This is a genomic window from Bradyrhizobium sp. S3.3.6 (assembly GCF_040546905.1).
In the GTDB taxonomy this organism is placed as follows: Bacteria; Pseudomonadota; Alphaproteobacteria; order Rhizobiales; family Xanthobacteraceae; genus Bradyrhizobium; species Bradyrhizobium cytisi.
In genome coordinates this window covers 732,860-787,809 of the sequence record NZ_JBEPOT010000001.1, presented here as the reverse complement: position 1 = coordinate 787,809, position 54,950 = coordinate 732,860, and the positions used below count along the sequence as shown (strand labels likewise).

Genomic DNA, 54,950 nt, shown 5'->3' with positions numbered 1-54,950 from the left:
AGCCATGGTCGTCGCCGGCAACCACCAGCACGCCGCCATGCGGCGACGAGCCGTAGGCATTGCCGTGCTTGAGCGCATCGCCGGAGCGATCGACGCCGGGGCCCTTGCCGTACCAGAGCCCGAACACGCCATCGACTTCGCGGTCGGCTTGGGTTTCGACCTGCTGCGAGCCGAGCACCGCGGTTGCCGCGAGGTCCTCGTTCACGGCGGGGAGGAATTCGATGTGGTCGCGCTTGAGGCGCTCCTGGATGCGCCACAGCTCGAGATCGATGCCGCCGAGCGGTGAGCCGCGATAGCCGGAGATGAAGCCGGCGGTATTGAGCCCCGCGGCGCGGTCGCGCCTGATCTGGTCGAGCGCGATGCGGACGATGGCTTGCGTGCCCGTGAGGAAGGCGCGGCCGTCCTCGCGCTCGTAGCGGTCTGAGAGCTCGTAACTGTCGAGTGACGGAATGGCGTCCATGGCGGGCCTCGCGCGGCATCCTGCCGAATAGGCCAAGGTTAGGCTTGGGGCGTTGGTAGGTCTTACCTATTCATCCCCGCGGTGGGCGTTAATTCGGTAGAATTTTGCAATGAAAGCGAGAATCTGGTAGATTTAATCGTTTTTTGAGGTACCGATGATCGAAGATCAGGACACGCGGATTCTCGCCCACCTCCAGAAGGACGGCCGCGCCACCAACCAGCAGCTCGCTGACGAGGTCGGCATGTCAACCTCGGCCTGCTGGCGCCGGGTGCGTGCACTCGAGGACAGCGGAGTTATTCGTGGCTATGCGGCACTGGTTGCGCGCGAGCAGGCAGGGTTCGCAATGTCCGCCATCCTCCACGTCTCGCTGGAGCGGCACGACGCTAAATTCGTCGACGAGTTCGTGTCCCGCGTCACCGGCCGCCGTGAGGTGCTGGAGTGTTTTGCGACGACGGGCGACGCCGACTATCATCTGCGCGTCGTCGTGCAGGACATGGCGGCCTACAACCGCTTCCTCGATGAGTTCATGTTCCGCATTCCCGGCATCCGCTATGTCCGCAGCAATGTGGTGCTGAAGGAGATCAAGACCAGCGTGGCGCTTCCGTTTTGAGACCGCGGCTTACACCGTCTCCGCCCGGCTGCGCCGGATCAGTTGGCGCAGCGACAGCGCGTGCAACAGGATCGAGCTTGGCACGACGAAGGCGGGGGTCAGCACGTTCGGAAAGGTGTCCAGGGCCATGCTCGGGCCGTATGGAACGATCAGCTGGAACGGGCCGGGCGACATGATCATTCCCAGGGTGATCGCGACGGCGAGATCTGCGAGGCCGAAGATGTTCCAAAGGATAGCCCCTTTCCGCCCCGCAGCCGTTCCAGCTGCGAGCGCAAGGGCCGCCGGCACGGCGAAGAGACCGGTCAGCACATCGCCAATTCCTGCCGGGAGCGCCCATAGGCCTGGCTGCATCCCACTCAGCCAGTAGACGAGCCATTGGGTGCCAAAAATGCGGTAAACCTGAAGGGCAATGAGCCAGGTCGGCGGCATCGCATCAAGCAGCTGCCCCACTCGTTTTGACCACAGCAGCACCGGAGCACCGAAGATCACCGGCAGCAGGATCGCCACTGGCAGCAGCGGCAAGGGAGAGGTGCCCGTGCGAAATGCGCCGTTGATGGCTGCCGTCCAGGCGACGGCAGCCCAGAGCGTGAAAGGCACCATGAAGACCAGCCAGGTCGCTTGGCGTTGCCTTGCTGTCAAGTTGGTGCCTTCGAGGCCGAGCCACAAGCCAATCGCTATGAGCCCATGAGCCATCAGCCGAACGCCCAGCGCAGGAAAGCCGCTCTCCGCAAGTGCGGGTAGCGAGTAGATCAACCAGGTCCACAGCATCGCGAATGAAACGGTCCATATCAGGCTGAGCCGGACGGGACGCGGGACGATCACAGCAACGGAAACAGCATCGGTGTTCATTGGCATTCCTTCGGGAGAGGAGATCCCGGTCGCGGACAGACGCAAGGCATCTCGGACGGCATGTCGCGGATTGCGATCCGCTCGCGGTGTCACGCTGTCTGTTCTTCCGGTCCGGACCTCAACAGAATCATGAAGACCAGAACGTGGCTGACCAGCAGCAGAGGCACATAAAGGGCCGGGATATAAATGCCGGCGCCGAAGAGGCCGGGATTCTGGATCTTCGTCGCGCCCATGTAGTACGCATTCAGAAGATCCAGCGTGCCCCAGACGTTGAATATCCAGACCATCGGAACGGCGATGGACCATCGCCAGGAGAGCGCCGCCATTGAAACAAGCGCGAGAGTGGCGGCGATGAGGTCTCCCCATCCGACTTCGCTGGCGAAATCCGGGCTCAACTCCGAAGACACGAACCCGGCAACCAGGAAGTTCATCCCCAAGAACCTGAACGCATGGAAAGCCGCGAGAAGTCTCAAGGCGTCATGACGCGGCATCGTGCGGACCACCGGCCAAACATAGGTGATGGCCACCACCGAGCTTGCCAGGAAGGCGCCGGCGACGCTGAGGACGAACGGAAGGTTGAAGCTCGGTGGCACGTTCGGGTGTCCTTGATTGTCCGACATGTCGGGTGGGGTTCGAATCCGGTTCTGCGCCGGCGGGTGCTCAGGGTTTGGTCATGAGGAGGCGGAGTGGCATGAGCGGACCGACCGCGATGTATTCGTGGTCGATGAGATCCTGCTTGGCGAGCGGCAGGCCATCCATGATCGCGTGCCCTTCGGCGACATCCTTGACATCCAGCAGGAAGACGGTTCCGCGCCCATCGGACCGCGAATACCATTCGCGAACTTTTCCGTTGAGATAGAGCTGCACGGTCTGCCTGATTTCATCGGGCATGACGGCCATGACCTGTTCGCGTGTGACGCCGGCCTTGACGGTCAGGATGACCATGACCCCGGAGGTCGGCGGCGTGGCTTGTGCTTGGGCAAGGGATGGATCGGCCATGGAAATAGCGCCTGTCAGTGTGAGGGTGAGTGCCAGGATGACGTTGCGGATTGCCTTCATCGGTTTTCTCCGATCACGGCGGTCGCCGCGATGTCGCAGGTGTCGGGCGCACGCCGCAGTGCGGCTCATTTGCAATTCGGATGTAAGCCCGCTTCCCGCGCGCGACTATTCGCGATAATGTTGACGGGCTATGAAGCAGAACTTCACAGTCAGGCACGGTGCGCTCGACGGGGTGGAGGCGTTTCTGAGTGTCGCCCAGCACCGCAGTTTCCGCCGGGCGGCCGCTGAACTCGGGGTAACGCCATCGGCCATCAGTCAGGCGATACGAGCGCTCGAGGCGCGCGTCGGCGCAGCGCTGTTCATCCGCACGACCCGCAGCGTCGGGCTGACCGAAGCCGGCGAGAGATTCCTTGCGCGCGCAAGACCGGCCTTCGAGGAACTGATCGCGGCAAGCGGGGCGGCCCGTGAGCTCGGACAGCGGCCGGCCGGTCTCCTGCGTCTCACCGTACCGCGCTCGGTCGTGCCGATCCTGCTCGAGCCGGTGGTCGCGTCGTTCTGCCGGGCGTTTCCCGAGATTGAGGTGGAGCTTGCCGCAAGCGAAGAGCTGGTCGACCTCGCAGCCGGAGGTTTTGATGCCGGCATCAGGATGGGGCAGTTCATCACACCTGACATGGTTGCGGTGCGGCTGACGAAGCCGCTACCCCTCATCATCGTCGGCAGCCCGGTTTACCTTGCCCACCGCGGCCGGCCCGAGCGCCCGGACGATCTGCGCGAGCACGCCTGCTTGAGACTGCGACGATCGAACGGAGCGCTCGCATCATGGTCGCTCAACGACAACGGCCGTTCGATCGAGATTGCCGTTTCGGGACCTTTTATCGCCTATGACTTTCCCACGATGCTCGGGGCCGCCGTCGAAGGTGTGGGTCTTGCGCAAGTGCCCGCACCACTGGCCGCCGGCGCCATGGCGGCCGGAAAGCTCGTCCATGTGCTCGAGCAATTCGCGCCGATGACACCGGGTGTGTTCCTGTACTATCCCGGCCACCGACAAATCATGCCGAAGCTGCGGGCCTTTATCGACCATGTGAAGGGCCGCTCAGGCGCCATAAGCTGATCTACCGCTCCTCCCGCACAAACCGATTGCGCAGCGTGCCAATGCCGAGCGTGTGCGCGACGTCCACTGCCATTCACTGAGCGGATCGCCTTCGATCAGACCCCAGGAGGTTTTGCCGGAGGCGGTGAATTTCACCCAGCGCATGTCTTGTCCTCGTTGTTATTCCGCGGCGTCGCGCGGCTGTACTTTCCAGGCGCCGGCGGCCGGCCGCTTCAGCCCGAGATTTTCCCGCAGTGTCTTGCCGCGATATTCCTTCTGGAACAGCCCGCGCCGCTGCAATTCCGGCACGACATGTTGCACGTAGTCCGCGTAAGAGCCCGGCACATAGGTCGCGGCGATGACAAAGCCGTCGCAGCCGCGCTCGACGAACATCTCTTCGAGCTTGTCCGCGATCTCCCTGGGGCCGCCGACCATGGCATCGTGCACTTGGCCGCGGCCGGAGAAGGTGACGAAGTCGTGCGCGCTCGGATTGCTCTTGCCGGAATTCTTCAGCACGCCGTCGCGGATGCCCAGGATGCCCTGCATGCTCTTCAAGTCGTCCGTCGTCAAAGGTTCGTCGAGATCCTTGGAGGCGAAGTCGTAATTGAGCGCTTCGGCGAGCAGCGACAGCGCGTCGATCTCCAGCGGCAGCTTGTTGATCAGCGCCATCTTGTCCTCGGCTTCCGCCTTGGTCGCGGCGCAGACCGGCGTCGTCAGATTGCAAAGTCGCATCTGGTCGGGATCGCGGCCGGCTTTCGCGGCCTCGTTGCGCACGGCGACATAGCCTTCCTTGGCGCCGGCGAGATTGCGCGCGGCGGTGAAAATTACCTCGCCCCAACGGCCGGCAAAGCGCTGGCCGCGGCCGGATGCGCCGGCCTGGATGATGACGGGATGGCCCTGGTCCGAGCGCGGCACGGTGAACGGCCCGCGCGATTTGTAGGCTGGCCCCTTGTGATCGAGCCGCTTCACCTTGCTCGGATCGGCGAAGCGGCCGCTCGTTTTGTCCATGATGAGCGCGCCGTCCTCCCATGTGTCCCAATGGCCGAGCACGACCTCCATGAATTCGTCGGCCTTGTCGTAGCGGGAATCGTGTTCGGGATGGGAGTCGCGCCCCATGTTGAGCGCCTCGCCGTCGTTCAGCGACGTCACGACGTTCCAGCCTGCGCGCCCGCCCGACATCAGATCGAGCGTCGCGAAGCGGCGGGCGACGTCGAAGGGCTCGTAGTATGTGGTCGAGCAGGTCGCGCCCAGCCCGAGCTTGTCGGTGACGAGGCCCATCGTGGTCAGCACGATCAGCGGATCCATCTTCACGCAACGGATGCCGTATTCGACGGTGTGGGCGTGGTCGTTACCGTAGCGGTCCGGCATCGCCAGCCGATCGTCGAAGAACGCCATGTGGAATTTGCCGGCTTCGAGGATTCTGGCGATCTCTTGGTAATAATCCGCCGACATCGAATCGGAACGCGAGTCCGGATGTCGCCACGAGCTCGGCAGGTTCGTGCAGTTCTGCGCCTGAAGGAAGCCGACCAGGACCATCTGCCGATTCATGCTGCTGTTCTCCGGATTGGGTCAGGCGAGATCAAGGACGGTGTCGAGCCTGTATTCGCATGGCGTTCCCTCGGTCATCACCCTTGGGTGGGCGGTTGTTGGGAGCCATCGTTTCAAAGCCCCACGCCGATATCAATCTCCCGTAAACCAATACTGGGCTGCAAATTCGTTAAGAGAACGCGCCTTTCGTCGAACGACTATGCGTCCTTGCGTGCCGCGCGGCGGGATTCTCGACAGTTTCTGGTCTGCCGTTCGCAGCTCGTTCACTTTGATCGGCGGTTTCCCGTGCGCAATAACGACCACTTAGCCGATCCCCGTTCATAAAGCACCCGGGAGAAATCGGCAGAAATGCCCGGGAGTTAAGATCGTGCAGACGACCCTCGCGCGCACCTTTGCAGCGTTGAGTGCCATCAACGAAGCGATCCTCTACGCGAAATCGCCGGACGAGCTGCACCAGAAGGTCTGCGACGCCGGGTTCGCGAGTGGAGACTTCATGGCTGTTGCCGTGTTCCTAGTGGAGCCGGATGGCCAACGCTTGCGCTTTGCGGCCGGCTGCGGCGACGACGTGGCGCGGCTGCGCGCAATCGAGATCACCACGGAAGCCGGCACCCCCGAAGGCATGGGCGTCGGTGGCGAAGCGTTTCGCAGCCAGAAGCTCTGCATCAGCAACGACTATCTGAATGACCCGCGCTCGCTGGCGTGGCGCGAGGGGGCGGCCAAGGCGCATATCGGCGCGGCCGCGGCCCTGCCGCTGCTGTGCAACGGCAAGAGCGTCGGCGTCCTGTTCGTGACCCGCAGCGAGGCCGGCTCGCTGACCGAGCAAATGGTGTCGCTGTTCGAGCGCATGTCGGCCAACATTTCCTATGCGCTGGAGAATTTCACGCGCGAGACCGCGCGGCAGACCAGCGAGCGGGCGACACGACGTCTCAACCGAATGTTCGGCGCGCTCAGCGCGACCAACGAAGCCATTCTGCGTGCGAAAAACGAGCAAGAGCTGTACCAGCTTGTGTGCGATGCCTCCGTGCACGGCGGCAAGTCGCTGGTGACATTCGTCTTGCTGAAGGAGCGGGGCTCGCATTGGCTCAAGCCTGTCGCCGGTACCGGTGAGAACGTGGAGATCGTCGCCCAGACGAGCTATTCGGTCGATCCCGAGAACCCCTATGGCCGTGGTATTTCCGGCGAGGTGTTTCGGACCCAGAAGCCCATCGTCGAGCGCGATCTCGCGCGTCGCACCAGGGGTACGCCGTGGGAGCAGGCCAACGTCAACACCGGCGTCGCCGCCTGTGTCGCGGCCCCCCTGATCAAGCACGGCCAAAGCATTGGTGTGATCCTGGCCTTCGTCAGCCGGTCCTGGGCCAAGGACGAGGAAATCGTCGGGCTGATGCTGCGCATCGCCGAGAACGTCTGCTTTGCCATCGACAATTTCGACCGCGAGGCTGAGAAGGCACGGATCGCCGAGGAAGAGGAGCGCCTGGCGCGCATGTATGCGGCGCTGAGCGCGACCAATGAGGCGATCCTGCGCGCACACTCGCGGGCCGAGCTGTTCGACCTCGTTTGCGAAGCAACGGCGAAGGGCGCGAAGTTCACGTCCGCCGCCATCGCGCTGGTCGATCATCAAGCCGAGCTGCTCCGCGTTACCGCCTGCTACGGGCCAAACGCGGATACGGTCCGCAACTTCAAATTCTCCACCTCCGACCAGGTGCCCGAAGGGCGCGGGTTGACCGGAACGGCCTTCCGCACGCGCCAGCCCTGCATCAGCAACGACGTGCTGTCCGACCACCGGATCACGCCTTGGGTAGCCAACGCCCGCAGCAACGGTATCGGATCCTCCGCGGCGCTGCCGCTGCTGAACGGCGATCGTGTCGAAGGCGTATTTCTCTTCAACTCGCCGGAGTGCGGCACGTTCACGCCGGAATTCGTCGAGCTGCTGCAACGGCTCCAGGCCAATGTCGCCTTCGCGCTCGACAATTTCGATCGAGCCGAGGAGCGGTCGCGGACCGAGGAGCAGAAGGAGCGCCTGACGCGCATGTTCGCGGCCCTGAGCGCCACCAACGAAGCGATCGTGCGCGCCAAGTCACGCACCGAGCTGTTTGAGCTCGTGTGTCAGGCCGCGTCCACCGGCGGCAAGTTCACCTCGACGACCATTGCGCTCGCCAAGGCCGACAGCGACCAGCTCGAGATCGTCGCGGCCGCGGGGCCGTCGGCCGAGACCACGCGGAACGTTCGTCTCTCCATCGATGCCGACCGGCCCGAAGGCCGCGGCATGAGCGGCACCGCGTTCCGCACCCGGCTGCCCTGTGTCAGCAACGACTATGTCAATGACAGCCGTGTGAGCGCCTTCCATGGCGTGCTGCAGGGCGATGGCGCGCGCTCCGGCGCGGCGTTCCCGCTGATCACGCACGACAAGCCGGTCGGCGTCATGATCTACATGTCGACCGAGCAGGATACCTTCACCTCCGAATTCGTCGAGCTGTTGCAGCGTCTCGCCGACAACGTCTCCTTTGCGATCGAGAATTTCGATCGTGCCGACGAGAAGAACGAGGCGGACGAGCGCATCGAATATCTGGCGTCGCATGATAGTCTGACCGATCTGCCGAACCGCGAGACCTTCAACGGGCTGCTGCGCGAGGCGATCGACGCGGCGCAACGCCACGATCACCGCTTCGCGGTGCTGTTCATCGATCTCGACCGCTTCAAGGTCATCAACGATTCGCTGGGCCATGAGGCTGGCGATTTGCTCCTGCTCGAGGTGGCGAACCGCTTGCGCGGCGCGCTGCGGGAAAGCGACGTGGTGGCTCGCCTCGGCGGCGACGAGTTCGTGGTGATCCTCGACCAGTGCGGCGAGATCGACGACGTCCAGCGCATCGCCACCGGGCTGTTGACGGCGCTCGCCGAGCCCATGGAGCTCGCCGGCCATGAGTGCCACACCACCGCCTCGATCGGCATCGCGATGTATCCGGCCAACGGCGCCGACGCGCAGACGCTGACCAAGAACGCCGACATGGCGATGTATCTCGCCAAGGAAGACGGCAAGAACGGCTATCGCTTCTTCTCCAAGGAAGTGAAGACGCAGTCGATCGAACGGCTGTCGCTCGAAAGCGCGCTGCGCCGGGCGCTGGAGCGCGAGCAGTTCTCGCTGAATTATCAGCCCAAGGTCGACATGGAGACCGGACAGATCACCGGCGTGGAAGCGCTGTTGCGCTGGAGCCATCCCGATCTCGGCAATATCTCGCCGGCGCAGTTCATTCCGCTTGCGGAAGAGACCGGTCTGATCGTGCCGATCGGCCGCTGGGTGGTGAAGGAGGCCTGCGCGCAGGCGATGGCCTGGCAGCGCCGCGGCCTGCTGCCGGTGTCGATGGCGGTCAATCTGTCACCGCGGCAGTTCGTCGACGAGCATCTGTTGCAGGACGTCGACGAGGCGCTGGCGGCCTCCGGCATGTCGCCGGTGCTGCTCCAGCTCGAGGTCACCGAGAGCATGATGATGCGCAACGTCGGACGCGCGCTGAAGGTGCTCGACGCCATCCAGAGCCGCGGCATCCGGCTTGCCATCGACGATTTCGGCACCGGCTATTCGTCGATGTCGCTGATGAAGCATTTTCCGATCGACACCATCAAGATCGACCGCTCCTTCGTGCGCGACCTGCCGCAGGATTCGGAAGACCAGGCGATCGCGCAGGCGATCATCAGCATGGGCAAGGCGCTCGGCATGACAGTGGTTGCCGAGGGCGTCGAGAACGCCGAGCAGGAGGCCTTCCTGCGGACCCATGGCTGCGACGAGATGCAGGGTTTTCTGATCTCCAAGCCGGTGCCGGCGCGGCAGATGGCCGAGCTGCTGCGGCCGATGGAGGCGCTCGTCGCGCCGCCGCTCCAACCGGAGGCGGATCCGACTGCAGACGAATCCGCGGCACTACGGCTGAAACGCGCTGTCGTCTGACGGCTGCGGGTGCAGCTCGCGGATGTCCGCTTCCTTCACTTTCGCTTTGCGCGGAAAATTATCCGGCCAGGACGGCGAGGTTTGCTCGGCGAACAGCTCGAAAATGGCATGTGCGCCTTCGGCGAAGCTCGAGCCGTCGCCGAGGCCCAGCTCGCAACACCACGCGTGTCGCATCGGCTCGTGCGCGTCGAGCACGGCCATCGCGGGTCCCCACCACCAGGCCGGTGCCGGCGAGCGTTCGTCCTCCGGCACGGCGTGCCAGAGGACGAGCTCGCCCATCACGCGCTCGAATTGCAGGCTTGCGGCCTGATGCATTCGTGCTCCTTGGACCGCGCCAGATAGCGGGCCGATGCGCGGACTCGATTGTCGCCTTCGCTGTGAAAAATCGGCTCGCGCTGTCGGTCGAGCCACGTGCGCCGCTTCCATTGGCGGCCATGCGGCGGCCGGCTTGGTCGCCGCCGCTGACTGTAACAATCTCTTTAGCCGCTCGGGGTTCCGGTCGGCAAGATAATACGGCGCCTAGCGCGATTTGAGCGGATGCGCCTTCTGGTGCCAGGCCCAGGCGGTGCGGATCACGGTCGGCAGGTCGGAATGGCGCGGCACGAAGTCCAGCACTTTTCGGGCGGCCGAGGGGTCGGCGACCAGATAGGTGGGATCGCCGGCGCGGCGCGGCTTGACGGTGTGCGGCACCTCGCGCCCGGTTTCCTGCCTGATAGCAGTGAGGATCTCGCGCACGGAGAAGCCCGCGCCGGTACCGAGATTGAAGCTGCCGCCGGTATGTCCCGTTTCCAGCAGCTTCAAAGCCGCGACATGCGCAGCAGCGAGATCAGTGACGTGGATATAGTCACGGATCGCAGTGCCGTCGGGCGTGTCATAGTCGCCGCCGAACACGGCGAACTCGACATGACCCTGCAGCGCCATCATGGCGCGCGGAATGAGATGCGTCTCGTTGTCACGCAATTCGCCGATGCCGCCGGCCGGATCGGCGCCGCTGGCATTGAAATAGCGCAGGCAGAACGCGCCAAAGCCGTAGGCCGCGCGATAATCGGCGAGCATGCGCTCGATCATCCACTTCGAAGCACCGTAAGGATTGATCGGCGCGCAGGGAAAATCCTCCGGCAGCGCCTTGGAATCGGCGTTGCCATAGACCGCGCCGCTCGAGGAGAACACGATGCGGTGGCAGCCGGCGTTGCGCATCGCCTGGAGTAGCGACAGCGTGCCCTGGACGTTGTTGATGTAATATTTCTGCGGGTCGGTCATGGATTCGCCGACAAGGCTCGCCGCCGCGAAATGCATCACCGCCGTCGCCTTATGGTCGGCAAAGGCGCGCGCCAGCGTCGAGCCGTCGAGCAGATCGCCCGTCACCAGCTCCCCGGCCACGAAGCTGCGATGACCCGTTGTAAGATTGTCATAGACGACGGGCCGATAGCCGGCAGCGGAAAGGGCACGGCAGGCATGCGAGCCGATATAGCCCGCGCCTCCTGTGACGAGGACAGTCGGCTGGTCATTCATGTCGTTCTACCTTCTCAGCGATTGAACGGCCGATTGCGGCTGAAGAGAAGATAGATCGCGCGGGGGTTGGTGGTCAAATAGCGCCAGAACAGGCGGCGCGGCTCGAGCCAGGTGCGCCAAGCCCATTCGAGTCCGATCCGCTGCATCCATTGCGGTGCGCGCGAGCGGCTGCCCGACAGGAAATTGAACAGGCCGCCTGACGTCTTGATAACGCCGACATTGGTCAGCAGCGGCGTGTATTTCTCGACGAAGGCCTGTTCAGAAGGTACGCCGAGCGCGACCCACAGGCAATCCGGCGCGAGGGCGTTGATCTCCTCGACCTTGGCCCGCAGTGCGTCGCCATCGAGATAGCCGTGACTGTGCCCGACGATCTTGAGCTTCGGATACATGTTCTGGACCCGTCTGACCGCCGCAGCGTTCTCTTCCTCGCTGGCGCCGAGCATGTAGAAGGTGCGGCCGGCAACCTCAGCCTTGCGCGCGACGATATGGAACAGGTCCGTGGTGGCAACGCGCTCCGGCAGCGGAAACCAGGACTGCAGCTTTGACGCCGCCACCAGCGGCTGGCCGTCGGCATTGATCAGATCGGCGGCGCGGAACAGGCGTTCGGTCTGCGGCTCGGTCGAGCAGCGCGCCAGCACCTCGCCATTGGCCGACGTTAGATACAACGGGCGGCCAATGCGATGACGCGGATCCGTCGCCTCGATCATGAAATCGGCGGTGGCTTCCAGGTCGAGTGCGGCCATGCGAAGGCCGCCGACGGTGATCCGTGGCACCTCGGCAGTCGCGGCCCGGCCGTCCAGATTGACGCGGCGCTCAAGCATATTGTTTGCCTCGCTGGCGCGTTTGGGTCGCGGGGGCGAGCTCGTCGAGCACCACGCCGACGAGCTTGCGCTGGGCACCGCCGAGTGCGGCCAGAATCTCTTCCATGCTGTCATTGATGTCGAGGCTGGTCGGCAGCACCGCCACCAGCGCATCGGCGCTATCGAGCAGCTTGCGGCCGGCGGCAGAAAGCGGCATCGCGGGGCCGTCGAGAATGACGGCGTCATAACCGCCGGCCGAGCGCGCCTGCGCGATCGCCTTGCGGATGGCATCAGCGGCCTTGCCTGCATCGCTCTCGGCCGCCGGCAGCACCGAGATGCCGTTGACGGTCTTGATCTCGCGCGCAGTTTTGGCTCCGATCGAGAGCCAGCCAAGCTTGCTCGGCTCGCTCTTGCCAGGTCGATTGACCTTGTTCGAGAGCGTGTGCGCCTGATGGTCCGCGTCGATCATCAGCACGCGGCTGCCATCGCGCGCGGCTGCGAGCGCGAAATTCAGTGCGGCCACACTGCGCCCGGTGGTGTCGCCGGCGCCGACCAGCGCCATCACCGGCATGGTTTTGCCGCCGGCTCGACGAGCCATCGCCGCCCTCATATCGCGCAAGGCGTTGAGCAGCGTCGTCAGCGGAAATCCGGGGCGCAGCGTCGGCCAGCCGACGCGGGTCAGATCGACGCCACCGCCGGTGGCGAGAATGGCGCCGAGCGTGCGGATCACGTCGGCTTCCTGAAGGCGGGCGATCAGCGGTTTCTCGACCAGCGCGAGCGCAGGTGGAGGCGCGGCCGCTTCGGGTTGAGGTCTCGTAAGATCCTGCGCGGGCGTGCGCTCGCGGCGGCTCGGTTCGGGCGCGGTCGCGCCGTTGAACAGATGCTCGGCCGCGACGAACCAGGAGGCGGCGGCAAGTGCACCGAAGATGAAGCCGATCATGGCGAACAGGCTCATCGCCGGCGGGAACGAGCGCCGCTGCGGCACCGTGGCCTCGCCGATAACCCGGGCCGCGGAGGTGTTCAGGGTCTCCTGCTCCTCGGTCTCGCGCGAGCGCTTGAGGAAGGATTGATAGACGTCGCGGCTGGCTTCGGCCTCGCGCTCGAGCTCGCGCAGGCGCACGGCGGCCTGGCTGAGCTGCACGCTCTGCCGCTTCTGCACCTCCAGCGCCCGGTTGAGCGACGCCTCATAGTCGCGGGCACGGGTCAGATCGTTCTTGGCCGATTGCGCAAAGCGCTCGATCTCCTCGCTGATGGTGCGCTTGAGATCCTCGACCTGCTTTTCGGTCTGGCGCAGTGCGGGGTGGCGCGGGCCGAGCTCGGCGGTCTGCTCCGCATATTTCTTGCGGGCGTCGGCATATTGCGCGCGCAGGTTCGCGATCGTCGGCGATTGCAGCGCTTCGGGAATGGCGCCGGCATCCGCGGCGGTCCGCTTATTTGCCTCGATCTGGTCCAGCCGTGCCTGCGCGTCCATCGTCGCCGCGCGAGCCGCGGAGAGCCGCTGGTTGCTGGAGGAGAGCTGCTGATCAGATATCAGCGCGTCCTGGGTGCCGACAAAATTGTTCTGCGCCTTGTAGGTGGCAAGTGCTGTTTCGGCGTTGCGCAGCCGTTCGCGCAGCTCTTTCAGCCGGCCGGACAGTTCGCTGGTCGCGCGCCGCGCCGCCAGGGCCTGCGAGTTGCGGGACTCTGTCAGATAGACGTTGGTCAAGGTGTTCGCGAGCATCGCCGCTTTGGCGGGATCGGTCGACCAGACCTCGATATCGACGATGAAGCTCTTTTCGGTCTTGCGGATGGTGATGTGCTTGTTCAGCGCGTCGAGGGCGGCGAGTTGCACGTCCTTGATGTCCGCAGCGGAGGGAGCGCGGGGCTGGAGACCGATCAGGCCGAGCAGTGACGACATCGGGCTATTGCCATCACCACCGCTGCCGAATTCGGGATCCTTGTCGAGATTGGCTTGCTGGATCACTCGCAGCAATACGCTGTTGGACGTGATCAGGCGTGCCTGGCTTTCGATCACCATCGACATGCCGGAGAGATCTTGCGCGCGCGGCGTGAGCTCGCGATCGACGAGCTGGAGCTCGCGAGGATCGACGTAAAGCTGGGCGGTCGCGGTGTAGCGGGGCGTCAGGCTCTTGCCGACGGTGACGGCGAGGCACGCGCCGATCAGCGCGGCAGAAGCAATCGCAATCTTGCGCCGCCATAGCAGGCGGACGAGCTCCAGCACGTTGAAGCTGGCCTCGGATGTCCGCTGCGGGGCCTCCGACATGGTCGGATGTCTGGCCCGGTCGATCGGCTGGTTATAGTCAAGCATAATCCCCAGCTTTCATTCCAACGCCCGCGCGCTGAGGGGTTACTCTTCGCTTTACGCCTCGCACCGGGGAAATAGGTGCGCAATCAACGCAACAGGGAAAATTAACCATACTCATTGAGGGACTATTCACCGAAATGGCAAACAAAGCGTTTAAGCGCAGGTCGCCATTTGCCGCGTCGTCGTGACGCCCCGGCGGCAGCGCTCCCTCAGTGATTAACGGTTCGTTACCGTGCGTACCTCGCCGCGCGCGCGCGTGCGGCTTCGCAGCGTGACAGCCGGCCAGCGCGCGCATGACCGTCAGCGCTTTCGCAGGATGACGTGATAGTCGCCGCGGCGGACGTCGGTGCCACGAGGAAGCACGGCGTTCATCATCGCGGCGCCGGCGTCGACGAGGGCGGCGAACAGCGGCTTGCGCTGGCGCATCTCGGGATAGCGCGGGCTCTCGACCTCGCGGCGGTAGATCATCTCCAGGCCATGGTCCACGGCGAACGCTTCGAGTTTCGACAGCGTCACCAGCGGGTGGAAGAAGGTCGGGAACGGCGCCTCGCCGGGCAGGCCGGCGGTCCTGATGCCGCGGATAGTGCGGTAGAACCAGACATGAAACCAGTGCGGCGAATATTTGGTGACGACGCCGGACAGCGAGCGTGGATTGGGCGCCCCGATCAGGATCATGCCGCCGCGCTTGAGCGCATCGCGGAAGTTTAGGAGCGCCGCCTCGACGTCGGGCAAGTGCTCGATCACGTTGTAGCAGATCACAACGTCGAACGTTTCCGGGCCGAAACGATAGGTCTGGACGTCGCCGAGGATCGCCTCGTCGGCGTAGGTGTTGTTGCGGACCTGGTCTTCGTCGATATCGACGACGGTCACACGGCTGCGGCCGAGCACGTCCATGGGCAGGAAGCTCGAGGAGCCGCCGCCGGCCTCGTAGATTGCAAGCCGGCCCTGCGGCAGCTCGCGGCGCAGCACCTCGTGAACGCCGAGCAGGCTGTCGCGGGCTTCGCCGGCGACGAGGTCGAGCAGAGCCTGGGTGTGCGCGGGACTTGTGAGGTCTTGGGCACTGGTAGCCGTCGCGAGATCGATCGTGGCTGACTTGTTCATGTTTTTCTGACCGCGCTTGTTCGATTCAAATTTACAGGAAAAGTATCTCGTGCCCGAAGAGCAAATCTGATGCCGCACGCCTTCACCGGTCGCGGTGCTTACGGCCGGGTTAATCCGGCCATGCGTTAACTACGGCATTGTCCATGTTACGCTGTTGGCAGGTGATGGACTGCAAATTGCAGTACCACGCGCGCAGGAATTCGCAGGAAAAACACGCGAAAGCGGTTAAGCGCATGATAGGACGCGTCATAGCGGGCACACTAGCGTCGCGGTGCAGCTTGAGCGCTGCAGCAGGCCGTTCATCTTGGGACGTATCTGTCCCGCGCGGCCGTGTCGCCTTGGGACTATGGACGCAGGGCTTTTTCAACATATCTCGGTCATCTAGAACGCCATGACGCTGATCCCGATCGATTTGTCCGCCAGCCGGATCTCGGATGCCGTGCGCGATCCCAACCGGGAGATCGCCGCGAGCTCGCGCGTCATCGATCTCTCGGTCGGCATCGTCGTCTGCATTCCCTGCTTCCGTCGCCCCGACCATCTGCGGCTGACGCTGGACTCGATCGTCAACCAGCGCACCTCGCGCGCCTTTGCGGTGGTCATGGTCGAGAACGACGCGGCCGGGCGCGCGAGCGCGCCAGTGGCCGCGGAGTATCTCACTTCGGGCAAGCTCCAGGGCATCTGCCTGGTCGAGAAGCGGCAGGGCAATTGCCAGGCGATCAACGCCGCGTTCGAGACGGCGCAGGCGCTGTTTCCGGCTGCGACCCGCTTCCTGATGATCGATGATGACGAGATCGCTTCGCCCGACTGGCTCGAGCTGATGGTTCGCACTGCGGAGGCGACCGGTGCCGACGTGGTCGGCGGTCCGGTGCTTCCGGTGTTCGACGACCACAGCCGGCCCTGGCTCGCTCGCCATCCCGCCTTCTGTCCCGCTTACGACTACACCGGTGCGGTGCCGCTGATCTACGGCTGCGGCAACTGCCTGATCACGCGCGCGGCGTTCGAGCGGCTCGGCAGCCCTGCCTTCGATCTACAATTCAATTTCCTTGGCGGCGGAGACTGCGACTTCTTCTATCGCGGCCGCAATGCCGGCATGAATTTCCATTGGACCGCGGAGGCCGTCATCAGCGAGACCGTGCCGCAAGACCGCACCAGCCTCGGTTGGATTGCCAGGCGCGGCCTGCGCATCGGCGCGATCAACTATCGTGTGCAGATCAAGGCTGCGCCAGGCGCGGCGGCGCGGGCGCGGGTGTTTGCGCGGATGCTCGGGCGGTTGCCGCTGTCGCTGGTCCGCTCGGCTCGCCTGCTGACGTCATCGAAAGCCGTCGTCGCGATGCACCCCGTATTGGTGGCCGTCGGTTCCGCGCTCGCGGCTTTTGGCTTTGATCCGAAGCCCTACAAGGCCTCGACGACCGTCTCCTGACGTGTTCGCGCCGGGGCGTCAGATTCCAAAATAAGACAGAGCGATCCTGATCGCGGACCGCGGCATCGCCTTGAGCGAGCGTCGGCCGACCATGCCGAGATAACCGAGCGCTTCGCGATATCTCCCGAAGCGGACGGCTTGCGTCGCCGCATAGGTCACGAGGTGGATTTCCGCTGCCTGCCGCAAACGGGGCGCAGTGCCGGCCGGCAGCTTGCCGAGGATCAACTCATCGTCGAACACGCGCGCGACCGCTGGAAAGAAGTCTTGCGGCGTCCGCACCGCCGCGTTCATCGTGTTGGCCGTGTGCAGGCGATAATCGAGCAAGAGTTCTGGCACGTAGGCGAAGTCACCGAGTGCGGCGAGGCGGCACCAGCAATGCCAGTCCTCGCAGTAGCGGAGCGAGACGTCGAAGCCGCCGGTGGCGCGGAAGGCGTCGGCTTTGATGAGCATGATGCCCCCGTTGACGATGAAATTGCCGCCGGCGAGCCGCTCCAGCACGTTGCCGGACGGCTTGCGGCGTCCCTTCAGGAGGCCGCGGCGGCCGATCGTCTGTCCCGCGCTGTCGATCGTGTTGTAGTCGCCATAGACCAGCATCGCGCGGGGCGCAGCCTTGGCCGCCGTCAGCAGCGTCGTCACGGCATTGGGCCGCAGCCGATCATCGGCATCGAGGAACATCAACCAGTCCCCGCGCGCGCTTCGTGCGCCGAGATTTCGCGCAGCCGATACGCCGCTGGCGTCGTTCATCATCAGGCAGAGCCGTGGATCGCGGATGGCCTGGACGATCGCCACAGTATCATCGGTCGAGCCGTCATCGACGACGATCACCTCGGAGACATCGGCCTGCGCCAGCGCGCTTGCGATGGTCTCGCCGATATAGGCCGCCGCATTCTTCGCAGGGACGATCACGGAAACCACAGGCGACGTTGCGCGCGCATCCGCGGCCGCGGGCGCGGCGGCCGGTGCATCGAGCGTGGTGTCGGTGAGGGTCAAGCGATGGCTCGTCGTGTTTAAGGATCTGTTAACCAGGCCGTCGGCAATCGCGGTCTGAGCTGGCGCGGATGATACCCTCATAACGATCAAATCGTTGTTGCGAAGGCCGTCGGGGCGTCGGTTTCGTAGATTAGCGTTAAACCTGCTGCGTTAAGTCTGTCGCTGCATTTTCAGAGGTGCGACAGCGGGTCTCATGCGAGAATGCAGGCCCGATTGCCGCGGATGGATCCAGTGCCCGCAAAGACATTCGACTACGATCCGGACGACATGATCCTCAACCTGTTCTACGAGGATAAGGACGATCGCTGGGTTCCCGGCGACCGGCATCTGCGGCGCATGGCACGCAAGATGTTGTTCGGCGAGCCGCGCATGAGCGGACAGCTGCGCGTGTTCCTCAATCTCTGCGCCGGGCTCGACCGGCTCGGCATCCGCTATCGTGTCAACGACTACGGCTACATCGGGCAGCATCCCGAGGAAGTCGCCTGCATCATCGGCCGCACCTTCCTGCTCGACAAGTTTGCGTGGAAGAACCCGATCCTGCTTGGCGTTGCCGCCCACAATCATCCGCTCGACGATCCCGATCTGTTCAAGCGCCTTCCGGTCAAGAAGGTCGTGGTGCCCGGCGACTGGTATGCCGACATGTACCGGCCTTATTGGCCGGAGACCGAAGCCTGGCCGGTCGGCATCGACACCGATCTGTGGGCGCCGTCGCGCCCGCGCGACAAGACCGTCGACGTTCTCCTCTATGACAAGGTCAGCTGGGATCGTGACCGCTACGTGCCGGAGCTGGTCGAGCCGGTTCGCGCGCGACTGATCAAGGAAGGCCGCTCGTTCACCGAGCTGCGTTACGGCAGCTACAACGAGGAAGACTATCAGGCCGCGCTGGCACGTTCGCGCGCGATGATCTTCCTGTGCCAGAACGAGAGCCAGGGCATCGCCTATCAGCAGGCGCTGTCCTGCGGCGTGCCGGTGTTTGCCTGGGATCCCGGCGGCCCCTGGCCCGATCCCGATTATTATCCGCACCGCGTCCAGTTCGAGCCGGTGTCGTCGGTGCCCTATTGGGACGATCGCTGCGGTCTCAAATTCACGGACCGCGCCGGCTTCGAGGACCGCTGGACCGATTTCTGGGCCGGCTGCACCTCGGGCAAATTCGATCCGCGCGGCTACATCATGGACAACCTGACGCTGGAGCAGCGCGCGCTGCAATATTACGAGATCGCGCGCAGCGTCGCGCGGCAGCAGCGGGTCGCCGCCACCTCCGGCATGCTGGTTGACGGATGGTTAACGGGGATGGGCTAGACCTCTGAGGTCCCCCATCCTCCCACCCGGCCTAGAGGCATGGATCGCAGCGCCGCAGACATGACTGACGTCGAGGCCCGTTCGCTCGGCCATGCGCTGCGCGACGAGCTCGCCAAGCTGAATGTCGTCCAGGTGGCGCGCTGCCTCATTATGGTGGCGGCCCTGCTGCTGGTCATGATCACGCTCGATCCGTTTCCGGACCTGCGCAGCGAGGACGTCGCCACCGTCGTCGGCGGGCGCATGGCGCTGAACTACATTACCTTCGGCCTGCTCGGCGCAATCGGCGTGATGTTCGTTCTCACCACCGATGCGCCCTCGCTGAAGACCCTGGTGACGCCGCTGCATCTCTGCCTGGTCGGCTGGATGCTGATCAACGTCGTTCTGTCGGAGAGCCGCGAGGTCTCGATCCAGCGCTTCGTGCTCGCAGCCAGCGTCACCTCGCTCGCGGTGATCCTGCCGCTGCTGCCGCCGACGCAGCGGAGCTTTAACCTCTGCCTCGGCGGCGCCGCGCTGGTGCTGCTGGCGCTGTGCTTTCTCGGGGTCTTTCTCGCCCCGCAATATTCGATCCATAGCGCGCTCGACATCACCGAGCCGCAGCTCGCCGGCGACTGGCGCGGCAGCTTTGGCCACAAGAACGTCGCCTCACCGGTGATGACCATTCTGGTCTATGTCGGTATCTACCTGTCTGCCGTCGGCTCTTTCGTGATGGGGCCCGCGGTCGCCCTGCTGGCCGGCATCTTCCTGATCTTCACCGGCGGCAAGACATCGTCGGTGCTGTGCCTGGCGATTTATGCGCTGGCGTCGCTGGTCTACGTCACGCGCAGCCTGTGGCTAAAGCGGATCATCTGCTTCGCGCCGCTGATCGTGATGAACCTGCTGACGGTCGGCAGCGTTCTGAGCCCGGCGCTTGGCAGCATCACGCGAGCGCTTCCGGTCGATCCCACATTCACCGGCCGTTCCGACATCTGGGAGTTCGCGCTTGCAGCGGTGGCGGAGAAGCCGATCACCGGCCATGGCTATGCGGCGTTCTGGGACGACGTGACCGCGCGGCAGACCGCAAAAGGCTCCGAATGGGCGGTGACTGCGGCGCACAGCCACAACAGCTATCTCGATCTCGCCGTCACCATCGGCCTGCCGGGCCTGTTGCTGGTCGTCCTCATCTTCGTCCTGGCGCCGCTTCGCAATTTCCAGGAGACCCAGGCTCACAACCGCAGCAACGCGCTGGGCAAGCTGTTCCTGACCATCTGGCTGTTCGGCCTGTATTTCGGGACGACCGAGACCTTCTTGCTCGAGCGGCAGAACCCGGTCTGGTTCATGTTCGCGCTCGCGGCCGCCGGGTTGCATTTCCTGGCCCGGTTCCAATGCGTCGCGCAAATGGAACCCGATCGCTGACAGCTTGTCGCAGTCGTGCGTTTCATATCGGGACACGGGGGCGTTGCGCGCGCTGCGACGGTATCGGCTTAACGATAAGCATCGACGTAACTTGTGGTCTGCGACAAAACATAATCTATCTGGACACGTTCAGTAACCGTATGCCCCCGCAAATGGCGTTTCTCAGCCTCGAGCAACTAGATGGTCGGGTGTCCAGCACATCGGGAATCTCAGTCGATTTCTTGCGTGACTGGCGACAGGCCGCATTGCGCCTGAATGCGGGCCATCGCACCGCATTCCAGCATGGTTACTGGCTCGGTGCCTGGTACGAAGCCTTTCATGGCGTAGCGCCGCTGATCGCAATCATCACCGATCCGGCGACCGGCAAGGACATCGCGATGGTGCCGATGTTCAGCCACGTCAGGCGCGGCATCCGCGTCGTCGAGTTTGCCGATCTCGGTGTCTCCGACAACAACGCTCCGATCCTGGCCTGCGATGCAACCTTCGATGCGGTCGGCGCGCAGGCGATCGGCGCGGCGCTGGTGGATGCGTTGCGCGCCTTGCCTGACGGCTTCGACCTGCTGCGGCTGAAGAAGATGCCGGCCTATGTCGGCGCCAAGCCGAACCCGCTGCTGTCGCTCGGCCGTTCCGGCTCCTGCTCGCTCAACGGCAATCTCGTGCTGACCGGCGACGACTATGCGGACTATCAGGCGTCGATCAAGCGCATGCAGATGCCGCGCTGCTGGCGCGTGTTCAGCCGTCATGCCGGCGCGCGGTTCGAGATTGCCAACGATGTTGCCCGCGCGCACGAGCTTCTCGACGTGATGGATGTCCAGCAGCAGGAGCGCATGCAGAAGCTCGGCTCGCGGTTCGTCCTCAACGACGAGGCCCATGCTGCTTTCTATCGCGAGGTAGCTCGCCAAGGCGTTGTGGAAGGTTATGCCGTGATCTCGGCATTGGTCTGCGACGAGGGCGTCGTCGCCACCACGCTCGGCGTCAGATATGGTGCGACCTATTATTTGCTGCGGATCGGCCATGCCGGCAAGACGTGGGCGAATTGCTCGCCGGGGCTGCTCGTGACCGAGCGCACCATGGCAGCGCTGCATGCGCAGGGCGTGCGGCGCTTCGATCTCAGCATCGGCAATCACGATTACAAGCGCCGCTTCGGCGCGGAGCAGGTCGCCCTGACCGATGTCAGCGTCGCCCTGTCATGGCGCGGGCTGCCCTATGTGCTGCGCGACCATGCTGCCCAGGGCTTGCGCCGCCATCCGAGGCTCGCCGCCTTCGCGGCGCGGGCGATCGGCAAGGGTACGCGCTAGAGCCGTCCACGTTCGCGGGTTGCACGGTCACTCGAATATCGCAATGATTGTGCTATCGTCGCCGCCGCCAGGAGGCGACATGGACGATCGTTCGGACAAATTTCGCGCGTTCTATGCGCAGTTGATCTGCGCTGCAGCCAAGACCACGGACCCGCGTCTCGAGCAGGCGTTTCGCAACGTGAGGCGCGAACCCTTCGCCGGGCCCGGGCCGTGGTCGATCTCGTTCGGCGGCCATCGTTACGTCGAGACGCCCGACGACGATCCCGCCTTTCTCTATCAGAATGCGCTGCTGGCGCTGGATCCGGCGCGTGGCGTCAACATCGGCATGCCCGGCGCGCACGCCTATTGGCTCAGCGGCTGCGGCGTCAGGGAAGGCGAGACCGTGCTGCAGATCGGCGCGGGCAGCGGCTATTACACCGCCATTCTCGCCGAGCTCGCCGGTCGCAATGGCCGCGTCTATGCCTATGAGATCGACGAACGCCTGGCGGCGCTTGCACGCGAGAATTTAAAGGACTTCGCCACAGTCGAGCTGCGCGAGCGCTCGGGCATTGCGTCCGATCTGCCTGATGTCGACGTGATTTATGTCTGCGCGGGCGCCGCGCAGCCGGCTACGGAATGGCTCGCGGCGTTGCGGCCCGGCGGGCGGCTGGTGTTTCCGCTGGCGCCGGAAGGCGTGCTCGGCGGCATGCTGATGATCACGCGCCCGGAGCAGGGCACGGCCTGGCCGGCCAAATTCCTGGGGCGGGCCCAGTTCATCGGTTGCGCCGGACTTCAGGATGCGGATGCCGGCCGCCGATTGGCCGAGGCGTTTGCGAAGGGATGGGAGAGCGTGCAGTCGCTGCGGCGAGGAGACGTGCCCGACGATACCTGCTGGTTCGCCGGCGACGGCTGGTGGCTTTCAACGGCGCCCGCATCGGCGCCGGCGGTTACCATCCCGCCGCACGCAGACATCACTCAGGCTTGACCGATGCCGGCCTAATCGCATCTGCCATGCAGCTGGTTGTGCAGCTGAAGCTTAGCCGTGCAGCTTAGCCGTGCAGTTTTCTGGCGGTCTCCGCGATCTGGCGTCCCTGATAGCGCGCGCCGGCCAGCTCATTGGCGCTGGGCTGGCGGCTGCCGTCGCCGCCGGTGATCGTGGTGGCACCGTAGGGCGCGCCACCGGTGACCTCGTCGAGCTTCATCTGGCCGGCAAAGCCATAGTTTAAGCCGACCACGACCATGCCGAAATGCAGCAGGTTGGTGATGATCGAGAACAGCGTGGTCTCCTGGCCGCCATGCTGGGTTGCGCTCGCGGTGAAGGCGCCGCCGACCTTGCCGTGCAGCGCGCCCTTGGCCCAGAGTCCGCCGGCCTGGTCCAGAAAGTTCGCCATCTGCGAGGCCATGCGGCCGAAGCGGGTGCCGGTGCCGACGATGATCGCGTCGTAATTGGCGAGGTCCTCGATCCTTGCGACCGGGGCGGCCTGATCGACCTTGTAATACGAGGCCTTTGCGACCTCGGCCGGAACGAGTTCTGGCACGCGCTTGATGTCGACGGTGGCGCCGGCTTCGCGCGCGCCTTCGGCAACGGCATTGGCCATCGCTTCGATGTGGCCATAGGCGGAATAATACAGGACGAGAACTTTGGTCATGGTGGTCTCCGTTGGGATCGGTTGAGATGATGGGTTGCTTGGATTGTTTAGGCCGCGTCCACGAGCACGAGCTCGGTGTCTTCCAGCGCGGTGATCGTCAGCCTGGCCTCGTCGCGGATCGCGGCGCCGTCGCGGGCATTGACGCGCACGCCGTTGATCTCGACTGCGCCCGCCGCAGGCACCAGGTAGAGGTGCCGCGCCTTTTGCGGCTCGTACTCGGCGCTCTCGCCGGCCTTCAGCGTGGTGGCGAGCACCCGCGCATCGGCGCGGATCGGCAGCGCGTCGGTGTCGCCTTCGATGCCGCTCGCAATGGTGACGAGCTTGCCGGAGCGACCCGACTTCGGAAACGGTTTTGAGCCCCAGGTCGGCTGACCGCCGCGCAGCGTCGGCTCGATCCAGATCTGGAAGATCCGCGTCTTGGTCGGCTCGAGATTGTACTCGGAGTGGCGGATGCCGCTGCCGGCGCTCATCACCTGCACGTCGCCCGCTTCGGTGCGGCCCTCGTTGCCGAGGCTGTCCTGATGGGTGATCGCGCCCTCGCGCACATAGGTGATGATTTCCATGTTGGCGTGGGGATGGGCGGGAAAGCCGGTGTTCGGCGCGATCTCGTCGTCGTTCCACACCCGCAAGGCGCCGTGGCCCATGTTGCTCGGGTCATAATGGCTTGCGAACGAGAAATGATGCTTGGCCTTGAGCCAGCCGTGATCGGCGCCGCCGAGTTTTGCAAAAGGTCTGAGTTCGATCATGGAAGTGGTTCCCTGATTGGAGGGGCGGGTTTGGCGTTATGCGCCAAACCCGCCGTCGACGTTGAGCACGGTGCCGGTGACGAAGGAGGCTTCCGGGCTTGCGAGGAAGACCACGCCGGCGGCAACCTCCTCAGGCCGTCCGAAGCGCTGCAGCGCATGCTGCTTGCGCTGCGTCTCGGCGAACTCGCCACCATCCTTCGGGTTCATGTCGGTGTCGATCGAGCCGGGCTGCACCACATTCACGGTGATGCCGCGCGGGCCGAGGTCGCGCGCCGCGCCCTTGGTGTAACCAACGACCGCCGACTTGGTGGCGACGTAGTCGGCCAGGCCGGGGAACGAGGCACGGTCGGCGAGCATCGAGCCGACGGTGACGATGCGGCCGCCTTCACCCATCAACTGCGAGGCGGCGCGGATCGCCGCAATCACGCCATGCACGTTGACCTGGTCCTGCCGCTCCAACGCGGCCGTGTCGACGTTGGCGTCGTCGATCGCGCCACCATTGGCGACACCGGCGTTGTTGACGAGAATGTCGAGATGGCCGAATTCCCTGGCGACATCGTTGACCAGCTTCGTCACGTCCTTGGCGGAGGCCTGGTCTGCCCTGAAGGCGCGGGCCTTGACGCCCCGGGCCTTCAGTTCGCCGACGACGGCTTCGGCTTTTTCGGGCGAGGCGACGTAGCTGATGGCGACGTCCGCGCCTTCATCGGCGAGAGCGCGGGCCGAGGCCGCGCCGATGCCGCGCGAACCGCCGGTGACGAGAGCAACCTTGCCTGAGAGCTTCTTGGTCATTGGATTTCTCCAGTCCTGAATTTCTGATGACCCTTGGATAAGCCTCCGCCTGTGGTATAGAAATAGAAACTGTCGAAACACATTGTTTCCCTAAATACCCTGATTGGGACCGTTGCCATGGCAAAACTCCCCGATTTCGAGGCGCTCGCGATTTTCGCAAAAGTCGTGGAATTGCGGTCGTTTGCGGGGGCTGCAAGCGAGCTCACGATGTCCAAGGCCACGGTGTCGAAGGCCGTGACCCGCCTGGAGGAGCGGCTCGGCGCCCGCCTGTTCAACCGCACCTCGCGTCGCCTGGCGCTGACCGATGCCGGCCACAAGCTCGCCGACCGCGCGACGCGCCTGCTCGCCGACGGCGAGGCGGCCGAGAACGATGCGCTGGCGCAATCGGTGGCGCCGCGCGGCCTGGTGCGGCTCGCGGTGCCGATGACGTTCGGGATCAAGGCGGTGGCGCCGCTGCTGCCGGAGTTTTTCGAAACCTATCCGGAGGTCTCGGTCGATCTGCATTTGAGCGACGCGACCATCGACCTGATCGGCGAGGGCTTTGACATGGCGGTGCGGATCGCGCGGCTGCCGGACTCGTCACTGATCGCGCGGCGGCTCTTCACCATGCCGCGCTTCACCGTGGCCGCGCCGTCCTACCTTAGGAAGCACGGCCGGCCGACGCATCCGATGCATCTCGCCGAGCACAAATGCTTCAGCTACGCCTATCTCTCGACGGCGAACGTCTGGCACTACACCAATTCCGCCGGCGAGCAGGCCAGCGTCCGCCCCGGCGGCCTGCTTCGCGTCAACAATGGCGAAGCCGTGATGCCGTCGCTGATCGCCGGCCTCGGCATCGCCGAGCTCCCAGAGTTCATCGTCGGCGATGCCATTTCGTCCGGTGAAGTCGAAGTGATCCTGAAGGACTGGAAGCAGGCCGAAGGCGCCGTGCACCTCGTGACCCCACCGGGCGGCCCGCGCCCCGCGCGCGTCGAAGCGCTCGGCGATTTCCTCGCAGCGAAGCTGCCGGGCACGTGCAAGCGGCAGTCGAAGAAGGGTGGGAAGGCGGGGTAGCCGTCGCAAGATAGGCACGGCTTCATCCGCTCGTCATTGCGAGCGCAGCGAAGCAATCCAGAATCTTTCCGCGGAGACACTCTGGATTGCTTCGCTACGCTCGCAATGACGGAGAGATCTCGCTAGTCTATCCTCCGAGCGGCTATCGTAGGGTGGGCAAAGCGAAGCGTGCCCACCACTCTTGGACGAGAAGGTTACAGTGCCTCGATATCGCCGAGCGCAAGGCAGCACGTTCTTCTTCACGGTTGCGCTCGCCGACCGTTCAAGCACTCTGCTCGTGGATCATGTTGATCGCCTCAGGCGAATTTACCGGACCGTCCAGCAGCGCCGCCCGTTCGAGACAGTCGCTATTTGTATCCTGCCCGAGCATCTCCATGCCGTTTGGTCCCTTCCGGACCACGACGTCGATTTTTCGTCACGTTGGAATCTGATCAAAGGCGGCTTTTCGCGAGGCTTAGAACCGCAAGAGCGATCAGCAAGCAAGCTGCTCAAGCGCGAGAAAGGCATTTGGCAGCGTCGCTATTGGGAGCACGCAATTCGTGACGATGCGGATCTAGAGCGACACGTTGATTACATCCATTTTAATCCTGTGAAGCACGGCCTCGTCACCCAGGCGCGCGATTGGTCTTTCAGCAGCTTCCATCGTTATGTGGAGCAGGGCATCCTTGCCGCGGATTGGGGAGGGGATATGCGGGATATTGCTGGGAATTTCGGTGAGTGATGGTGGGCACGGCGCTTTGCGCCTTTGCCCACCCTACGAGATCTCGCTAGTCTATCCTCCGAACGGCTATCGTAGGGTGGGCAAAGCGAAGCGTGCCCACCACCACTAACTACGACACCTTCACGCCGTCGATTGCGACAATGCGCAAGCTCGGCTTCACGGTCTGCTCGAGCTGCGACTTCAAATCGTGAACACGCGGGTCGGTCGAACGTGCGGCGCACACTGCGTATTGATGCACCGATTGCGCCAGGGCACGCCGCGCTTCCGGCGTTCGCGTCACCTCGGGCTTTGAAAGCCGCAGGACGATCGCTGCGAGGTTCACCAGCATCTCGTCCAGCGCCACGTCGATGGTCGCGAATTTTCCCATGGCACTCTCCCTGGCAAGACCTTCTGAAGGCAACGGAGGGTGCCGCGATGCGTTCCGGAGCGGGGCGAACATGGATAACGCTTCGTAAACAGCTTGTTCTTGCCGATCGCCGCGCTAGGCTCGGAGGGAAACAAGAAAATAAGAGGAGGGGCTGCCATGGATCGACGCGACGTCTTGCGCGCCGTTGCCGCATTGCCGTTGTTGCGGGGCGCGTTGCCAGAACAGGCCTTCGCGCAAAGCTACCCCGCCCGCAACATCACCATGATCGTGCCGTTCCCGGCCGGCGGCCAGGCCGATCTTGCGGCACGTCCCGTCGCGCAGGCGCTGGAGCGGATCCTCGGCAAGTCCGTCATCGTCGACAACCGCGCCGGCGGCGCCGGCGGATCGGTCGGCAACGCTGCAGCCGCGCGCGCCGAGCCCGACGGTTACACGCTGCTGATGACATTGTCCTCGCTCGCGGTGCTGCCCGAGGCCGACCGGCTGTTCGATCGTCCGGTCGCGTATGAAGTGGCGCAGTTCATGCCGATCGCGCGCGTGCTGGCCGATCCCACGCTGCTTGCGGTGCCGACTTCGGCGCCATGGAAGACTGCGCAGGAATTCGTCGAGGACGCGAAGAAGCGCCCGGGCGAGATCACCTATGGTTCATCCGGACCTTACGGCACGCTGCATGTGGCAATGGAGATGTTCGCCAACAGCGCGGCCATCAAGCTGCTGCACGTGCCGTTTCGCGGCGCGGGGCCGGCGTTGACCGCGCTGCTCAGCGGCACCGTGCAGGCGATCGCAGCGGCACCGGGCACGCTGAAGCCGCAGGTCGACGACGGCAAGCTGCGCGTGCTCGGCAATTGCGGCGCGCAACGTGTTGCGAGCTTTCCCGACGTGCCGACCTTCCAGGAGCTCGGCTACAAGGATGTCGAGATGTACATCTGGGCCGGGCTGTTTGCGCAGAGCGCTCTTCCCGCGCCGATCGCAAGCCGCTTGCACGAGGCGATGGCGCAGGTGATGACGAGCCCTGACGTGCTAAAGACCTTCGATGCTTCGGGCAGTCTGGTCGCTTATCAGGATGCGCCAGCGTTCTCCGATTTCGTGGCGACCGACAGTGCGCGGCTGATCGCGGCGGTCAGGAAGATCGGCAGGGTCGAGTAGGTTCCTACCCGAATTTTCACATTTTTTTGTTGGGCCAGAACCTGACCGCGTCTCATTGATTCAGGACAAATCGAGGGATTCGAGAAGGATTGGGACCATGCGAACAGAGCGAATTGCGCTGGGTGCGGCGCTTGCGATCAGCGGCATCGTCGCGCAAAGCGCCGCGTCCGCCGAGGAATATCGCGGCACCATGGAGCAGCAGATGGCCTGCACGCCGGATGTCTGGCGCCTGTGCAGCGATCAGATCCCGGATGTGAGCCGCATCACCGCCTGCCTGCGGCAGAACACGCCGCAACTCTCCAGCGGCTGTCGCGCGGTGTTCCAGTCCAACAACCAGATGCCACCACAGCAGCCGGTTCCGCGCGGCCGGGCTGTGCCGCAGCCTCGCTATAACAATGCGCCGCCGCCACCTCCGCAGGCGCAGCCGCGGCCCTATGACGATGGCGACGATCAGCGCTTCTGAGAACATGATCCGGAAAGATGCGCAGCGGCAGGCGTGAAGACGCGGTCATGCCGCCTCATTCAGCGGTTCCTCTTGCCGTCCGACTCAGGTCGACGCCCGAGCGCTGTCCGCATGAGGACGCCGAAGAGTATCGCTGCAACTGGCCAATGGAACCAGATCCTGTGCATCCCAGTGAAAACATTGATCAGGATCAGGAAGGCCGACACCGTGAGGGCCACTGCGACCGGGCGGGGCAGCTTCGCCAGCCCATCTGAAACGAAGCGCATCCACGTGGATGGCTCGGATCTGTCGCGGCGTGCGGCGTCAGTTTCCGAACCCGCAACAGCGCCCTGAGACGTCAGGCGTTCGCCAGGCGGAAAGCTCCGTGCTTGAGCGGTTTGGCCGCTCATGGTCACACGATAGCTGGTCATGGGAGCAATGTTTTTCATGGGACGCTGGCCGAGACAGTCGAAGCCAACAGATAATTTGTTGTGCACCTGGTCATAGGCGGAGCTGGAGATCACGATGCCGCCGGGTTCGGCGAGTTCTTGCAGACGCGCCGCGATATTGACCCCATCTCCATAAAGATCGGAACCATCCACCATCACATCGCCGAGATTGACGCCGATGCGAAACCGCATCGGGTTTGCGTCAGGTGGGCCCGAATCCTGGTTGGAAATTTCCTGCTGAATCTCGACCGCGCATTGCACGGCCTCGACGACGCTGGCGAACTCGGCGATGACAGCATCGCCCCACGTATTCACGATGCGGCCGTCATGACGCTCCACCAATCCCGCAATGGCCGTGCGGTAGCGGCGGAGCGTTTCCAGCGTTCCCGCCTCGTCTGCTTCCATCAGGCGAGAATAGCCGTGCACATCGGCGCACAGCACGGTGGTCAGTCGTCGTTTCACCTTGTCGTCGGGCATGGTCCAGACATTAGCCTCCCTGACCGGCAAATGCATCAGGCATGAGTACAGGCTGTAGCCGCTTTACGGCCTGACCTCGCAGACATCGATCCATTCGGCCGCGGTCAGCTCGGCCATCCGCTCCGGCGTGATGCGCACGGCGCTGTGGGTCGAGCCTGCGGCCGGCACCACCACGTCGAACGCTTTCAGCGAGACGTCGCAATAGACCGGCAGTGGCGACTTCAGCCCGAACGGGCAGACGCCGCCGACCTCGTGGCCGGTGATCTCGGCGACCTCTTCCAGCCCGAGCATCTTCGGCTTGCCGCCGAACGCTGCCTTGACCTTCTTGTTGTCCATCCGCGAGGTGCCGGCGGCGACGATCAGGATCACGCGCTCGCCGACGCGCAAGGACAGCGTCTTGGCGATCATAGCGGGTTCGACGCCATAGGCTTCGGCAGCCAGCGTCACGGTCGCCGAGCTGATCGGGGATTCCATCACGGTGATGTCGGGGGCTTTCCCGGCGAAGAAGGCGCGAACGGATTCCAGGCTCATTCCAGTCAGCTCATCGAGGACTTACGGGGGGCGGCGATACTCAGGCGATGCTTGATTCAGGCGATTCTTGCCAGCTCCGAGAGCGAGCGGACGCGATGATCCGGCGCAAAGCCGAGCTCGTCCATCTGGGTGCGGATCGCCTTGAATAGCGTCAGCGGTGCCACGAGTTCGTTCTCGACGCAAGCCAGCGCCATGGCGTCCGGCGTCACCCGTTCGATCCAGGCGACGTTGAGGCCGAACGATTTCGCGCCGGCCACGTCCCAGGGATTGGAGGAGACGAACAGCACCTCGTCTGGTTTGGTGCCGAGCACCTCGCCGATCAGCTCATAGGCCTGCGGGCTCGGCTTGAAGATCTTCTTCGCGTCCACGCTGATGGTGGCGTCGAGCAGGCGGTCGAGGCCGGAGTTGCGCACCAGCGTAGTCAGCATGTCCGGGCTGCCGTTGGACAGGATCGCAAGCTTTCGCGGTTTCAGCGCGGTAAGCGCTGCGGTCGCATCCGGATAGAGATCGAGATGCAGATATTTCTCGATGACGCGCTCGAAGGCCTCGCGCTCGTAGGTAAGCCCGAGCACGCGCAGCGTATAGGCCAGCGAGTCGCGCGTGACGGTGGAAAAATCCTGGTAGCGCCGCATCAGCGAGCGCAACCAGGTATATTCGAGCTGCTTGATCCGCCAGACCTGCGTGATGATCCCGCCATAGCCCGGAAACGCATCCTCGGTGATCTCTGCGACCGACTGGATGTCGTAGAGCGTCCCGTAGGCATCGAAGACGACGGCTTTGAGGGGCAATTGACCGGTCCTCCGGGGTCGTAGGGGCGCAAGGACTATACAAGGCGTCCGGATGGCGATCCATGCGCCCGGGGCGAGAACATTGAACCCGGATCACCCCTCGGGGGCGGCCCACCTCTGGACGCTGACATCCGCCAGCGCCTTGAATACAGCCGGCGTGCGCTCCAGGCGGGCGATCGTTCGCGCGCCTTCGACGGCGGCTACCAATGCGGCTGCGGTAGAGGATGCGCGCGCGGGAGCGAAACCGCACCCCCTGAAATGCTCCGCAACAATCTCGGTTGAATCGGCAAATCCGCGCGCTACCCGTTTGGTCAGCTCAGCGTCGAGCGCGGGCAGCTCATTCGCCAGATTTTGCATCAGACATCCATACTGGAAATCAGAGGCGACCATTTCGGCCGCGAATGTACCGAAAATCTGGCGAACGAAATTCAGAGCATCGCCCGTCGTATTCGCCGAGATAGTCCGCAATACCGCAATTCTAGTCGCAACGTAATGATCGATGGCCTCCTCTGCGAGCTGTGCCTTGCCGCGTGGAAAGTGGAAGTAGAACGATCCTTTGGGCGCGCCGCTTTCTTCAATGATCTGGGTCAATCCAGTCGCAGTGTAGCCCTGGATGCGAAACAGGCGTTCGGCCGTGGCAATCGCGCGAGCGCGGGCATCAGTCTTACGTGGCATGCCGTGAACCTAACACGATCCGCTTGACGCGACTATGGTGATCGCCATACTATGGCGATCACCATAGAAAGAGCCCGGCTGATGAGTCGTCCATGTAGTTTCAAGCCATCAGTGTCCCGACGAGCCGTCTTAGCGATGGGCGCGGCCAGCCTGATTGCGGCTTCGCTTTGCCCAGCCCGCGCAAACCCTATTGGAGGAAGTGATTTGACCACATCATCATACGGCGGGGGAACGCTTCCCAAGGGGGTACGCTCGCGCATGATCCATGGGGTCAACGGCCTCGATGTCCATATTCTCGAAGCCGGTTACGAAAGCTCCGGCCGGCCGCTCGCGCTGCTTCTGCACGGCTTTCCGGATTTGGCTTACGGCTGGCGACACCTGATCCCAATTCTGGCTGACGCCGGGTACCATGTCGTGGCGCCCGACCAGCGGGGTTTTGGTCGCACCACCGGTTGGGTGAACGGCTATGACGCCCCGCTAGAGCCTTTCAGCTTGTTGAATATGACGCGTGACGCCCTCGGATTGGTTTCGGCGTTGGGGTATCGAAACACGGCAATGCTCGTCGGGCACGACTTCGGCTCACCCGTGGCGGCCTATTGTGCGTTGGCCCGACCCGACGTCTTTCCCTCGGTGGTGCTGATGAGCGCACCGTTCCCCGGTCCGCCGGCGTTTCCGTTCAACATTGCGGAAAGCGAGGCATCGTCGGCTCAACCGAACACTGGAAATCAAAAGTTGGCGGCCGCGCTGGCGGCGCTCGATCCGCCGCGAAAGCATTATCAGCAATATCTGAGCACGCGGGAGGCGAACGATGATCTGTGGCACCCGCCTCAAGGCTTACACGCGTTTCTTCGTGCATTTTTCTACGCCAAGAGCGCTGACTGGCCGGGAAATAAGCCGCATCCGTTGAAGGCGCCGACCGCCATCGAACTTGCACAAATGCCCACCTACTACGTCATGGATCTCGGCAAGACGATGTCGCAGACCGTCGCTCCATTCCAGCCTTCCGCCGCCGAGGTTTTTGCCAGCAACTGGCTCACCGAGCCGGAGCTTGCCGTGTACACGGAGGAGTATGGCCGCACCGGGTTTCAAGGCGCCCTGCAGGCTTATCGCGTCTTTTCCAACCCCGACCTGAACGCTGAGTTGCGCCTGTTTTCGGGCAAGACGATCGACGTCCCGTCGCTCTTCATCGGCGGGAAAAGCGATTGGGGCACCTATGCGACGCCGGGCGCGATCGATCTCATGAGGACGAAGGCGGCGACGAGGATGCGTGACATCGAGCTGATCGACGGCGCCGGTCACTGGATGCAACAGGAGCAACCGGTTCGGCTCAGCACGCTCCTGCTCGCCTTCACCAAGGAGGTGGGTGGGGCGGATCACACCAGCCGTTAGGAGGCCTGGCACAAGTCTTGAGCGTGAGGGCTTCGATAGCGCTCGAAGCCCTTGATGCGCTGTGGCGATGAATACGCGGCTAAATTCCCAACAGCTTGCGCGCGTTGGCCTTCAACACCTTCGGGCGGATCTCGTCGCGGATGTCGATCTTGGCAAAGTCCGACAGCCAGCGGTCCGGCGTGATCACCGGCCAGTCCGAGCCGAACAGCATCTTGTCCTGCAGGATCGAGTTGATATAGCGCACCAGGATCGGCGGGAAATATTTCGGCGACCAGCCGGAGAGGTCGATGTAGACGTTCGGCTTGTGGGTCGCGACCGACAGCGCCTCCTCCTGCCAGGGGAAGGAGGGGTGGGCGAGGATTATCTTGAGGTCGGGGAAGTCGGCCGCGACGTCGTCCATGTACATCGGGTTGGAATATTTCAGCCGCATGCCCATGCCGCCCGGCATGCCCGAGCCGACGCCGGTCTGGCCGGTATGGAACAGCGCGATCGCGCCGCCATTGTTGATCTCCTCGTAGAGCGGATAGGCCATGCGGTCGTTGGCGTAGAAGCCCTGCATGGTCGGATGGAATTTGAATCCGCGCACGCCATATTCCTCGATCAGCTTGCGCGCCTCGCGGGCGCCGAGCTTGCCCTTGTGCGGGTCGATCGAGACGAAGGGGATGAGGACGTCGAGATGGTCGGAGGCGGCCTCGATCATCTCGTAATTGTTGTAGCGGCGGAAGCCGGTCTCGCGCTCGGCATCGACCGGGAAGATCACCGCGGCGATGTTCTTGGAGCGGTAATAGGCCGCGGTCTCCGGCACGGTCGGCGGATGCTTGTTCGGCGACTTGAAGTAGTCGGCCATCTGCGCCTGGAAATCGTCGTAGCCGTCGTCGGGATGGCAGCCGCAGGGCTCCTCGGCATGGGTGTGGATGTCGATGGCGACGACATCGTCAATGTTCGGCAGCTTCAGCTTGGGCATGGGGGTCCTCCCGACGGGTTGCCAAATTGATTATATGATATAACGAACTTGGCAAGCGAACCTTGGTTGGGCGGAGCGGTCAGAATCGGGCCGGTCCGGCCGTTTCTACTGTGCATGGGGTTGTTTTCGCGAATTTGGCACTTCGGAACCGGGCAGTTAACATTGACATCACCTCCCGCCATGCCTTAAGAACCGCCCCGTCCCGGGCGGTCCGTCCGCCAGCGGGAAAGATCTCATTTTGCCACATTCGCGCGTGCCGAAACGGTAGTGCCGAACACGGCCTTTCGAACGTTCAGGATTCTGCCATGAAGGTCCGTAACTCGTTGAAGTCGCTGCGCGGTCGCCATCGCGCCAACCGCTTGGTCCGCCGCAAAGGCCGGGTCTATGTGATCAACAAGGTGCAGCGCCGCTTCAAGGCTCGCCAAGGCTGATCCGGGCGGGCTGATCCGGGCGGGCTGATCGCCTTCGCGCTCGCCTCGCGCACGCGCCCCGCAAGACCACGGTCTCACACGAGTTTGACGCCGCCCTGCTTTGCAAGGGCGGCTTTACGCGTTTAGACTTTGATGATGGCAGTGAGATTCCCTTTCGCGCGCACGCTGTGCCTGGCTCTGGTTCTCGGGACCGCCGGCTTCGCGCCCGTGTTGGCGCAGGATGATCCGGCCCCGCCGGCGAAGCAGCAGAAGAAGCTGCCGGAGCCGCCGGCCAAGCTGCCCAAGGCCGAGCGCACCAAGAATCTCGATTTCCTGTTCGGCGCGCTGAAGGCCGCCCCTGACGAAGACAGCGCCAAGCATGTCGAGGCGCGGATCTGGGCGATCTGGCTCCAGACCCCGAGCGACACCGCGGCATTGTTGATGGCGCGGGCCAAGGCGGCCGTCGATGCGAAGAAGATCGAGGTCGCGATCAAGCTGCTGGATTCGGTCGTCAAGCTCCGACCCGACTACATCGAAGCCTGGAATCGGCGCGCCACGCTCTATTACATGCAGAACGATTATGCCCGCTCGCTCGCCGACATCCGCGAGGTGCTCACCAGGGAGCCCCGTCATTTTGGCGCGCTCGCGGGGCTCGGCATGATCATGCAGGACGTCGGCGACGAGAAGCGCGCGCTCGAGGCCTATCGCAAGGCGCTCGCCGTCAATCCGCACCTCGAGAAGATTCCCGATCAGGTGAAGGCTTTGACCGAGAAGGTCGAAGGCCGCGACATCTAGCCTCTAACTCGATCATTTCTTGAGCGGTTGTGGCGCCCGCCGATTAACCACGATCGGAGGCGCAACGTCGCAAGGACTATTGCCGGCGCCGCCGCAGGCCTACCTGCATGGCAGGAGCAAAAGCCATGAAGCGTTTGATCTTTGCTTGTAGCTTGCTGCTGGCGTCGGGAACGATCAGCCTTGCCGACGGGCTGTTCTGGGTGGTCGGCAATCGCGCCACCGGCAAATGCAACATCGTGACCAGCAATCCGGTCATCAACGGCGACATCTGGTTCGGCGACGGTCCTTACAAGTCCAAGGACGATGCCAAGCTGGCACGCTCGACCATTCGCGCCTGTCCCGCACTCACGTCCGATGAGCAAAAGGCCGAGGACGGCGCAGGCTAGGCCTAGTGCAGAACGCTGCCGCCGCGTTCGGCAAGACCGCGATCGACGGCCGCTGCGTAAGCCTTTGCAAGCTCCGTCTCGAGATGCTCGTTGATCAGGAGCAGCGCCCGCACGGCACCGCGCAGGTCGCCGTTGCAGCTCGCGACGATCTCGTCGATTGCAGTATCGTTCGATCTCAAGCTCATCGAAAAATCCTCCGGTTCAAGCCAGGACAAATCCTGCCGGCCTTTCCCGCAGCCGTGAGGTTGCGAGGAGGATCGGCGCCCACCCGCGCCTAGATGGCGGAACCGACCGTGGCGATTATAAGGAAGCCGCCATGACGACTGCATGAAGCTGATCCGAGGCTTGTGTGTCGCCTGGGAATGCCATTGATTCCATTGCGTTTTTGCAGATTGAGATTATGCACATATCCACAGCCCCGGCATTTCAGGTGGAAGCGCTGACGCCCACCGGGCGAACTGCCGTGTGCTAAGACCCGTAGCTGCCATGTGCCCTGGATTGCCCGGACTTTCTCCATGATCGTGATGTCAATTGCGACCGCGCTGGTTCTGCTGGCGGTGGTCACGCAGGCCGGAATCGTCGCCGTGCAGCGTAGCTTTCCGCCGCAGGGCCGGATGATCGAGGTCGAGGGTGCGACGCTCCATGTCGTCGACATCGGTCCGCGCGATGCCGGCCTGCCGATCGTGATGCTGCATGGCGCGAGCTCCAACCTCGAAGTGATGCGGCATCCGCTCGGCGACCTCCTGGCCAAGCAGCATCGCGTCATCCTGATCGACCGTCCCGGCCATGGCTGGAGCACGCGCGCGCGACGGCAGGATTCGACGCCGGACATCCAGGCGCGGATGATCGACGAGGCGCTTGGCAAGCTCGGGATCGATCGCGCCGTCTTCGTCGCGCATTCATGGAGCGGGGCGCTCGGCGCGCGGCTGGCGCTCGATCACGCAAGCCGCGTCGCCGGCCTCGTGATGCTGGCGCCGGTGACCCATCCCTGGCGCGGCGGCGTCGGCCGCTACAACGAGATCATCGCAATGCCGGTGATTGGGCCGCTGCTCGCCTACACCATCACGCTGCCACTGGGCTATTTCGTCGCCGAGTCTGGCGCGCGCAGCGTCTTCCTGCCGCAGACGATGCCGGACGGTTTCGTGAAGGAGTCCGCGACGCCGCTGTTGCTGCGTCCGCGCGAATTCATCGCCAATGCCTATGATCTGGTGACGCTGAAGGCGTCGGTGGCCGAGCAGGCTCCACGCTACGGCAAGATCAGGGTGCCGGTCACGATCATCGCCGGCGAGCCCGACAAGACGGTAAAGACCGACATCCACGCGCGCCCCTTCGCAGCGGCGGTGCCGAACGCAAAGCTGATCGTGCTGCCCGATCTCGGCCACATGGTGCAGAACGCGGTGCCGGATCTCGTGAAGACGGAGATCGAGACAATAATCGGTCAAGTCGCCGCGGCGCAGGCGGCCGCGGATTAGCGGCCGCCGCTCACCCGCTTACTGCTTGATCTTCCCGTCCTTGTCGAACTGCGACACATAGGTCCACAGATTGTTGATCTCGGTCTCGTTCTTGATGCCGGCGAACGCCATCTTGGTGCCGGGGATCTTGGCCTTGGGGTCCTTGATGTATTCCTTGAATTGCGCCTCGTTCCAGGTGATGCCGGAATTCTTGTTCGCGTCCGAATAGCTGTAATCCGGCGCGGTGCCGGACTTGCGGCCGTCGAGGCCGTTGAGCTCGGGGCCGACCTTGTTCTTGGCGCCTTCGCCGATGGCGTGGCAGGCCAGGCATTTGTTGAACGACGATTTGCCGGCCGCGGCATCCTGCGCCATCGCGCTGGTGGCCGTGGCAGTGACGGTGAGGATCATCAGCGCGCCAAAAGTCAGTTTTTTCATAGGGTGCTCTTCGTCTCTTTCCCGGTGGGGTCTTATTCGGTCGGCGATCGTCGAACCCTGCCGGTTTTGGCACGGCCCGCTCGGCTTGGACAAGCCGCGAAACCATGACAGGTTTCATGATTTCCCACTTGTCCCAGAGCGAACTCGCCGGAAGATCGTTGCTCCGACTTTCGGATGGCCTACCCAAACGGCCCCGGACGTGGTTGATTTGTCGCGACAAATCGACACTGCGGCGTGAGCCGGAAGGACAAGTCATGGCCATCATGATGCCTGCGAGCGATCAGGCCGTGCTCGCGCGCCGCGCCGAGATCGTTACTGCACTGCGCGCGATCGTGCCCGGCGAGGGCGTGATCGATACGCCTGCCGAGATGCGGGCCTATGAATCCGACGGGCTGACCGCCTATCGGCAGCCGCCGATGGTCGTGGTGCTGCCCGACACCACCGAGCAGGTCTCGCTCGTCCTGAAATATTGTGCCGCCCACGGCATCAAGGTGGTGCCGCGCGGCTCCGGCACCTCGCTATCCGGCGGCGCGTTGCCGCTGGAGGACGGCGTGCTGCTGGGTCTCGGCAAGTTCAAGCGCATCCGCGAGATCGATTTCGACAATCGCGTCGTCGTCACCGAGCCCGGTGTCACCAATCTCGCGATCAGCCAGGCGGTCGCGCATGCCGGCTTCTATTACGCGCCCGATCCGTCCTCGCAGATCGCCTGCTCGATCGGCGGCAATGTCGCGGAAAATTCCGGCGGCGTGCACTGCCTCAAATACGGCATGACCACCAACAACGTGCTCGGTTGCGAATTTGTCCTGATGAGCGGCGAGATCCTGCGCATCGGCGGCAAGGGGTGCGAAAATTCCGGCTACGACCTGATGGGCGTCATTACCGGCTCAGAAGGTCTGCTCGGCGTCATCACCGAGATCACGGTGCGCATCCTGCAGAAGCCGGAGACGGCGCGCGCGCTGATGGTCGGTTTCGCGCAGGTCGAGGCGGCCGGCGAATGCGTGGCGCGCATCATCGGCGCCGGCATCATTCCCGGCGGCATGGAGATGATGGACAAGCCTGCGATCCATGCCGCCGAAGCCTTCGTCCATGCCGGCTATCCGCTCGACGTCGAGGCGCTGCTCATCATCGAGCTCGACGGTCCCAAGATCGAGGTCGACGAGCTGATCACGCGCGTCGAGACCATTGCGAATGGCTGCGGCTCGACCACCTGCCAGATCTCGACCTCGGAGGCCGAGCGCAATCTGTTCTGGGCCGGCCGCAAGGCTGCGTTTCCTGCCGTTGGCCGCATCTCGCCCGACTATCTCTGCATGGACGGCACGATCCCACGCGGCGCGCTGCCGAAGGCGCTCGCCCGCATCCGCGCGCTCTCGGAAAAATACCAGCTCGGCTGCGCCAACGTGTTCCACGCCGGTGACGGCAATCTGCATCCGCTGATCCTCTACGATGCCAACAAGCCCGGCGAGATCGAGCGCGCCGAAGCCTTCGGTGCCGACATCCTGCGCGCCTGCGTCGAGTTCGGCGGCGTGCTCACCGGCGAGCATGGCGTCGGCATCGAGAAGCGTGATCTCATGCCCGACATGTTCACCGAGATCGACCTCAACCAGCAGCAGCGGCTGAAATGCGCCTTCGACTCTCAGGGCCTGCTCAACCCAGGAAAAGTGTTTCCGACCCTGCACCGCTGCGCCGAGCTCGGCCGCATGCATGTGCATGCCGGTAAAGTTGCGTTCCCGGACATTCCGCGGTTTTAGGACCTTGTGGAGGGAAGAGCTTGCGAGCCCTTCCCTCCACAAGCGTTTACAACAGCCCGTATTGCGCGCGCTCACGCTTCGCCAGCAGCGGCAGCGCTTCGCCGGCGATGTAGGTCTTGAAATGCGCGCTCTCCTGGTGGGTCTTGAACGCGGCTTCGTCGCGGAACAGCTCGTAGAACAGGAACTGCGCCGGATTGTCCGTAGCCCGCGAGATCAGGAACAGCTTGACGCCGTCCTCGCGCTGCGCCTCCGGCAGGAAGCGATCGAGGATGGCTGCGATCCTGTCAGCCTCGCCGGGCTTGGCCTCCCATTGCGCGACCACGAGCAGGCCGCCGCCGTCGACGGCGTCGCTGATCGATTTCTGTGTTGCATAGTGGTTCATTGTCTTTGCTCCTTGCTCCTGTGCCTGAGATGACGCCGCCGTCCATGGCGAGAGATGGATCGCCAGGACGGTGCCGCAGGCGCGGATCACTGACCTGCGGCTGAACGCTCCATGTGTGCGCGGTGCCGGCCGCGCATGTCTCGATCGCTCCATCTGTGCCTCCCTTGCTTCGTCTTCGATCGCGATCGCTGCAACCATCTCGCGATGTCTTGCCGGTTGGCTTCGCCGGTGATCGAAGTGTCGATGTCGTGAACATTTCGATCCTGATCGAAACGTTGCGGCGACGTCCGGTGCGACAAGCAGGATGGGTTTTCGTCACATGCCGGAGCCGGCCATGCCGACCATCGCACGCGAGCTCGCCGACCTAGCGGCCCTGATCGCCGATCCCGGCCGGGCCCTGATCCTGTCGCGACTGATGGACGGACGCGCGCAGACCGCGGGCGAGCTGGCGCTGGTCGCCGGCGTCACGCCGCAGACGGCGAGCTGGCATCTCGGCCGGCTGGTGCAGCACGCGCTTCTGAAAGTCGAGCGGCGGGGGCCGCGCCGGTTGTACCGGCTGGCCACACCGCTCGTCGCGCAGGTCCTGGAGGGCATGATGACGGTCGCCGTAACAGGTCCGCAAGCCACGCGGCCGCCGGCACGGATCGATGCCGCGATGCGGCAAGCGAGGACCTGCTACGATCACCTCGCGGGCGAGCTCGGTGTCGCCCTCGCGGACGCGCTGCGGGAGCGCGAATATCTGGTTCTCGACCAGGAGGTTGGTGAGCTGACGGAAGCGGGCACGGCGTTCCTCGGCAGTTTCGGTATTGATCTCCGCCCGTCGTCGCGGCATCGGCGGGTGCTGTGCCGGCCCTGTCTTGACTGGAGCGAACGCCGGCCGCATCTGGCAGGGCGGGCAGGTGCGGCGCTCGCTGAGCTGGCGTTCCAGCGGGACTGGATCCGCCGCGGGCCGCAGGGGCGCTCGGTCGAGATCACCGATACCGGGCTTGACGCATTTCGCTCCCTGTTCGGTGTCCGCATTTGATTTTGGGACCAAATTTCGTTACCCGCTAGACGCGTGGACACGCTCAGGGTCAGAGACGCCAAAGACGTCGAAGAGGTGGTGCGCGCGGCGATTGCCAATGAGCAGCCGCTCGAGATCATCGGTCATGGCTCCAAGCGCAGCATCGGGCATGCGATGGCGACCAACGCCGTGCTCGATGTCTCCGCGCTCAACGCCATCACCTCCTACGAGCCCAATGAATTGATCGTGACGCTCCAGGCCGGCGCACCGCTGGCCGACGTGCTGTCGCTGATCGATGCCAAGAACCAGCAATTCGCCTTCGAGCCGATCAACACGGCGCCGCTGCTCGGCACGCCCGTATCAGGCACCATCGGCGGCATGATCGCGGCCGGGCTGGCCGGCCCGCGCCGGATCAAGGCGGGCGGGGCGCGCGACCATCTCCTGGGGGCGCATGCGGTCTCGGGTTTCGGCGACAGCTTCAAGACCGGCGGCAAGGTGGTGAAGAACGTCACCGGTTACGACCTCTGCAAGCTGCTTGCTGGCTCCTGGGGCACGCTGTCGGTGATGACCGAAGTGACGCTGAAGGTGATGCCAAAGCCCGAGGCCGAGCGGACGCTGCTGCTGCGCGGGCTCGACGATGCCGCCGCTAACAAGGCGATGATTGCGGCCCTCGGCTCGCCCTTCGACGTCTCCGCCGCCGCGCATCTGCCGAAATCGGCCTACCGCGCCAAGACCGACGGGCTTGGCGATATCGCCGGCCAGGGCGAGGCGTTGACGGTGCTGCGGCTCGAGGGCATCACGGCCTCCGCCGCCCATCGCGCCGGCTCGCTCCTCGAATTGCTGGCGCCGTTCGGAACCGCAACGCTGATCGAGGACGCAGCGTCATCCACGCTGTGGGCCACCATCCGCGACGTGCTGCCGTTCGCGGCCGGCGGCGCGCTTGGCGGCTGGCCGGTGTGGCGGATCGTCTGTCCGCCGGCTTCGGGCGCGGCGCTCGGCACGCAATTGGCGCGCGAGACCGGCGGCGACGTCATCTACGACTGGGGCGGCGGGCTGATCTGGGCGGCACTGCCGCCGACGGCCGACGCGCATGCCCAGGCCGTGCGCCAGCGGGCCAATGCGTTCGGCGGGCATGCCACGCTGATCCGGGCCGCTGACGACGTCAGGCGCAGCGTCGACGTGTTCCATCCGCAATCGCCCGGCATTGCCGCGCTGAGCGATAGGGTCCGCACCAGTTTCGATCCAAAATCCATTTTGAACCGGGGACGGCTGACGCGGGGCACTGCGGCATGAAGACCGAATTCTCACTCGCGCAGCTCGCCGACCCCGACATCGCGGAAGCCGACAAGATCCTGCGCGCCTGCGTTCATTGCGGCTTCTGCACCGCGACCTGTCCGACCTATGTGCTGCTCGGCGACGAGCTCGATAGCCCGCGCGGCCGCATCTATCTGATCAAGGAGATGCTGGAGAAGGACCAGGCGCCAACGGCTGAGGTGGTCAAGCATGTCGACCGCTGCCTGTCGTGCCTGGCCTGCATGACGACCTGTCCCTCCGGGGTGAACTACATGCACCTCGTCGATCAGGCCCGTGTCAGGATCGAGCAGCGTTATCAGCGGCCGCTGACCGAGCGGCTGCTGCGCCAGGTGCTGGCCTTCGTGCTACCCGACCCGCAGCGGTTTCGCATCAGCATGCGGCTGGCGCAGTTGGCCCGGCCCTTTGCCGTCTTGCTGCCGACCCCGCGGCCCTCGGCCACGCCCGGCCTGATCCAGCGCCTCAAGGCGATGCTGGCGCTGGCCCCAGGGCGGCTGCCGGCGCCGGGCGCGCGTCCGGGCAGCGTGTTCGCTGCGCTTGGCAAGAAGCGCGGCCGGGTCGCGCTGCTCCAGGGCTGCGCCCAGCAGGTGTTGGCGCCGCGCATCAACCAGGCCGCCATCAGCCTGCTGACCCGTCACGGCATCGAGGTCGTCCTGGTCAGGGACGAGCAATGCTGCGGCGCGCTGACCCATCACCTCGGTCACGACGATGACGCGCTGGGCCGGGCCCGGGCCAACGTCACGGCATGGCAGAAGGAAGCCGCTGGCGAGGGGCTCGACGCCATCCTGGTGACGGCGTCCGGCTGCGGCACGGTGATCAAGGACTACGGCTATCTGCTGCGCGAGGACGGCGCGTTCGCAGCCGATGCGGCAAAGGTGTCCGCGCTTGCGAAGGACATCACCGAATACGTCGCGGGCCTCGGATTGCAAACGACTGCACGGCAAGACAACATCGTTGTCGCCTATCATTCCGCGTGTTCGTTGCAGCACGGGCAGAAAATCACGGGGCTTCCGAAAGAATTGCTTTCCAAGAATGGATTCGTGGTGAAAGATGTCCCGGAGAGCCATTTGTGTTGCGGTTCGGCGGGGACCTACAACATTCTCCAGCCTGAGCTTGCGGGCCGGTTGCGCGATCGCAAGGTTGCCAACATCGCGAGCGTCAAGCCGGACATGATTGCCGCGGGCAATATCGGTTGCATGGTGCAGATTGCCAGTGGCACGTCAGTCCCGGTCGTACACACGATTGAGCTTCTCGATTGGGCTACGGGCGGGGCGCGACCGGCACTGGATGCGTCGCGCTGAGCTTTCGTCCGGAGGTGACGGCTGAAGGGCGCCCGATCGACCATTGTACGGCGGCAACAGGAGGATCACGATGGCGAAATCGAGTAAGAAAAAAAGCAAGAAGGCCAAAAAGGCCAAGAAGGTTGTAGCGGCGAAGAAGGCGACGAAGAAGAAGGCGGCCAAGAAGTCCGCCAAGAAGTCTGCCAAGAAATCCGCTAAGAAGTCTGCGAAGAAATCGGCCAAGAAGGCTGCGCCGAGGAAGGCCGCCAAGAAGACGGCAAAGAAGGCTGCGGCCAAGAAGGCCGTGAAGAAGGCCGCGCCGAAGAAGGCCGCCAAGAAAGCCGCGCCGAAGAAGGCGAAGGCAGCTCCCGCGCCGAAGCCGGCAGCTCCAGTGGCAGCACCGGCACCCGAGCCTGCCGCCGAGACAAGCTGGGCGATGCCTTCGTCTTCTGCGGAGCCGACGCCGGCCGAAGGACAAGGTTAGGCCTCAAGGGTTGGGCCCAAGCTCAGCCCAAGGGCCGACTTCATTCCCCGACCATGATCGAAAACAGGAAGGCCGCGGCGGTAACGCTGCGGCCTTTTTGCATCGCCGCTCCGGCTGCGGCCGGAAGTTGCCCTTTTTTGAATCAGCTGATTCGTGGCACGCGCGCCACGGTGCCGCGGACCTACGTAGTATCCCGGACGGCTCTGTGCACTTTGGAGTGAAAATAATGTGATCGAGAAGCAACACCGGCTGACAACCTTTCGTGGAATCGTCAGAACGCCCAAAAAGTCGGCAGATGCCCGTGTTTTTTGCTTCACGGTTCACATCCCTCAATCCAGATTGCGGCGGTAACGAAATTTGCAATCAGGTCGGGTGGCCCCGGGGGGCTTCCGGAACTCGACCGGGGTCTAGAACTGGTGATGGGGATCGAAATGAAAAAAGTGACTTTGTTAGCAACGGCGCTGGCAATGGTGACGGGTTCGGCTTTCGCGGCAGATCTGCACGTGAAGGCACTGAAGGCGCCGCCGCCGCCCGCGTTTGATCCCTGGGATATCGCCTTCGGCGGCGCGATCATGAGCGACTACATCTTCCGCGGCGTGACCCAGTCGAACCACAAGCCGTCGGTCGCCGCCTATTTCGAGCCCCGCTACAACATCAACAAGGACCTCCAGCTTTATATCGGCGTGTCCGGGGAGAGCATCTCCTTCGCCAACCGCGCTGCGGCCGAAATCGACGTCTATGGCGGTATCCGCCCGACCTTCGGCGCGTTCGCCTTCGACATCGGCGTCTGGGGCTACCTGTATCCTGGCGGAACCTGCTACAACGGCGGCAACGGCGGCCTGGCTGTCGACGCGGGCGGTAACCCGATTAGCGCGGAATGCTTCGCGAACTTCCTTCCCAACGGCAACGTCATGAAGAAGGATGTCAGCTTCTTCGAAGTCTACGGCAAGGTCACTTACACCATCAACGACAACTGGTCGGTCGGCTTGAACGAGTACTACTCGCCGAACTTCCTGAACTCCGGCGCATGGGGCGACTACGCCTCGATCACCGCCAAGTACACTGCGCCCAGCACGATCTTCGGTTCGAGCGGCGTCGGCATGTATGTGTCGGGCGAGTTCGGTCGCCAGTTCCTCGGCACCAGCGACTCCTTCTACGGCACGACCTTCACCAATCCCGGCTTTGCCGGGCCGTTCCCGAACGGCATCAAGTACGCCGACTACAACACCTGGAACGTCGGCATCGGCTTCACCTACAAGGTGTTCACGCTGGACCTGCGTTACTCCGACACCGACCTGAACAAGGGCAATTGCAACGCCTTCACCAGCGCCTTCAACGGCTCCGGTACCACCAACGTCACTGCGATCAACCCGACTGGCGTCGGCTCCAACTGGTGCGGCACGGCCGGTATCGCCAAGCTGTCCTTCGACCTGACGGCGATGACCAACCTGAAGTAAGTTTGTCCCGAGACGACTAACGGGGGCGGCAGAGCAATCTGCCGCCCTTTTGTTTTGGGCGCCGCTTCCTGCGCGCTCAGCGCGCCGCGCTCGGCTCTGGCTCGGCCGGCGCACTGCCATTGCCCAGCACATGGATCGCGCCGTCCTTTGCCATCGCCACCTTGCGGGTGTGGAAGGCGTCGAGCGTCGAGCGATGGCCGATCGAGACGATGGTGGCCTGCGGCAGCTTCTCCGCCAGCAGCCTGTAGAGCCGCGCCTCGGATGCCTCGTCGAGCGAGGCGGTGGCTTCGTCGAGGAAGAGATAGTCCGGCCCATGCAGCAGCGCGCGGGCGAGCCCGAGGCGCTGCTGCTCGCCGAGCGACAGCATCCGGTTCCAGTGGCCGTCCTCAGTGAGCCGTTCGGCGAGGTCGGGCAGGCCGACCGCGATCAACGCGTCCCGGATCTGGGTGGCCTGGAATGCGCCGGGTGCTGCGGGATAGATCACGGCGTCCCCCAGCGCGCCGACCGGGAAATAGGGGCGTTGCGGCAGCATCATCAGCTTCGCCTGCGCGGGGATGGCGATGGTGCCGGTGCCGAACGGCCAGATGCCGGCGATGGCGCGAAATAGGGTCGACTTGCCGGAGCCCGACGGCCCGGTCACGAGCACGCGCTCGGGCGCCTGGATGGCGAAGCCGTCGGCTGCGACCAGCGGCGTGCCGTTGGGGAGATACACGCAGAGCTTCTCGAGGCCGATATTGCGGCTGCCGCCTGCCGCCCTGAGTTCGATCGTCGCCTCATGCGCCGGCAGGTTTGCCGCGGCATCGACCGACATCTCGAAGCCGTCGAGACGCGCGACGATCGCGCGCCATTCCGCGATTGTTCGATAGGCCGTGACGAAGAAGGACAGCGCATCCTGCACCTGGCCAAACGCCGAGCCGGTCTGCATCATGTCGCCGAGCTGGATGCTCTTGGCGAAGTAGGCGGGCGAGACCACCACATAGGGAAAGATCGTCGCAGCCTGACCGTAGCTCGCCGTGAAGGCGGTGAGGCGCTTGGTCCGGCTCATGATCGCATACCAGTTGCCGATGACGTAGCCGAAGCGCTGAAGGAGATGACCTCGCTCCGCGCTCTCTCCCTTCAAGAGTGCAATCTGCTCGGAATTTTCGCGCACGCGGATCAGGTTGAAGCGGAAGTCGGCCTCGTAGCGCTGCTTCTCGAAATAAAGATTGATGAGCGGCGCGCCGATCCAGTGCGTCAGTGCCGTACCCAGGAGCGCGTAGGCCAGCGCGCACCAGACCAGGAAACCCGGGATGACGATATCGGTGCCGTAAATATGCAGGGGCGCCCTGTTGGACAGACCCCAGAGGATGACGATGAACGATGCCAGCGTCACGATCGACGACAGCAGGCCGAGACCGAGGACGAGCGTTTGCTCGACGAAGTTGGTGACGTCCTCGGTGAGACGCTGGTCCGGGTTATCGGCGGCGTCGCCCTTCAGCTGCATGCGATAATGCGTGGCGCCGTCGAGCCATTCGCCGAGATAATGTTGGGTCAGCCATCGCCGCCAGCGGATCTGCAGCCACTGGTTCAGGTAGAGCTTGTAGACGGCCAGCGCCACGTAGGTGAAGGCAAGGCCGAGGAAGATCCAGACCTGCATGACGAACTCATTCAGATCGTAGGCCTGGAGCGCGCTGTAGAACCGGTTCTGCCACTGATTGAGCAGCACATTGATCGCGACGAGCGCCAGCTCCATTGCGACGACGACGCCGAGCAGGCCGCAGCCGGCCCATTTGTCCTCCGATCGGAAATAGGGGCCGGCGATTCGCCAGACGGTCGCGAGCGTGGCGCTGATGTTTCTCACAGAGGGCGATCTCCTGACGGATATGCACAGCGGCGCCAAAGCCAAGCGGCTGAGGGCATGGCAGAAAATGGGTGCGCTTAGACTAAAGTCGCAAGTTCTGCAATTTGCGTTGGCTAGCCGCGGCTTGCAACCCTAGCATGGGCATAACGGCGTGGGGTGGGGGCTGCCAGATTTTCGCGAGCTTGTGAGCAGGCGGGAACCGCGGCTTTCGCGAGGAATTCGCGTCCAACTCGGGGGTTATCGCTTCCAACGTCGAGCAGGCCCGCCGCCCACGCTGGCCGGCCTGCCACATAAACGCGTGGGGGAGGAAGACCATGTGGAATCAAATCTATGATCCGCTGCACAGTCCCGTGCTGTCGACGATCGCGGCGGCGATACCCGTCGTTACGCTGTTGGTCCTGATCGCGAGCGGGCGCGTCAAGGCCCATATCGCAGCTGTTATCGCCGTGATCGTGACCAACCTGATCACGATCTTCATCTTCACCATGCCGGTGAACATGTCGATCCGCGCCTCGATCCTCGGCATTGTGACCGGCTTCTTCCCGATCGGCTGGATCGTTCTCAACGTCATCTTCCTCTACCAGGTCACGGTGACGACCGGGCGGTTCGAGCTGTTGAAGCGCGCGGTCGGCGGCGTCACCGAGGACCGGCGCCTGCAATTGCTGCTGATTGCCTTCTCGTTCGGCGCCTTCTTCGAGGGGGCCTCGGGCTTCGGCACACCGGTCGCAATCACCGGCGCCGTGCTGATCGGGCTCGGCTTCTCGCCGCTCGCGGCGTCCGGCCTGTCGCTGATCGCCAACACGGCGCCGGTCGCCTATGGCGCGCTGGGCACGCCGATCCAGGGCCTTGCCTCGGTCACGGGGCTCGATCCCTACATCCTCGGCGCCATGGTCGGACGGCAATTGCCATTCTTCTCGCTGATCGTACCGTTCTGGGTGGTGTGGGCGTTCGCGGGCTGGAAGGGCATGAAGGACATCTGGCCGGCGATCCTAGTCACCGGCGTGTCGTTCGCGGTCCCGCAATTCGTGATCTCGAACTACATCAATCCCTGGATCGTCGACATCGGGGCGTCGCTGATCTCGATGGGCGCGCTGATCCTGTTCCTGAAGGTGTGGCAGCCGAAGCAGCTGTGGCTCTCGGCTGCGCTGCGCGGCCGCGACGAATCGGTATCGCATATGGGCACGACAACGCCGCTCGACAAAACTCCGCTCACGCAGGCCGAGCTGTGGAGCGCGCTGTTGCCGTGGATCATCGTCTGCATCGTCATGCTGATCTGGGGCAACGGCGCCTTCAAGACCTGGGCGAACGGGATCTTCACCTGGAACTACGCCGTTCCCGAACTGCACCAGATGATCAACAAGATGCCGCCGGTCGCGCCAGGGCCGACCAAGGAGAGTGCGGTGTTCAGCTTCACCTACCTGTCGTTCACCGGCACTGGCATGCTGATCGCGGCGATCATTTCCGGCTTCCTGATGGGCGTGGGTCCTGGCAGGTTGCTGACCGAGTACGGCCGCACCATCCGGCTGTGTGCGATCTCGTTGATCACGATCTCAGCGATGCTCGCGATCGGCACGCTCACCCGCCTGTCCGGTGTCGACGCCACGCTCGGTCTCGCCTTCGCCGCGACCGGTGTGCTCTATCCCTTCTTCGGCACGCTGCTCGGCTGGTTGGGCGTGGCGCTGACCGGATCGGATACCGCATCGAACATCCTGTTCGGCAACCTCCAGAAAATCACCTCGCAGCAGATCGGCCTGTCGCCGATCCTGATGGCGGCGGCGAACTCGTCCGGCGGCGTGATGGGCAAGATGATCGACGCGCAATCGATCGTTGTCGCCTCCACCGCCACCAGATGGTACGGCCACGAAGGCACGATCCTGCGCTTCGTGTTCTGGCACTCGATCGTGCTGGCCTGCCTGGTCGGCGTGCTCGTGACGTTGCAGGCCTACGTCTGGCCGTTCACCGCGCTGGTGCTGAAGTAACGGGGAGGCGTGTTACAATGAAATCCCCGCGGGTCTCGGCTCGCGGGGATTTTTTGTGTCTTGGATCGACGAATCTTCTCAAAGGCTTCGCTGTCTAATAGAAGACCCGGTGAGTCAGGTCGATCGAGAGGTCTCATGGTTTCGTTCAAGCGGATGGTATGTGCGGCGGCCGCGGTGCTTGCGATGTCCACAGTCGCGCATGCGCAGGAGGGCTTTCCCTTCGGTACCGAGATGACGCTGGAGGCCGTGCCGCAGCCCGGTTCGAAACGAATTCCGAACATCGAGATCGGTGACAATGGCGAGGTCGTGATCGAGCTCTGGTGCAAGGGCGGCAAGGGACAGTTCTCGGTGGCCGGCAACACCGTGATTTTCGTTCCCGGCGCAATTCAGGATCGCTCCTGTCCGCCGGCAAAGGCCCAGGCCGATGACGATCTCGTCGCCGCTCTCGCCGCTGCCGAGACCTGGAAGCGTCAGGGCGACGTGCTCACGCTGATCGGCCCGAAGCCGCTGCGCTTCCGTACCAACGGGAATTGAGGCTCGCTCTGGTCATTCCCCGCGAAGGCGGGGAATCCAGTATGCCGCGGCCTATCTATTCAATCACAATCGTCTCGGAGTACTGGATCGCCCGGCCAAGCCGGGCGATGACAGCGCGTTGTTGTGTGCGCCCTACTTCCACACCGACTTGTCGGCGTCCCAGCGCTGGCCCTTCAGCTCCCTGGCGAGCGCCTCGATCGAGCCGTTGTCGTCGGGCTGGTCGCCTTCCTCATCGGCGCTCGCCTCATCCGACACGTTGAGCTTCGCGCCGCTGCTCTCATCGGCGGTCGTGGTCGAAGGGCTGCCGATCCAGACCATCAGCCTGTCGGTCGGCCCCGGCTTGTCGGCGGAGACGAGGCCCGAAACCTCGATCGTGTCGGTGAGATCGAGCGCCGGGAAATCCTGGTTCGGACGCTTGAAGACGAGCTTGAGCTTGCCGGTGGCGGCGTTGAAGCTCTGCGAGACCGGCTTTGCCGCAAGTGTCTTGCCCAGCACGCCAGCCACCGCGGTGGCAAGCTTGTCGCGGTTGATCTTGTCGCCGTCGCGCCAGTCGGCGGCGGGGATGCGGATGGTGCGGTCCATCTCCGCCAGCCCAGCGGTCCAGCCGGCGGCGGTGACACCCGGCATCGCCTTGAATTTCGCGAGCAGTGCGGCCGAGCGCTCCGGGTCGACCGACATGTTGATGGTCTGCTCGCCGGCGCGCAGCGCGTCGCAGCCGACGCTGAGACTTGCCAGCGTCACCTCGACGTCCTGACCCCTGAGGCTCTTCAGGAAGTCGGTCGCGTTATCCAGCTTGACCTTGACCGCGATCGCTTCGGGCGAGACTTCGGTAAAATCCTTCGGCTGGGGCGTAATGCCGTCGTCGGTGGTCTGGTTGTCCAGAAATTCCTTCTCGCTGAGATCGGCATTGTCAGGCGAGGTCACTTCGGTCACGGCCTGGCCGATACCGATCTGGCCGCGGAACTCGAAGGTGTCGCCGGTCGGCTTGCGCGTCAGCTTGACGGTGACCGGCGCCTTGGCGCCGAGGCTCGAGGTCGTGCCGCTCAGCGTCTGGCCTGCGATCTGGAGATTGACGACGAAGCGGTCCTTGCGGTCGGAGTTCTTGGCGACGGGGTAGCAGACGTCGAGCACGGCTGCGGTGACCGTCTTGCCCTGCCGCGTCTCCTTCAGGATCACGTCGGCATTGCCATCCATCAGGCCGTCGATCGAGGTGAAATAGCGCGTCTCCATGCCGCCGGGCGCCGTGGCCTTCGGCGACAGCTTCATCTGGGCGGAGGCGACCTCGGGAGAGACGGCGAGCAGGGCCGCCAAAAGGGCGGTCGAACAAACCAGAAGCGCGCGCATTGACGAAATCCTCGAACGAATGGAATCGGGCGCCACCGTAGTGGGTTTTGGCCGCCGGTTGAATCGGAAAGCGTGCAGCATGATCGGCAAAAAAGAAGGCCGCCCGGAGGCGGCCTTCTCAATGCTGTCGGGTGAGGATGGGCTCAGAAGCCGCCCATGCCGCCGCCGGCCGGCGCGGGCGGGGCTTCCTTCTTCGGCGCTTCGGCGACCATGGCCTCGGTGGTCACCAGCAGGCCGGCCACGGAGGAGGCGTCCTGCAGCGCGGTGCGCACCACCTTGGCGGGATCGATGATGCCCTTCTCGATCATGTCGACATAGTCCTCGGTCTGGGCGTCGAAGCCGAAGGTCTCGGACTTGTTCTCGAGGATCTTGCCGACCACGATCGAGCCCTCCACGCCGGCATTCTCCGAGATCTGGCGGATCGGAGCTTCCAGCGCCTTCAGCACGATGTTGATGCCGGCCTGCACGTCGGCATTGGCGTTGGTGAGACGCCCCACAGCCTTCTTGGCGCGCAGCAGCGTCACGCCGCCGCCGGGGACGATGCCTTCCTGCACCGCGGCGCGGGTGGCGTTGAGCGCGTCCTCGACGCGGTCCTTCTTCTCCTTGACCTCGATCTCGGTCGCGCCGCCGACGCGGATCACCGCGACGCCGCCGGCGAGTTTGGCGAGACGCTCCTGAAGCTTCTCACGGTCGTAGTCCGAGGTGGTCTCCTCGATCTGGGCCTTGATCTGGCCGATGCGGGCCTCGATCTCCGGCTTCTTGCCGGCGCCCTTGACGATCGTGGTGTTCTCCTTGTCGATCACGACCTTGCCGGCACGACCGAGCATCTTCACCGTGACGTTCTCGAGCTTCATGCCGAGATCTTCGGAGATCAGCTGGCCACCGGTCAGGATCGCGAGGTCTTCCAGCATGGCCTTGCGGCGGTCACCGAAGCCCGGCGCCTTGACGGCCGCAACCTTGAGGCCGCCACGCAGGCGGTTGACGACCAGGGTCGCCAGCGCCTCGCCCTCGACGTCCTCGGCGATGATGACGAGCGGCTTGCCCGACTGCACCACGGCTTCCAGCACCGGCAGCATGGCCTGCAGGCCTGAGAGCTTCTTCTCGTGCAGGAGGATGTAGGCGTCCTCGAGCTCGGCGGTCATCTTCTCGGGGTTGGTGACGAAGTAGGGGCTGAGATAGCCGCGGTCGAACTTCATGCCCTCGACGATGTCGACTTCGGTGTCGAGTGACTTGTTTTCCTCGACGGTGATGACGCCCTCGTTGCCGACCTTCTGCATCGCCTGCGCGATCATCTTGCCGATGGCGGCGTCGCCGTTGGCCGAGATGGTGCCGACCTGGGCGACCTCGGAGGAAGCGGCGACCGGCTTGGCGCGCTTCTCGATGTCCTTGACCACGGCCGTCACCGCAATGTCGATCCCGCGCTTGAGGTCCATCGGGTTCATGCCGGCGGCAACCGCCTTGGCGCCTTCGCGCACGATGGCCTGGGCCAGCACGGTCGCGGTGGTGGTGCCGTCGCCGGCGAGGTCGTTGGTCTTGGAGGCGACCTCACGCACCATCTGGGCGCCCATGTTCTCGAACTTGTCCTCGAGCTCGATCTCCTTGGCGACGGTGACGCCGTCCTTGGTGATGCGGGGTGCGCCGAACGACTTCTCGATGACGACGTTGCGGCCCTTGGGGCCGAGCGTCACCTTGACGGCGTTGGCGAGAATGTCGACACCGCGCAGCATGCGATCGCGCGCGTCTCCGGAAAACTTGACTTCCTTGGCAGCCATGGTCTGCAATCCCTGTTATGTCGTGATGTGTCTTGTTTGATGCTGTGCTGCGGAATGATGGATGCCCGGACCTGATGATCCGGGCATGGCATTCAGCGGCTGTTCAGGCGTCTGGCCTTAGGCCATCACACCCATGATGTCCGACTCCTTCATGATCAGGAGCTCCTCGTTGTCGATCTTGACCTCGGTGCCCGACCACTTGCCGAACAGCACGCGGTCGCCGACCTTGAGGTCGATCGGGATCAGCTTGCCAGCCTCGTCACGACCGCCGGGGCCGACGGCGACGACTTCGCCCTGGGACGGCTTTTCCTTGGCGGTGTCGGGGATGATGATGCCGCCCTTGGTCTTTTCCTCGGCATCGATACGTTTGACCACGACACGGTCATGCAGCGGACGAAATTTGGACTTAGCCATGACGTTTCCCTTTGGAGGCTCAGTTTTCCGAAAGTAGCGGAAGTGGGTGAGGGCGGCGCTCCCGTCCATCCTCTGCCCGAGGATCAAACGGCGCCCCTTAGCAATCGGTCTTTCCGAGTGCTAATAGTGCGCAGGGGATATGGCTTGACTGCGATCCTGTCAAGCAAAGGTGGTTAAGCGATTGGTGAGGCGGATATAGGATGGTGTCTACGGAAACTCGATTCCGGCGCGGGCGTATATTAAGACGTCATTGCTACGGCTGCGGTTTTGCGCTTGGCTGCGGGAGGGATGCGGCCATGGTCTTGTTCGGGGGAATGCCATGATCAGTTCAGCTCACGCGCGCACGGTTGCCAATCTGGCGGCGGCCTCTTGCTTGGCGCTGCTGCTCGGCGCCTGCGGCGGCGGCATGAGCCTGCCGTCCTTTTCCTCGTCCCAGCCGGCGCCCGAGGCCGAGCCGGGCACCGGGCCGGAAATGCCAGCCTCGATCCGCGGCGACGAGATCGTCGGCCGCTGGGGTCTCGCCTCGTTCCAGAACCCGGCCGACCGCGCCCGCACCGAGGCGGCCGCGCGCGCCCAGTGCAAGAATCCCTACGTGATCGGCGCCGGCACCTCCGGCGGCGTGGTCATGCATCTCGCCGACCAGGCCACGCCGCAGGAATTGCGGCTGAAGGGCTCGCCGGGCGGCAAGAATTATATCGGCCCCCCCGGCCCGACGCCGGGCGAGCAGGACCGCGAGATCGTCTCCTTCGACGGCCGCGTCATGATCACCCGCTTCGTCGACAAGGACGCCGCCACCCGCTACGGCAACATGGTCTACGTCCGCTGCGCGCCGAGGGCGTGAGGCGGGCCGAGCTCTAACCGCTCGTCATTGCGAGGAGCCCGCGACAAAATTGCGAAGCAATTTTGCGCTGGTGCGACGAAGCAGTCCAGACTGGTTCCGCGGAGGGACTCTGGATTGCTCCGCTGCGCTCGCAATGACGAAAAAACGCCGGCTTCTCGCCGGCGTTTGCTTTCCGTCTGTCGCGTCGCTTAGTCTAGTCGAACAGCGCGTCGATATCGTCCTGCGAGGCGTGACCGACGTCGCCGGCGAGCTTCGGGCCGTTGAGCAGCTTGTCGTCGTCGCTGCGGGTATCCACCTGCGCCGGCACGTGGGCCTTGATCGCGTCGACGCCGCCCCAGATTTCCATCATCGCATTGATGTGCTGCTCGATGAACTTCATCGTGCCCATGACCTTGCTGATGCGCTGGCCGGTCAGGTCCTGGAAGTTGCAGGCCTCGAAGATCGAGATGACGCGTTCCTGGATGTCGTCGGCGAGCCGCTTCTGCTGATCGGCCGATTGCACCTTGGACATCGCGCTGGCCGCCTGGTCGATCGACTCCGCGGCTTCGAGGATCTGCTGGGTCGCCTGTTCGGTGCCGCCGACCACCGCGCCGAGCTCGCCATTGACCTTGGCCATTTCGCCGCCGTCAAAGCTCTTGCCGTGCAGCGTCGCGATCTCGCGCTTGGTGCGGTCGATGGCGTCATGGATGAGGTCGAGCTCGACCTTCAGCTTCTCGCACTGCTCGATCTGGGCCCGATAGGTCTCGAGCATCGTGCGTGCGTCGGAAAGCTCCTGGTTCGTGGAGGCGTCGATCGCCGCCATGGCTGCGCTGCCGGACATGGGCACAGTACCCCTTGCCATCTGTGCGCGGATCGCGCGCAGCTCCGCCATAATCTCGGTATGCATCGGGCCTGCCTCTTCTGCTACGTCAAGAATTGGCATCTCGCCACCGGCGATATCCTCGACACGAAAACGCTTGCGGTGAACAGCCATCAGGAACTCCCCCCACCTCACTCACGCGTCTTTGTAGGCAGAAGCAATTTAACACGAGGTTCACGGCAGGAACTGTCGTGCGGCCGCGCGCGACGACATGCAAACGGGCGATTAACCATGAGGCTCCGCCCTTCATCGAAAATAAACGCTGACCGCCAAATTGTCCCGCCGCGCGCGACGTGGTGAATCGAAACGTCGATTCTGTTTACCAAACGAAACGGAGTTTGCTCTTTATTGACCACGTCGAGGACGCGGACAGCAAGCCGCGTTCGGCGGCGAATGCAACTAGACGAAACAGTACAGAGTACGTCGATGTTCAAGAAAATGTCCGTCGCGCTGCTC

56 protein-coding genes (2 of these 56 running past the window's edge) are annotated in these 54,950 nt (G+C 64.0%); 27 read left to right on the top strand and 29 right to left on the bottom strand.

From position 1 onward, the window contains the following. A protein-coding gene (locus tag ABID59_RS03830; RefSeq protein ID WP_354082480.1) for an indolepyruvate ferredoxin oxidoreductase family protein crosses the window boundary here: on the bottom strand, positions 1-460 show its beginning. 2,990 nt of this gene lie to the left of the window's left edge; only the first 460 of its 3,450 coding nucleotides appear in the window; its start codon is at positions 458-460; its stop codon lies beyond the left edge, outside the window. Between the two features lie 154 nt (positions 461-614). On the opposite strand from ABID59_RS03830, the gene ABID59_RS03825 reads away from it, so the two are divergent. Then, a complete protein-coding gene (locus tag ABID59_RS03825; protein ID WP_148753238.1) occupies positions 615-1,070 on the top strand; it encodes an Lrp/AsnC family transcriptional regulator in 456 nt (151 codons plus the stop codon). A gap of 9 nt (positions 1,071-1,079) precedes the next feature. On the opposite strand, the gene ABID59_RS03820 is transcribed toward ABID59_RS03825, so the two are convergent. The 3 genes from ABID59_RS03820 to ABID59_RS03810 all read right to left on the bottom strand — a co-directional run bounded on the left by ABID59_RS03820 (position 1,080) and on the right by ABID59_RS03810 (position 2,978). Continuing rightward, positions 1,080-1,919, bottom strand: coding sequence for a DUF8737 domain-containing protein (locus tag ABID59_RS03820; RefSeq protein ID WP_354082479.1), 840 nt, complete (start codon positions 1,917-1,919; stop codon positions 1,080-1,082). Between the two features lie 89 nt (positions 1,920-2,008). Then, complete coding sequence (locus tag ABID59_RS03815) at positions 2,009-2,539, bottom strand: DUF8737 domain-containing protein (protein ID WP_354082478.1); 531 nt, start codon at positions 2,537-2,539, stop codon at positions 2,009-2,011. A gap of 40 nt (positions 2,540-2,579) precedes the next feature. Beyond that, positions 2,580-2,978, bottom strand: coding sequence for a hypothetical protein (locus ABID59_RS03810; RefSeq protein ID WP_246230054.1), 399 nt, complete (start codon positions 2,976-2,978; stop codon positions 2,580-2,582). Between the two features lie 130 nt (positions 2,979-3,108). On the opposite strand from ABID59_RS03810, the gene ABID59_RS03805 reads away from it, so the two are divergent. Next, entirely contained in the window at positions 3,109-4,029 is a 921-nt protein-coding gene (locus tag ABID59_RS03805) for a LysR family transcriptional regulator (protein WP_354082477.1), read from the top strand. Here ABID59_RS03805 and ABID59_RS03800 read toward each other — a convergent pair. Beyond that, a complete protein-coding gene (locus tag ABID59_RS03800) occupies positions 4,012-4,173 on the bottom strand; it encodes an Rv2993c-like domain-containing protein (protein ID WP_354032904.1) in 162 nt (53 codons plus the stop codon). The two genes, ABID59_RS03805 and ABID59_RS03800, sit on opposite strands and share 18 nt — an antisense overlap. 15 nt (positions 4,174-4,188) lie before the next feature. Beyond that, positions 4,189-5,556 (bottom strand): LLM class flavin-dependent oxidoreductase, encoded by a 1,368-nt coding sequence (locus tag ABID59_RS03795; protein ID WP_354082476.1) that lies wholly within the window; start codon positions 5,554-5,556, stop codon positions 4,189-4,191. 367 nt (positions 5,557-5,923) lie between these two features. Here ABID59_RS03795 and ABID59_RS03790 point away from each other — a divergent pair, with 367 nt between their 5' ends. Further along, complete coding sequence (locus tag ABID59_RS03790) at positions 5,924-9,490, top strand: bifunctional diguanylate cyclase/phosphodiesterase (RefSeq protein ID WP_354082475.1); 3,567 nt, start codon at positions 5,924-5,926, stop codon at positions 9,488-9,490. Here the strand turns inward: ABID59_RS03790 and ABID59_RS03785 are convergent. The 5 genes from ABID59_RS03785 to ABID59_RS03765 all read right to left on the bottom strand — a co-directional run bounded on the left by ABID59_RS03785 (position 9,464) and on the right by ABID59_RS03765 (position 15,208). Then, positions 9,464-9,805 (bottom strand): hypothetical protein, encoded by a 342-nt coding sequence (locus ABID59_RS03785; protein WP_148753243.1) that lies wholly within the window; start codon positions 9,803-9,805, stop codon positions 9,464-9,466. The two genes, ABID59_RS03790 and ABID59_RS03785, sit on opposite strands and share 27 nt — an antisense overlap. A 204-nt stretch (positions 9,806-10,009) precedes the next feature. Then, complete coding sequence (gene galE / locus ABID59_RS03780) at positions 10,010-11,002, bottom strand: UDP-glucose 4-epimerase GalE (protein ID WP_354082474.1); 993 nt, start codon at positions 11,000-11,002, stop codon at positions 10,010-10,012. A gap of 14 nt (positions 11,003-11,016) precedes the next feature. Beyond that, positions 11,017-11,823 carry a WecB/TagA/CpsF family glycosyltransferase gene (locus tag ABID59_RS03775; protein ID WP_354082473.1) on the bottom strand — a complete coding sequence of 269 codons (807 nt, stop codon included), beginning with the start codon at positions 11,821-11,823 and terminating at the stop codon, positions 11,017-11,019. Continuing rightward, a complete protein-coding gene (locus ABID59_RS03770; RefSeq protein ID WP_354082472.1) occupies positions 11,816-14,110 on the bottom strand; it encodes a GumC family protein in 2,295 nt (764 codons plus the stop codon). The genes ABID59_RS03775 and ABID59_RS03770 overlap by 8 nt, the downstream gene beginning before the upstream one ends. Positions 14,111-14,407: 297 nt before the next feature. Beyond that, positions 14,408-15,208, bottom strand: a complete 801-nt coding sequence (locus ABID59_RS03765) for a class I SAM-dependent methyltransferase (RefSeq protein ID WP_354082471.1) — start codon at positions 15,206-15,208, stop codon at positions 14,408-14,410. Between the two features lie 391 nt (positions 15,209-15,599). Between ABID59_RS03765 and ABID59_RS03760 the strand changes: the two genes are divergently transcribed. Then, entirely contained in the window at positions 15,600-16,628 is a 1,029-nt protein-coding gene (locus ABID59_RS03760) for a glycosyltransferase family 2 protein (protein ID WP_354032911.1), read from the top strand. A gap of 18 nt (positions 16,629-16,646) precedes the next feature. Here the strand turns inward: ABID59_RS03760 and ABID59_RS03755 are convergent, their stop codons facing one another. Beyond that, complete coding sequence (locus ABID59_RS03755; protein ID WP_354082583.1) at positions 16,647-17,543, bottom strand: glycosyltransferase; 897 nt, start codon at positions 17,541-17,543, stop codon at positions 16,647-16,649. A 306-nt stretch (positions 17,544-17,849) separates the two neighbouring features. Between ABID59_RS03755 and ABID59_RS03750 the strand changes: the two genes are divergently transcribed. The 4 genes from ABID59_RS03750 to ABID59_RS03735 all read left to right on the top strand — a co-directional run bounded on the left by ABID59_RS03750 (position 17,850) and on the right by ABID59_RS03735 (position 22,571). Next, positions 17,850-18,917, top strand: coding sequence for a glycosyltransferase (locus ABID59_RS03750; RefSeq protein ID WP_354082470.1), 1,068 nt, complete (start codon positions 17,850-17,852; stop codon positions 18,915-18,917). Positions 18,918-18,956: 39 nt separating this feature from the next. Next, complete coding sequence (locus ABID59_RS03745) at positions 18,957-20,309, top strand: O-antigen ligase family protein (RefSeq protein WP_354082469.1); 1,353 nt, start codon at positions 18,957-18,959, stop codon at positions 20,307-20,309. A gap of 152 nt (positions 20,310-20,461) precedes the next feature. After that, positions 20,462-21,607: a GNAT family N-acetyltransferase gene (locus ABID59_RS03740; protein ID WP_354032914.1), complete on the top strand. Its 1,146-nt coding sequence runs from the start codon at positions 20,462-20,464 to the stop codon at positions 21,605-21,607. A gap of 79 nt (positions 21,608-21,686) precedes the next feature. Beyond that, complete coding sequence (locus tag ABID59_RS03735; RefSeq protein WP_354082468.1) at positions 21,687-22,571, top strand: protein-L-isoaspartate O-methyltransferase family protein; 885 nt, start codon at positions 21,687-21,689, stop codon at positions 22,569-22,571. Between the two features lie 64 nt (positions 22,572-22,635). Here ABID59_RS03735 and wrbA read toward each other — a convergent pair whose 3' ends face one another. Genes wrbA through ABID59_RS03720 form a run of 3 tightly spaced genes read right to left on the bottom strand, consistent with a single transcriptional unit; the run spans position 22,636 to position 24,770 of the window. Next, the gene (wrbA, locus tag ABID59_RS03730; RefSeq protein ID WP_354082467.1) at positions 22,636-23,235 is read right to left on the bottom strand and encodes an NAD(P)H:quinone oxidoreductase; all 600 of its coding nucleotides are present in this window, start codon (positions 23,233-23,235) and stop codon (positions 22,636-22,638) included. 47 nt (positions 23,236-23,282) lie between these two features. After that, entirely contained in the window at positions 23,283-23,981 is a 699-nt protein-coding gene (locus ABID59_RS03725) for a pirin family protein (RefSeq protein WP_148753253.1), read from the bottom strand. 36 nt (positions 23,982-24,017) lie between these two features. Beyond that, complete coding sequence (locus tag ABID59_RS03720; protein WP_354082466.1) at positions 24,018-24,770, bottom strand: SDR family NAD(P)-dependent oxidoreductase; 753 nt, start codon at positions 24,768-24,770, stop codon at positions 24,018-24,020. 117 nt (positions 24,771-24,887) lie between these two features. On the opposite strand from ABID59_RS03720, the gene ABID59_RS03715 reads away from it, so the two are divergent. Then, positions 24,888-25,823 (top strand): LysR family transcriptional regulator, encoded by a 936-nt coding sequence (locus ABID59_RS03715; RefSeq protein ID WP_354082465.1) that lies wholly within the window; start codon positions 24,888-24,890, stop codon positions 25,821-25,823. Between the two features lie 199 nt (positions 25,824-26,022). Next, a complete protein-coding gene (locus ABID59_RS03710) occupies positions 26,023-26,544 on the top strand; it encodes an REP-associated tyrosine transposase (RefSeq protein ID WP_502916775.1) in 522 nt (173 codons plus the stop codon). A gap of 109 nt (positions 26,545-26,653) precedes the next feature. Here ABID59_RS03710 and ABID59_RS03705 read toward each other — a convergent pair whose 3' ends face one another. Further along, a complete protein-coding gene (locus ABID59_RS03705; protein ID WP_148753256.1) occupies positions 26,654-26,911 on the bottom strand; it encodes a hypothetical protein in 258 nt (85 codons plus the stop codon). 156 nt (positions 26,912-27,067) lie between these two features. Between ABID59_RS03705 and ABID59_RS03700 the strand changes: the two genes are divergently transcribed. After that, on the top strand, positions 27,068-28,054 hold the full coding sequence (locus ABID59_RS03700) for a tripartite tricarboxylate transporter substrate binding protein (RefSeq protein WP_354082463.1): 987 nt from the start codon (positions 27,068-27,070) through the stop codon (positions 28,052-28,054). A gap of 97 nt (positions 28,055-28,151) precedes the next feature. Further along, positions 28,152-28,517, top strand: a complete 366-nt coding sequence (locus tag ABID59_RS03695; protein WP_148753258.1) for a hypothetical protein — start codon at positions 28,152-28,154, stop codon at positions 28,515-28,517. A 59-nt stretch (positions 28,518-28,576) separates the two neighbouring features. On the opposite strand, the gene ABID59_RS03690 is transcribed toward ABID59_RS03695, so the two are convergent. From ABID59_RS03690 to ABID59_RS03675, 4 genes are all read right to left on the bottom strand, one after another. Continuing rightward, positions 28,577-29,422 carry an adenylate/guanylate cyclase domain-containing protein gene (locus tag ABID59_RS03690; RefSeq protein ID WP_354082462.1) on the bottom strand — a complete coding sequence of 282 codons (846 nt, stop codon included), beginning with the start codon at positions 29,420-29,422 and terminating at the stop codon, positions 28,577-28,579. A 63-nt stretch (positions 29,423-29,485) separates the two neighbouring features. After that, positions 29,486-29,953 (bottom strand): YbaK/EbsC family protein, encoded by a 468-nt coding sequence (locus ABID59_RS03685; protein WP_354082461.1) that lies wholly within the window; start codon positions 29,951-29,953, stop codon positions 29,486-29,488. A 56-nt stretch (positions 29,954-30,009) separates the two neighbouring features. Next, positions 30,010-30,741, bottom strand: a complete 732-nt coding sequence (locus ABID59_RS03680; protein ID WP_354082460.1) for a haloacid dehalogenase type II — start codon at positions 30,739-30,741, stop codon at positions 30,010-30,012. A gap of 93 nt (positions 30,742-30,834) precedes the next feature. Further along, complete coding sequence (locus tag ABID59_RS03675) at positions 30,835-31,416, bottom strand: TetR/AcrR family transcriptional regulator (protein ID WP_148753262.1); 582 nt, start codon at positions 31,414-31,416, stop codon at positions 30,835-30,837. A 204-nt stretch (positions 31,417-31,620) separates the two neighbouring features. On the opposite strand from ABID59_RS03675, the gene ABID59_RS03670 reads away from it, so the two are divergent. After that, the gene (locus ABID59_RS03670; protein ID WP_354082459.1) at positions 31,621-32,805 is read left to right on the top strand and encodes an alpha/beta fold hydrolase; all 1,185 of its coding nucleotides are present in this window, start codon (positions 31,621-31,623) and stop codon (positions 32,803-32,805) included. Positions 32,806-32,884: 79 nt separating this feature from the next. Here ABID59_RS03670 and ABID59_RS03665 read toward each other — a convergent pair whose 3' ends face one another. Then, positions 32,885-33,769, bottom strand: a complete 885-nt coding sequence (locus ABID59_RS03665; RefSeq protein ID WP_354082458.1) for an amidohydrolase family protein — start codon at positions 33,767-33,769, stop codon at positions 32,885-32,887. Positions 33,770-34,074: 305 nt separating this feature from the next. Here ABID59_RS03665 and ykgO point away from each other — a divergent pair, with 305 nt between their 5' ends. The 3 genes from ykgO (at position 34,075) to ABID59_RS03650 (ending at position 35,360) form a co-directional block, all read left to right on the top strand. After that, positions 34,075-34,200 carry a type B 50S ribosomal protein L36 gene (gene ykgO / locus ABID59_RS03660; protein ID WP_006611362.1) on the top strand — a complete coding sequence of 42 codons (126 nt, stop codon included), beginning with the start codon at positions 34,075-34,077 and terminating at the stop codon, positions 34,198-34,200. 135 nt (positions 34,201-34,335) lie between these two features. After that, a complete protein-coding gene (locus tag ABID59_RS03655; protein WP_354082582.1) occupies positions 34,336-34,974 on the top strand; it encodes a tetratricopeptide repeat protein in 639 nt (212 codons plus the stop codon). A gap of 125 nt (positions 34,975-35,099) precedes the next feature. Further along, entirely contained in the window at positions 35,100-35,360 is a 261-nt protein-coding gene (locus ABID59_RS03650) for a hypothetical protein (RefSeq protein ID WP_354082457.1), read from the top strand. A gap of 2 nt (positions 35,361-35,362) precedes the next feature. On the opposite strand, the gene ABID59_RS03645 is transcribed toward ABID59_RS03650, so the two are convergent. Continuing rightward, on the bottom strand, positions 35,363-35,545 hold the full coding sequence (locus tag ABID59_RS03645; RefSeq protein WP_148755059.1) for a hypothetical protein: 183 nt from the start codon (positions 35,543-35,545) through the stop codon (positions 35,363-35,365). A 330-nt stretch (positions 35,546-35,875) separates the two neighbouring features. Between ABID59_RS03645 and ABID59_RS03640 the strand changes: the two genes are divergently transcribed. Further along, the gene (locus tag ABID59_RS03640) at positions 35,876-36,832 is read left to right on the top strand and encodes an alpha/beta fold hydrolase (RefSeq protein ID WP_354032929.1); all 957 of its coding nucleotides are present in this window, start codon (positions 35,876-35,878) and stop codon (positions 36,830-36,832) included. Positions 36,833-36,850: 18 nt separating this feature from the next. Here the strand turns inward: ABID59_RS03640 and cycA are convergent, their stop codons facing one another. Further along, the gene (gene cycA / locus ABID59_RS03635; protein WP_148755061.1) at positions 36,851-37,246 is read right to left on the bottom strand and encodes a cytochrome c-550 CycA; all 396 of its coding nucleotides are present in this window, start codon (positions 37,244-37,246) and stop codon (positions 36,851-36,853) included. A 254-nt stretch (positions 37,247-37,500) separates the two neighbouring features. Here cycA and ABID59_RS03630 point away from each other — a divergent pair, with 254 nt between their 5' ends. Beyond that, positions 37,501-38,994 carry an FAD-linked oxidase C-terminal domain-containing protein gene (locus tag ABID59_RS03630; RefSeq protein ID WP_354032930.1) on the top strand — a complete coding sequence of 498 codons (1,494 nt, stop codon included), beginning with the start codon at positions 37,501-37,503 and terminating at the stop codon, positions 38,992-38,994. Between the two features lie 46 nt (positions 38,995-39,040). Here ABID59_RS03630 and ABID59_RS03625 read toward each other — a convergent pair whose 3' ends face one another. Then, on the bottom strand, positions 39,041-39,376 hold the full coding sequence (locus tag ABID59_RS03625; protein ID WP_187435300.1) for a putative quinol monooxygenase: 336 nt from the start codon (positions 39,374-39,376) through the stop codon (positions 39,041-39,043). A 304-nt stretch (positions 39,377-39,680) separates the two neighbouring features. Here ABID59_RS03625 and ABID59_RS03620 point away from each other — a divergent pair, with 304 nt between their 5' ends. The 5 genes from ABID59_RS03620 (at position 39,681) to ABID59_RS03600 (ending at position 44,911) form a co-directional block, all read left to right on the top strand. Next, a complete protein-coding gene (locus ABID59_RS03620) occupies positions 39,681-40,400 on the top strand; it encodes an ArsR/SmtB family transcription factor (protein WP_354082456.1) in 720 nt (239 codons plus the stop codon). Positions 40,401-40,433: 33 nt separating this feature from the next. Continuing rightward, positions 40,434-41,672, top strand: a complete 1,239-nt coding sequence (locus tag ABID59_RS03615) for an FAD-binding protein (RefSeq protein WP_354082455.1) — start codon at positions 40,434-40,436, stop codon at positions 41,670-41,672. Then, positions 41,669-42,991 (top strand): glycolate oxidase subunit GlcF, encoded by a 1,323-nt coding sequence (glcF, locus tag ABID59_RS03610; RefSeq protein WP_354082454.1) that lies wholly within the window; start codon positions 41,669-41,671, stop codon positions 42,989-42,991. The genes ABID59_RS03615 and glcF overlap by 4 nt, the downstream gene beginning before the upstream one ends. Before the next feature lie 70 nt (positions 42,992-43,061). Then, positions 43,062-43,454: a histone gene (locus ABID59_RS03605; protein WP_354032935.1), complete on the top strand. Its 393-nt coding sequence runs from the start codon at positions 43,062-43,064 to the stop codon at positions 43,452-43,454. A gap of 431 nt (positions 43,455-43,885) precedes the next feature. Continuing rightward, a complete protein-coding gene (locus ABID59_RS03600) occupies positions 43,886-44,911 on the top strand; it encodes a TorF family putative porin (protein ID WP_187435301.1) in 1,026 nt (341 codons plus the stop codon). 76 nt (positions 44,912-44,987) lie between these two features. Here ABID59_RS03600 and ABID59_RS03595 read toward each other — a convergent pair whose 3' ends face one another. Next, entirely contained in the window at positions 44,988-46,751 is a 1,764-nt protein-coding gene (locus tag ABID59_RS03595; protein WP_148755069.1) for an ABC transporter ATP-binding protein/permease, read from the bottom strand. A 314-nt stretch (positions 46,752-47,065) separates the two neighbouring features. On the opposite strand from ABID59_RS03595, the gene ABID59_RS03590 reads away from it, so the two are divergent. Continuing rightward, positions 47,066-48,730: an L-lactate permease gene (locus tag ABID59_RS03590; protein ID WP_354082453.1), complete on the top strand. Its 1,665-nt coding sequence runs from the start codon at positions 47,066-47,068 to the stop codon at positions 48,728-48,730. 135 nt (positions 48,731-48,865) lie between these two features. After that, on the top strand, positions 48,866-49,264 hold the full coding sequence (locus ABID59_RS03585; RefSeq protein WP_354082452.1) for an META domain-containing protein: 399 nt from the start codon (positions 48,866-48,868) through the stop codon (positions 49,262-49,264). Positions 49,265-49,396: 132 nt separating this feature from the next. On the opposite strand, the gene ABID59_RS03580 is transcribed toward ABID59_RS03585, so the two are convergent. The 3 genes from ABID59_RS03580 to ABID59_RS03570 form a co-directional block, all read right to left on the bottom strand. After that, positions 49,397-50,608 (bottom strand): hypothetical protein, encoded by a 1,212-nt coding sequence (locus tag ABID59_RS03580; RefSeq protein ID WP_187435302.1) that lies wholly within the window; start codon positions 50,606-50,608, stop codon positions 49,397-49,399. A gap of 143 nt (positions 50,609-50,751) precedes the next feature. Beyond that, positions 50,752-52,380: a chaperonin GroEL gene (gene groL, locus ABID59_RS03575; RefSeq protein ID WP_354082451.1), complete on the bottom strand. Its 1,629-nt coding sequence runs from the start codon at positions 52,378-52,380 to the stop codon at positions 50,752-50,754. A gap of 117 nt (positions 52,381-52,497) precedes the next feature. Next, positions 52,498-52,794: a co-chaperone GroES gene (locus ABID59_RS03570; protein WP_014491914.1), complete on the bottom strand. Its 297-nt coding sequence runs from the start codon at positions 52,792-52,794 to the stop codon at positions 52,498-52,500. A 319-nt stretch (positions 52,795-53,113) separates the two neighbouring features. On the opposite strand from ABID59_RS03570, the gene ABID59_RS03565 reads away from it, so the two are divergent. Then, positions 53,114-53,635 carry a hypothetical protein gene (locus tag ABID59_RS03565; RefSeq protein WP_354032940.1) on the top strand — a complete coding sequence of 174 codons (522 nt, stop codon included), beginning with the start codon at positions 53,114-53,116 and terminating at the stop codon, positions 53,633-53,635. A 193-nt stretch (positions 53,636-53,828) separates the two neighbouring features. Here ABID59_RS03565 and ABID59_RS03560 read toward each other — a convergent pair whose 3' ends face one another. After that, complete coding sequence (locus tag ABID59_RS03560; RefSeq protein ID WP_148755075.1) at positions 53,829-54,608, bottom strand: protein phosphatase CheZ; 780 nt, start codon at positions 54,606-54,608, stop codon at positions 53,829-53,831. Positions 54,609-54,920: 312 nt separating this feature from the next. Between ABID59_RS03560 and ABID59_RS03555 the strand changes: the two genes are divergently transcribed. After that, positions 54,921-54,950, top strand: partial view of a L,D-transpeptidase family protein gene (locus ABID59_RS03555; protein WP_354082450.1) — the beginning only. 786 nt of this gene lie beyond the right edge of the window; the window shows 30 of its 816 coding nt (coding positions 1-30); its start codon is at positions 54,921-54,923; its stop codon lies beyond the right edge, outside the window.

What these genes read in the sequence shown, in the direction of transcription:
- ABID59_RS03825 (WP_148753238.1), top strand. Translation starts at nt 615, where the DNA reads ATGATCGAAGATCAGGACACGCGGATTCTCGCCCACCTCCAGAAGGAC.
- ABID59_RS03820 (WP_354082479.1), bottom strand. Translation starts at nt 1,919, where the DNA reads ATGAACACCGATGCTGTTTCCGTTGCTGTGATCGTCCCGCGTCCCGTC.
- ABID59_RS03815 (WP_354082478.1), bottom strand. Translation starts at nt 2,539, where the DNA reads ATGTCGGACAATCAAGGACACCCGAACGTGCCACCGAGCTTCAACCTT.
- ABID59_RS03810 (WP_246230054.1), bottom strand. Translation starts at nt 2,978, where the DNA reads ATGAAGGCAATCCGCAACGTCATCCTGGCACTCACCCTCACACTGACA.
- ABID59_RS03805 (WP_354082477.1), top strand. Translation starts at nt 3,109, where the DNA reads ATGAAGCAGAACTTCACAGTCAGGCACGGTGCGCTCGACGGGGTGGAG.
- ABID59_RS03800 (WP_354032904.1), bottom strand. Translation starts at nt 4,173, where the DNA reads ATGCGCTGGGTGAAATTCACCGCCTCCGGCAAAACCTCCTGGGGTCTG.
- ABID59_RS03795 (WP_354082476.1), bottom strand. Translation starts at nt 5,556, where the DNA reads ATGAATCGGCAGATGGTCCTGGTCGGCTTCCTTCAGGCGCAGAACTGC.
- ABID59_RS03785 (WP_148753243.1), bottom strand. Translation starts at nt 9,805, where the DNA reads ATGCATCAGGCCGCAAGCCTGCAATTCGAGCGCGTGATGGGCGAGCTC.
- galE (WP_354082474.1), bottom strand. Translation starts at nt 11,002, where the DNA reads ATGAATGACCAGCCGACTGTCCTCGTCACAGGAGGCGCGGGCTATATC.
- ABID59_RS03775 (WP_354082473.1), bottom strand. Translation starts at nt 11,823, where the DNA reads ATGCTTGAGCGCCGCGTCAATCTGGACGGCCGGGCCGCGACTGCCGAG.
- ABID59_RS03770 (WP_354082472.1), bottom strand. Translation starts at nt 14,110, where the DNA reads ATGCTTGACTATAACCAGCCGATCGACCGGGCCAGACATCCGACCATG.
- ABID59_RS03765 (WP_354082471.1), bottom strand. Translation starts at nt 15,208, where the DNA reads ATGAACAAGTCAGCCACGATCGATCTCGCGACGGCTACCAGTGCCCAA.
- ABID59_RS03760 (WP_354032911.1), top strand. Translation starts at nt 15,600, where the DNA reads ATGACGCTGATCCCGATCGATTTGTCCGCCAGCCGGATCTCGGATGCC.
- ABID59_RS03745 (WP_354082469.1), top strand. Translation starts at nt 18,957, where the DNA reads ATGGATCGCAGCGCCGCAGACATGACTGACGTCGAGGCCCGTTCGCTC.
- ABID59_RS03740 (WP_354032914.1), top strand. Translation starts at nt 20,462, where the DNA reads ATGGCGTTTCTCAGCCTCGAGCAACTAGATGGTCGGGTGTCCAGCACA.
- ABID59_RS03735 (WP_354082468.1), top strand. Translation starts at nt 21,687, where the DNA reads ATGGACGATCGTTCGGACAAATTTCGCGCGTTCTATGCGCAGTTGATC.
- wrbA (WP_354082467.1), bottom strand. Translation starts at nt 23,235, where the DNA reads ATGACCAAAGTTCTCGTCCTGTATTATTCCGCCTATGGCCACATCGAA.
- ABID59_RS03725 (WP_148753253.1), bottom strand. Translation starts at nt 23,981, where the DNA reads ATGATCGAACTCAGACCTTTTGCAAAACTCGGCGGCGCCGATCACGGC.
- ABID59_RS03720 (WP_354082466.1), bottom strand. Translation starts at nt 24,770, where the DNA reads ATGACCAAGAAGCTCTCAGGCAAGGTTGCTCTCGTCACCGGCGGTTCG.
- ABID59_RS03715 (WP_354082465.1), top strand. Translation starts at nt 24,888, where the DNA reads ATGGCAAAACTCCCCGATTTCGAGGCGCTCGCGATTTTCGCAAAAGTC.
- ABID59_RS03705 (WP_148753256.1), bottom strand. Translation starts at nt 26,911, where the DNA reads ATGGGAAAATTCGCGACCATCGACGTGGCGCTGGACGAGATGCTGGTG.
- ABID59_RS03700 (WP_354082463.1), top strand. Translation starts at nt 27,068, where the DNA reads ATGGATCGACGCGACGTCTTGCGCGCCGTTGCCGCATTGCCGTTGTTG.
- ABID59_RS03695 (WP_148753258.1), top strand. Translation starts at nt 28,152, where the DNA reads ATGCGAACAGAGCGAATTGCGCTGGGTGCGGCGCTTGCGATCAGCGGC.
- ABID59_RS03690 (WP_354082462.1), bottom strand. Translation starts at nt 29,422, where the DNA reads ATGCCCGACGACAAGGTGAAACGACGACTGACCACCGTGCTGTGCGCC.
- ABID59_RS03685 (WP_354082461.1), bottom strand. Translation starts at nt 29,953, where the DNA reads ATGAGCCTGGAATCCGTTCGCGCCTTCTTCGCCGGGAAAGCCCCCGAC.
- ABID59_RS03675 (WP_148753262.1), bottom strand. Translation starts at nt 31,416, where the DNA reads ATGCCACGTAAGACTGATGCCCGCGCTCGCGCGATTGCCACGGCCGAA.
- ABID59_RS03665 (WP_354082458.1), bottom strand. Translation starts at nt 33,769, where the DNA reads ATGCCCAAGCTGAAGCTGCCGAACATTGACGATGTCGTCGCCATCGAC.
- ykgO (WP_006611362.1), top strand. Translation starts at nt 34,075, where the DNA reads ATGAAGGTCCGTAACTCGTTGAAGTCGCTGCGCGGTCGCCATCGCGCC.
- ABID59_RS03655 (WP_354082582.1), top strand. Translation starts at nt 34,336, where the DNA reads ATGGCAGTGAGATTCCCTTTCGCGCGCACGCTGTGCCTGGCTCTGGTT.
- ABID59_RS03650 (WP_354082457.1), top strand. Translation starts at nt 35,100, where the DNA reads ATGAAGCGTTTGATCTTTGCTTGTAGCTTGCTGCTGGCGTCGGGAACG.
- ABID59_RS03645 (WP_148755059.1), bottom strand. Translation starts at nt 35,545, where the DNA reads ATGAGCTTGAGATCGAACGATACTGCAATCGACGAGATCGTCGCGAGC.
- ABID59_RS03640 (WP_354032929.1), top strand. Translation starts at nt 35,876, where the DNA reads ATGATCGTGATGTCAATTGCGACCGCGCTGGTTCTGCTGGCGGTGGTC.
- cycA (WP_148755061.1), bottom strand. Translation starts at nt 37,246, where the DNA reads ATGAAAAAACTGACTTTTGGCGCGCTGATGATCCTCACCGTCACTGCC.
- ABID59_RS03630 (WP_354032930.1), top strand. Translation starts at nt 37,501, where the DNA reads ATGGCCATCATGATGCCTGCGAGCGATCAGGCCGTGCTCGCGCGCCGC.
- ABID59_RS03625 (WP_187435300.1), bottom strand. Translation starts at nt 39,376, where the DNA reads ATGAACCACTATGCAACACAGAAATCGATCAGCGACGCCGTCGACGGC.
- ABID59_RS03620 (WP_354082456.1), top strand. Translation starts at nt 39,681, where the DNA reads ATGGGTTTTCGTCACATGCCGGAGCCGGCCATGCCGACCATCGCACGC.
- glcF (WP_354082454.1), top strand. Translation starts at nt 41,669, where the DNA reads ATGAAGACCGAATTCTCACTCGCGCAGCTCGCCGACCCCGACATCGCG.
- ABID59_RS03605 (WP_354032935.1), top strand. Translation starts at nt 43,062, where the DNA reads ATGGCGAAATCGAGTAAGAAAAAAAGCAAGAAGGCCAAAAAGGCCAAG.
- ABID59_RS03600 (WP_187435301.1), top strand. Translation starts at nt 43,886, where the DNA reads ATGAAAAAAGTGACTTTGTTAGCAACGGCGCTGGCAATGGTGACGGGT.
- ABID59_RS03590 (WP_354082453.1), top strand. Translation starts at nt 47,066, where the DNA reads ATGTGGAATCAAATCTATGATCCGCTGCACAGTCCCGTGCTGTCGACG.
- ABID59_RS03585 (WP_354082452.1), top strand. Translation starts at nt 48,866, where the DNA reads ATGGTTTCGTTCAAGCGGATGGTATGTGCGGCGGCCGCGGTGCTTGCG.
- ABID59_RS03580 (WP_187435302.1), bottom strand. Translation starts at nt 50,608, where the DNA reads ATGCGCGCGCTTCTGGTTTGTTCGACCGCCCTTTTGGCGGCCCTGCTC.
- groL (WP_354082451.1), bottom strand. Translation starts at nt 52,380, where the DNA reads ATGGCTGCCAAGGAAGTCAAGTTTTCCGGAGACGCGCGCGATCGCATG.
- ABID59_RS03570 (WP_014491914.1), bottom strand. Translation starts at nt 52,794, where the DNA reads ATGGCTAAGTCCAAATTTCGTCCGCTGCATGACCGTGTCGTGGTCAAA.
- ABID59_RS03565 (WP_354032940.1), top strand. Translation starts at nt 53,114, where the DNA reads ATGATCAGTTCAGCTCACGCGCGCACGGTTGCCAATCTGGCGGCGGCC.
- ABID59_RS03560 (WP_148755075.1), bottom strand. Translation starts at nt 54,608, where the DNA reads ATGGCTGTTCACCGCAAGCGTTTTCGTGTCGAGGATATCGCCGGTGGC.